This is a genomic window from Paenisporosarcina sp. TG20 (assembly GCF_000286315.1).
Lineage (GTDB): Bacteria > Bacillota > Bacilli > Bacillales_A > Planococcaceae > Paenisporosarcina.
Genome location: NZ_ALJG01000360.1, coordinates 1 through 48,352 on the forward strand (window position 1 = coordinate 1; position 48,352 = coordinate 48,352).

Below are 48,352 nucleotides of genomic sequence, written 5' to 3' on the forward strand. Positions count from 1 at the left end.
TTATTATGAAATTGACTCACTTACAGGTTTTAAAAAAAAAAGTTTTCAGTTGCCTCGCACCACAAGACACACTAGGCACTTATGTAATTAAGAAAATTCTTGTAAATATGGAGTTGCCCACATGATTAAAACTATATGAGCTATGGCTAATAAGGTGAAGCCAATACGAAAGTTCATGTGTTTTGTTTTATGGCGAAAAATGATCATACCTAGATATGCTCCGAAGCCTCCGCCAAAAACAGCAAGTTTCCATAACGTACGTTCTGATACTCTAGGTTTACTAGCCTTTGCAGCTGCTTTATCATGGCGCATAATGAAAAAAGAAATGATTGACATGACAATAAAAAATGCGATGAAAATGTTATAAATCATAATGTCCTCCTAAAAAAAGACTGATGGAAAATCCATCAGTCTTTTGAATGTGCAAATTTAGTTTTTCATTGATTTTTTAGCAGAATCTGCTAATTGTGTGAATGAAGCTGCATCTGATACTGCTAGTTCAGCTAACATTTTACGGTTAACTTCTATTCCAGCTAATTTCAAACCGTGCATTAAACGGCTATAAGAAAGACCGTTCAAACGAGCTGCTGCATTGATACGTGTAATCCATAGTCTACGGAAGTTACGTTTTTTGTTACGACGGTCACGGTATGCATACATACCTGATTTCATAACTTGTTGGTTAGCTACTTTGTATAATATATGTTTTGCACCATAGAAACCTTTTGCTAATTTAATTACTTTTTTACGACGCTGACGCGTCACTGTTCCGCCTTTTACGCGTGGCATAACATTACCTCCTGCTGATTAATTTCGTTGTATTATTTCATGTAAGCGATAAGTGATTTGATACGTTTGTAATCTCCTGAAGAAACAAATCCGCCTTTACGTAACTTACGTTTAGCTTTAGTAGACTTGTTAGCGAATAAGTGACTGCGGTAAGCACTTGCACGTCTTATTTTTCCAGAACCAGTCTTTTTAAAACGCTTAGCTGCGCCGCGGTGAGTTTTCATTTTTGGCATGTCGAATTCCTCCTAAACTGTTCATCAATCTTACTGTTTTTCGTTCTTAGGTTGAAGAACCAAGAACATGCTACGGCCATCCATCTTAGGTCTTTGTTCAACCGTCGAAACTTCGGCACAAGCTTCTGCAAAGCGATCTAATACACGTTGACCTATTTCTTTGTGCGTGATGGCACGGCCCTTAAAACGAATAGATGCTTTGACTTTGTCGCCTTTTTCAAGGAATTTAATTGCATTACGCAATTTTGTTTGAAAATCATGTTCATCAATCGTTGGGCTCAATCGAACCTCTTTTAATATGATGATTTTTTGATTTTTACGAGTCTCACGATCTTTCTTTTGTTGCTCAAATTTGAATTTACCGTAGTCCATAATACGAGCAACTGGCGGTTTGGCTTGAGGAGCCACAAGAACAAGATCCAAATTAACAAGAGCGGCTATTTCCAACGCTTCAAAACGCGTTTTAACTCCTAATTGATCGCCATTTTGATCGATAATACGGAGTTCTCGAGCGCGAATTCCATCGTTCACATACATGTCTTTGCTAATAGTAATCCACCTCCAAGTAGTATCGCGAATACGTGGTTTGGGCATATCGTTTATCGAAGTACGGATAAATCGTTTACGCCGTTCCAGACCAATAAAAAAACGGGCGGACATTTGGATAAGATGTCCGCCCGCCGATATATGCAAGTACAAAACTGTACGTTACGTTCAATCGTGTGCCGACCTGTCAACAACTGTTAGCGTCAATCAGGTGAGAAGCGGGCAGCCTCTGCTTATACCACAAACTTTGTATTCATTAACCTTGATAATAATAACATATCAATTTTTAGTCGTCAACCACTATTTACTAATATCATGTTTAATTAGTGTTAAGAACTCATCAAAAGAAATACTTTCTGAATTCTGTTGTCCATATTTACGGACATTGACAAAACCAGCTTCTAACTCCTTATCGCCTAAAACAAGCATGTACGGAATTTTTTGCATTTGGGCTTCTCGAATTTTATACCCTAGTTTTTCTTCTCGATCATCCATATCGATACGTAATCCTTCTGCTTGTAATTTTTCGATAATGTCTTTTGCATAGTTAAAATGTGCTTCATTTGATACAGGAATCACTTGAACTTGAACAGGGGCTAACCAAGTTGGAAATGCTCCTTTATACTCCTCAATTAAAAAGGCTACAAAACGCTCCATTGTTGAAACAACTCCACGATGAATAACAACTGGGCGATGTTGTTTACCATCTTCACCGATGTACGATAGATCAAAACGTTCAGGTAATAAGAAGTCCAATTGAACAGTCGATAATGTCTCTTCTTTGCCTAAAGCAGTTTTCACCATCACATCTAACTTAGGACCGTAAAATGCAGCTTCACCTTCAGCTTCGAAATAATCTAAACCAAGCTCATCCATAGCTTCTTTTAGCATTGATTGTGCTTTGTTCCACATATCATCGTCGTCATAGTACTTTTCTTTATCCTCAGGATCTCGGTAAGAAACACGGAATGTATAGTTATTTAAATCAAAGTCTTTATATACACCAATAATTAATTGAACAACCTTTTTGAATTCATCTTTAATTTGGTCTGGACGAACAAATATGTGAGCATCATTTAACGTCATTCCTCGAACGCGTTGAAGACCAGTTAGTGCACCAGACATTTCATAACGGTGCATAGTGCCAAGTTCCGCAATTCGCATTGGTAAATTACGATATGAATGAATCCCGTTCTTGAAAATCATCATATGGTGCGGACAGTTCATGGGACGAAGAACTAAGTCTTCATTGTCCATACTCATTACTGGGAACATATTTTCTTGATAGTGATCCCAATGTCCGCTTGTTTTGTATAATTCTACACTTCCTAAAACAGGTGTATACACGTGTTCGTAGCCCATCTTCACTTCCTTATCGACTATATAACGTTCGATAATACGACGAATAGTTGCACCCTTTGGTAACCACATTGGTAAGCCTTGACCGACTTTTTGTGAGTTCATAAATAAATCAAGTTCTTTTCCTATTTTACGGTGATCACGTTCTTTTGCTTCTTCTAGCATCTTCAAATGTGCCGCAAGTTCTTCCTTTGTAAAGAATGCAGTTCCATATATACGTTGTAACATCTTATTGTCACTATTTCCACGCCAATATGCTCCAGCTACACTAAGTAATTTAAATTCTTTTAGCTTGCCTGTTGAAGGTACGTGTACACCACGACAAAGGTCGAAAAACTCACCTTGTTCGTAAATTGATACTTGATCATCTTCTGGGATAGCTTCTAATAATTCAACTTTATATTCATCATCTTTAAACTTATCAAACGCTTTAGAACGAGACACATTATGACGTACAATATTAATGTTTTCGTTAATAATTTTTTTCATTTCTTTTTCAATTACTAATAAATCTTCTTTTGTAATTGGTTCATTCGAGTCTATATCATAGTAAAAACCATTTTCAATAACTGGACCAACGCCTAGTTTTGCATCTTTATAAATACGTTTTACAGCTTGAGCTAGTAAATGTGCTGTACTATGTCGTAACACTTCTAATGCATCATCTGAACCAGGAGTGACTATTGCTATATCTCCGTCTTGCTCAAGTGGTGCTTTTAAATCTACCAGTTGGTTATTTAATTTGCCCGCTAACGCTTTTTTACGAAGGCCAGGACTAATCGATGCTGCTACATCTTCAATTGTTGTGCCTTTCTGAAATTCCTTTACCGCACCATCTGGAAACTTTAGTTGAATTGTTTCTGACATGTTGAACACTCCTTTTTTCTTATTGTTCCAAAAGCATTTTAGAAAGACCTGAACCGATAGATTTTTCTACAATTGCTTTGAACTCTGATTTTAAAAATGAACACAAAAAAACCCCGTCCTATGAAAGGGACGAGGTTTGAGTTCGTGGTTCCACCCTTCTTCCTTCTCTTCAGTTCAAGACTAAAAAGATGAAGCTTTGAGTCGACTAACAGGCCGTTACCGTCAACAGCTACTTCTAATGTTCACTGTTGCTGCTCCGAGGTGGTAAAAGACTATCGTACTTAGGAATCTTTCAGCCGTGGATTCCCTCTCTAAAAAGTCGTACAGACATTTGTTGTCCTCTTCATAGCATTTCATTATTCTTATGTTGATATTTTACTCTTGCATGCAAGCAATTGCAACTTTTAATTTAAACACTTACTAAATCTTTTGGTTCCATCACAGGTATAACTGTTGGAGCTGGTTGAGGCTGGGTTCCAAGCAAATCACAAGGACTTCCAATTACATCTATGCAACCATCTTTCAGTTTAACGATACGATCTGCTAATGCATGTGCATCATCTTCATCATGTGTCACAAAAATGGACGTGATGTTTGCTTTTTTTAAAATCTCACGTAAATCTTTACGGATTTTTACTTGTAGTTCTGCATCTAGATTACTAAAAGGTTCATCTAATAATATTAAGTGTGGATTCGGTGCAATTGCTCTAGCAATTGCTACACGTTGTTGTTGGCCACCACTTAATTGATGTGGATAACGCTTTTCATAATCTTGGAGTTCAACTAATTCCAAAACTTCTTTAAGTCGTTTTTTCTTTTGTGCTTTTTTTAATTGAAATAAACCAAACCGGATATTTTCGCCAACCGTCATATGAGGAAACAATGCATAATCTTGAAAAACCATACCAATTCCTCTTTTTTCAGGTTGTAAAAAAGTCTTATTATCAAAAATCACTTTTTCTTGTATAGTCAATGAACCTTGTGTTGGTTTTTCGAGTCCAGCAAGGAGACGTAAAATAGTACTTTTCCCACTACCACTTCGCCCTAATATTGAAATCACTTCCCCTTTTTCAATAGTCATAGAAAACTGGTCAAGTGCTGCGTAGTCTGTATTAGGATACGAAAAACAAACATTTTGAATGGAAATAAACATATTAATTTGGCTCCTTTTCTAGAAACTTGTAGAAAATAACAATGGCCAAGGCACTAATAGCAACAATTAATAACGAAGCTTGAGAAGCTTCCATAATTTTTTCATCACTTGCATATTGGAATGCTTTCGTCGAAAGTGTATCAAAGTTGAATGGTCGTAAAATTAATGTTAATGGAATTTCTTTTAAAACATCTATAAAAACTAAAATAAATCCACTAATGATGGCACCTTTCAACATGGGTAAATCCACTTTGAAAAATGTTTTTGTAAGTCCAACACCAAGAAGTCTTGAGGCGTCCCTAAAATCTGTTCCAATTTTATCATATCCAGATTCAATGGCATTATAACCAATTGCAAAGAATCTTATAATATAAGCGGAAATTAACATGATTAAACTTACGCTTAACACAAGGGTTGTATTAATGCCTAAGAATTGATATAAAGGTCCTAAAAATCGATCAAGTCCGATAAATGCAGTGACAACCGCCACAGCGATGACCGCTCCGGGTATAGAATAACCGAGAATCGATAGTTTAGGCAATAATTTCGCTGTTTTCCCATAGACTAAGCGACTAAAATTCCCAACTATTACAGCGAATAAAATAATAAATGTTGCACTCAATCCTGCAACCATTATTGAATTTGATACATAGCTTAAGTATTGACTAATTGGAATTGTACCAAACGTTAAGATTGTCCAATCGACAAGTTGAGCTATTGGAATAAAGAAACCTAAACTTAATATGGTCAAACCGTAACCCGTTGCTATTCTTGCTTTCCATCCCTTTAAACTAATAAGAGGTAGCGGTCGAACTTTGGTCGTAGAATAGCTATATTGACGTCTTCCTCGTAATAGCTTTTCAATCATTAATATTAAAATCACAAACCCCATCAGTGATGCGGCAAGTTTAATTGATGATTCAATATCACCTAAACCAAACCAAGTTTGAAAAATTGCCGTAGTAAATGTTTGAATGCCGTAATACTTAACAACACCATAATCATTTAACACCTCCAGCACAACTAAACTTGCTCCACCAATAATGGCAACCCTTGAAATCGGAATAACTACTTGGAAGAATGTACCCCAAGGACCTTTCCCCAACATACGAGCACTTTCAATTAATGAAGCAGATTGCTGAGATAAGAAAATACGCGTAATCGTATATACATAGGGATATAAAAACAAAGTATAGATGAAAATTGCTCCACCCAAATTCATGATATCAAAAAATGAGTGATTCACCTCTATACCCAATCGGCGAAGTGTGGTTTGTATGACACCGGTATAATTAACAATGCCATGATATGTATATGCACCTATAAATGGTGGTATGGATAGTGGCAGTATGAGCGCCCACTTTAAAAAACCTCTTAAAGGAAATTGGTATTGTGCGATAAGCCAAGCTAAGCTTAAACCTATAATAATGGTTAAAGTAGCTGTTGTACTAACAAGTATAAGAGACGTCTTTATAAAAGAACCTAGGACAAATTCTTTCATATGTGCCCAATTTTCGTTAGTTGGTGTAAAGATACCCATTACAATTGTTAAGTTTGGCAAAAATAATAGAATCATAATGACTGTAGCTGATACAGTCCACGCATTTACATTTGCTAATTTTCTTTGCACGTTTCTATACACCTCTTATCTATAGCAAAACACAGCTTGCACCCTGTAGATGGTGCAAGCGTATGTTTTTTGAACTGATTTCCGGAAATTCTTAATTGGGAATAAGCGCAAGAAATCCCTTGGTACGAAAATCCGCACCAAGGGCATTTAAATTAATTATTTCCAACCGACTTCATTGAAAATTAAGATTGATTTTGCATTGTTATCACCTAGAGCAGATAACGATATATTTTGTTCTTTAAATTCGCCCCATGATTGAAGTAATTCAGTAGATTCGACTGAATCATTTACTGGATATTCATAGTTTGCTTCTGCAAATGTTGTTTGTGATTCAGGAGCAGATAAAAACTCAAGAAGCTTTATTGCATTGTCTTTATTTTTAGATGCTTTTACAACTCCTGCACCACTTACGTTTACGTGTGTACCTGTTGTTTCTTGGTTAGGGAAGAATACGCCTAATCCTTCAGCAACTTTTACTTCCTCAGCATCTTCAGAGTTTAACATTTGACCAAGGTAATACGTATTCATAATTGCAACGTCACCGATTCCAGCTGCAATTGCTTTCGCTTGATCTCGGTCTCCGCCTTCAGGGTCACGTGCTAAGTTTGATACTATACCTGCAGCCCACTCTTTTGCTTGTTCTTCACCATTAATTTCAATAAAAGAAGCTAACAAAGATTGATTATACACGTTTTCTCCACTTCTAATCAATACACGGCCTTTCCATTCTTCTTCAGTTAATGCTTCATAAGTTGATAAATCTTCTGGTTTAACGTTTTCTTTGTTATAAACAATCACTCGAGCACGTTTTGTTAAGCCATACCACATTTGATCTTTATCTTGGAAGTTAGCTGGTACTTGCTCGTCTAATAGATCACTTGAAACTGCTTGTAGTAACCCTTCATCTTTAGCGCGGAACAAACGTCCAGCATCAGCCGTTAGGAATAAATCAGCTTCTGTTGCATCACCTTCACGTTTAATTCGTTCAAGTAATTCGTCAGCTTCACCCTTAATAACATTTACTTTAATTCCTGTTTCTTCTTCAAATTTAGCATAAAGTGTATCGTCAACATCATAGTGACGTGCTGTATATAGGTTTATCTCTTTGCTATCTGTTGTTTCTGTTGTTTCTGTTGTTTCTGTTGTTTCTGTTGATTTTGTTGTTTCATTGTTCGATGTGGTGTTAGTGGTTGTGCCGTTTCCACATGCAGATAAAACTAGTAAAACAAAAGCTAAAACTAAATATATTGCTTTTTTCAATGTATTTCTCTCCCTTAGATATGTAGTAAATCGTTATTGAAAACGATTCTCAATCTCAATTATAAATATATAATTGAGAATGTCAACCACTTTACTTGCATTTTGTTTATTTTTAGTCCGTTGTGTGATAACTTCTATTATTTCCGGCTTTTTATTTGGTATCTTTTATTTCATTTACTTTTGGTTTTGTAACTAAATACTATTCTTAAGGTGACCTTTTTAACTGAAATTATCCCCACATTTCATGAACATCGCATCAGGATAGAAATTATTCACTTCATACTCAATGTCAACCCTGATCTGAATGGTATCACAAGTTAGTTGTTCTATTTAAAACAATTTTTTGACCTGTTTAAACTACTCTACATACTAAAATTTTTTTCAAACAAAAACTACCTGACCATACTAGTCAAGGTAGTCATAAATAAATTAATCTATAAAATTGATGCTGTTGTATTAGCCATCTCTCCTATTTTTTCCACTCAACCGCATTGGAATAGTTATTGAACGTATTCGTTCCATAATACGAGCGGCTTTTACAAGCTCTCGTTCTCCTTTACTTGAATAAGCTAAATGTTCTTCTAATCCATCGTAATCGAAGTTCGAAGTAATAAATGTCGGCAAATTCTCTGCCATTCTGTAATGTAATACGGTCCCTAATATCTCATCGCGAGTCCATGTTGACAATGTTTCAGCACCCAAATCATCGAGCATTAGTACAGGTGCTTTTTTCACGTAATCGACTTTCTCTTGAAGGGATTGATCTTGAATTGCATGTTTCATTTCGCGTAAAAATTCTGGAACATATACTAGTACCGTTTTGATTTTTTCTTCTGCAAGCTCATTGGCAAGTGCACCTAATACATAGGATTTCCCTACTCCAAACTCTCCATAAATATAAAATCCTTTAGCAGGCAATTTACCAGTTGTTTTTACTTCTTCCATAAAAGTATTCGCAGCAGTTCCAAGATTAATTCGAGTATTGTGATCATATATAACTGTTGATAGTCTTGCTTTTAGTACGTCTTTTGGCATATGCATACTTGAGATCATTGCAGACACTTCTCGGCGCTCGTCTTCAACTATTTTTTGTCGACAACGTGCATAATCAAGCTCAATAAATCCACGAATCATCGTCAATTGAGGAACAAAACCTTTCATTAAGTTTTGACAGTTTGCGACGTTTTCACATGTTTCACAATCATGATTTTGTGTTGTATACTCATATAATTTTACAAGACCCCGATCAACAACTTCTTTGTTAACAGAATCTGCATTTTCAGCTAAGAATGATTGAACTCCAGTATCTTCAAGAATTTCATTTTTCATTTTTTCATAACGCTCAGAGAATGCAGATGCATTCACTACACGTTTTAATGTTTCACTTATTGGTTCCACTAGTTTTCGCCTGCCCCTCTGTTACGCCGAGTTTTTCAAGTAACTGCTGTTTTTTAACTTCCCAATCTTCCGTTACTTCATTCTCAACAGATTGTTTTGTTGACCGTGTTTCTTTTGCTTTGTAAAACCACTCCGGTACTTTTTCATCACGTGTATTTTTACGCTTATAAGGTGCTGCTGTTTTTGGTTTATTTTGCCACTCAATATATTGATCATGTTCTTTTCTTGAAATAATTATGGCTTGCTCAGCAGTTTGAACATTTTCTCTTTGCCAATGCGCTGCAATTTTATGAACATAGTTTTTATTTAATTTCATTTTAGCGCGAATTAGTACAAATTGTAGCAGTACATTCACAACAGCTGGGGTAAATCCATATTTAAAAATAAGTTCGTTTGCTAAATCTACTTCTACCGGTAGTGGTTCCTTATCGTTTGATAAGTCTCTTAACACTTGTAAAGGTGGGGTCTCTTCTAAGTATTTTATTAGTAATTGATCCTTAGAAACTTTAACTTCTTGAGAATTCACTTCATTTTGCTGACCTGAATTTTGAGTAAGTCTTGGTGGTTTTGAAGAAATGGACAGTTTGTAATAATCGGAAGCCGTCTTTTTCAGTCGCTCATCAGTAATTCGATTTTGATCATCAATAGCCATCATCAAAACTTTTTGCATGTCAATTGGACTTAGCGAATAAAGAAATGCAACCTTTGCTATCATCTCTTTAACAGGTAACGTGAGTATATTAGAAGGAATCATTACCTCAGATAATCCTGATTTTAATAAGTCAAAATCGAAATTCATTGAATAAAATGGCAACTTTTCTGGACGATGTGATTGATCATCAATTTGAGTACTATCAAAAATATGCCCTAGTTTTGTGTAGTCATGATTGCTTTTAAAAACATCTTGCAGGTCTCTCGAAACGTTTTCGTACTCACTCTGTAAAGCTTGTTTTTTTACAAATCGCTCTCTGACACGGAGATATGCTTTCTCATGGATAACACTGTATAATGAAGTAGCTAAAATAGGTTCACTAAAAAAAGAAGAAGCATCTAGTGGAGCGATGACTTCGTAAATAAACATCCGTCTATCTTGATAATCTTTTTTCCATGTTTTCATCAATCCAATAGCTTCGAGAGCTACACGTGCATCAAAGATTTTCTTAAGTGACATATTTAAAATATCCATTAAATAATAGTGTGTCATTTGTTCAGTTATATGGCCTTCAGATTCTGCCCATAACGTATAGTATAGGCTCATCGCATCTGAACCAATAATTGGTTTATACAACATTGTGACAAGTTGACGATCTGTGTCAGCAAGCGGATATGGCATTTGGATGATGAAACTATCTACTGGTTGAAGTTCTTTAAATAAAAATTGCATTGTAACATCGCCATCCTGTTCCTTACTTGTTGTCTACTGAATTCTTCTTTAATAATTCTTTTAATTCATCTATAAATACATTGACATCTTTAAATTGGCGGTAAACTGAAACGAATCGTACATATGCCACTTCATCAATCTTCGCCAAACGATCCATGACCGTTTCACCAACATTTTCAGATTTAACTTCTGAATTGCCTAGACGTCGTATATCTTTTTCAATTGAGAATACAATTTCTTCAAGTACACCTAGTGATATCGGACGTTTCTCACAAGCTCGAAGAAGCCCTCGCAATATTTTTTCATGACTAAATTCTTCACGTGATCCATCTTTTTTCACCACAATTAGCGGCATTTCTTCAACTTTTTCAAATGTAGTAAAACGATTACCACATTCTTCACATTCTCTTCTTCTGCGAATTGATTTATGGTCGTCAACGGGTCTAGAATCGACAACCCGTGTTCCATTATATTGACAAGCTGGACATCTCATAGTTTTATCTCCTGAACTTCGATTCGTTTTTTATCTTCCTATTATAACAAAAAAAGAACATAAAATCGAAAAAGCAGAGGAATATCTCCCTCTGCTTACTCAAATTTCAATTTAGTTGTTATGCATGTGCCGTTACAAGTGGTTTTTTTACTGTAACAGGACCCATACCACGAGAAATTTCAGTCATTTCACGAGTTTGTGATCCAAGAGCATCTGCAATATATTTAGCAGCAATTGTAGGATCTATTTCACCACAGGTATATACATCGATACTTGCGTAACCGTGTTCTGGAAAGCTGTGAATAGTTAGATGTGATTCTGAGATGATTACAACTCCACTTACACCTTGTGGTGCAAATTTGTGGAATACTACTTCACGAACTTCTGCTCCAGATTTAAGTGCTGCCTCAACAAATGTACGCTCGATAAAGTTTATATCGTTTAATTTGTCGAATTCACATTCCCAAAGTTCTGCAATTACATGACGCCCTATTGTCTCCATTGTTTGCATGGTTTGTTTCCCCCTTTTAATTGAATTTAAGAAATTTCAAGAATTTCTTAAAGTCGACTACCACGGGGGAAAGTTAGTCCAAAGAGATCCTAACCCTTTAAGTAGTCAGTGCGCAAATTTAAAGTACACGAATCACATTATAAGATGAATTCAATAAAAATGCAAGAGTTTCATTTTTTAAAAAAGCTGATGTCTTTTTTGTAGTGCTACTAAAACATATATACTTGAGAAAAACCGGGCATAGTGTGCCCGGTCTTAATAAGCATTTACTAATGATTTAAGTATCAGCTTAAGGAATAAGATAGCCTTCTATTTAAATCTAGTGATTTCCGTTATATGCGGACGCTTTCCGCGGGTGGTCCGTGAACCTCCTCATCCCAAGCTCCGAGGCTACTGAAAAAGTCTTACCAGTATAGTCAAGATTAATTTTTCCCTATAATACCCGCTTCAGCGCTTTGTGGATGCCTCCCGCGAGTAGCCAGGCAGAAGATCACTGCCAGTCTTCTCGCTTCGGCTACCACTTGAAATGCGCCTACGCTGGTTCTGCCTAACCATATGGAAGACATCTAATACAGTACAGTGTATACAAAATACTAGCGATCTTTTCCTTGAATTATTGAGGATAGGATCGCTAGTTTTTTATAATTACACACTGTTTCGCCTGGGGTTTCTGGAACGTTTGTAAATTATAAAGACAATTAAAGGTGTCTTTTCAAATGTTTTTTAGAAATTTCCACAAAAAATGAAGAAAATGCATTATCTTGCCAGTAAATTAATAATGTTCGGTGCTTTTATACTGGAAATTCTGTTGAGCAAATGCTCAGTTGGAAAATTTGGTACCCAAGTTGGAAAAATGGACAGCCAAGTTGGAATTTTGGGACTCCAAGTTGGAAAAATCACGTTCCAAGTTGGAATAGAGAAAATATGGAAATTGAATTGAAGAAGACTTCAACTATATAAAGAAAGAGGAGCCTATCCTCAATAAAAATTGAGAATAAGCTCGCTCTATTTGATTGTAGAAACTTTTTCAGTGGTCTCGCAAGCTCCTGCGGGGTCTCACTTGGACTCGCTTTCCTGCTGGAGCATCGCCTTTCACTACAATCATTCACCCAGCTTGGAAATTCTTCTTTTTCAATTAAATAAGTTATAAACTTCTATAATTAGATGATCAAAAGTCAACTAACATGAGAAAAACCGTTAAGCGAGAGTATCACCTCAATGTCAATGTTAATCTCCATTATCTATTTTCTCTTCTACCTAAAAAAACTCCTTACTGCTTTAAATTTAAGGCAGTAAGGAGTTTTAAAATCATTTTAAAGAAGTGTGGCAGCTAATAAAGAGGAGTTTTTTGAAAACCTATTCTTTAAAGTAGAGAACCAACTTTTTTCGTTAAATCTACTACTCGAGCTGAGTAACCCCATTCATTATCATACCAAGCGAGAACTTTTACTTTACGTTTCCCCATTACAATTGTCGTTAAACCGTCAATAATTGCAGAGTGTGGATTTGAGCTGAAATCAACTGATACTAATGGTTCTGTAGTAAACCCAAGTATGCCTTTCATTGATCCTTTTGAAGCATCCATAAATGCTGCATTTACTTCTTCCACTGTAACATCAGTGTTCAAGTCGACGACAAGGTCAATTAATGAAACGTTTGGTGTAGGTACTCGTAATGCGAGACCATGTAACTTTCCTTTTAACTCAGGTAAAACTTCTGCTATTGATTTTGCAGCTCCTGTTGAAGTAGGAATAATCGATAGTGCGCAAGCTCTAGCACGACGTAAATCTTTATGTGGATTATCAAGATTATTTTGATCATTAGTATATGAATGTACTGTTGTCATTAAACCATTATCAATGCCAAATGTATCATTCAACACTTTAGCTACTGGTGCTAAACAGTTAGTTGTACAACTTGAATTCGAAATAACATCATGTTCATTAATGTTTAATTGATCTTCATTTACTCCCATAACAATCGTAACGTCTTCATTTTTTCCAGGTGCTGTTAAAATAACCTTCTTGGCACCTGCTTGTAAATGTAGTGCAGCTCTTTCACGTTCATTAAATTTCCCAGTTGCTTCAATGACAATATCAATGTTCATTTCTTTCCATGGTAACTTCAACGGGTCACGATCGTTCACTAGTTGAATGCGCTTACCATTTACGATTAAAGCCTTCTCTTCGACAACAACATCCCCATAAAATGCTCCGTGATTTGTGTCATACTTAATTAAATGTGCTAGCGTTTCTGGTGGATAAGTTGCATTAATTGCCACTACGTTTAGATCATCTTGAAGAATTGCCTGTCGAAAAACCATACGCCCTATACGACCAAAACCATTAATTGCTATAGAAGCTGTCATAAAAAATCCTCCTACAAATATGTTATACTGTTGCACAAAATCCTTTAATTAGTATAGCACATTTTTTTCAGAAAAACGGGATATAGAAATGTTCTATTTTTCAGAAATCGGGACATTAAACGTCCCACTCTTCTAGTATACGCATTAATTGATCCTTTGACTTCTGGATAGATTCATTATTATAAATGATGGCATCTGCACCTTTTTCTTTTTCTGAAATTGGCAATTGTGTCTGTATTCTAGATTTTGCTTCTTCTATTGATAATGAATTCCGTTTCATTAGTCGTTGGAGTTGTATTTCCTCAGTAACTGAAACCACCAGTATTTTATCCACAAAATGTTGGAGTTTACTTTCAAACAGTAAGGGGATATCCATTACCATATCCTTTTCTCCACTTTGCAAAATTTCATCACGCATTCGTAACATTTCAGTACGGATAGCCGGATGTATCAATTCATTTAATTGTTTCCTTATTTTGGGGTTATGAAAAATAAGATTGCCCAGAGACTCTCGATTCAAAGTTCCGTCAGAATTAATCACTTCATGTCCAAATACTCGCTCAATCTCTTGTAAAGTTTTAGTCCCGGGTTCAACGACTGATCGTGCAACCAAATCTGCATCAATGATTGGAAAACCCATTTCTTTTAACATAGCTGAAATTGTACTTTTACCACTCGCTATACTTCCTGTTAAGCCAATAATCATCTACTGATCATCCTTTTATTTTTGACATGAAGGACAATACCAAGAGTTTCGTCCCCCAAGTACAAGTTGTTTTGTCGGGATACTACAGACCGGACATTGTTTCTTACCGTACATTTGCAAGCGATCTTGCATACCACCCGCTTCGCCGTTGATGTTTCGATAGTCTGAGATAGAGCTGCCTCCTGCTAAAATACTTTCATTTAGCACATCTACTACTTTATGAAAAAGTGCTATAAGGCGTTTTTGGCTAATACGCTTCACTTTTCTCGCTGGGTGAATATGCATATTATATAAAGCTTCCGTAGCATATATATTGCCACATCCAGAAATCACTTGCCCATCCATAATAGTTTCTTTAATAGATTTATTTTGGTATTTCGGAAGATTTGCCATATCTAGAAAATTATTCAATGCAGGTTCATCAAAAGGTTCAGGAGCCATTAATAATAATGGGGGAAATTGTTCTTCTGATTGAAGTAAACGCATTTCACCAAATCGTCTAATATCCGTATAAACCAATAGCATATCGTCATTTAATTTAAATATGACATGTATATGTTTTCTATATTTCTCTTCAGAAATTTCGTGAGTTTCGTGAACATAAAACCAAGCACCAGTCATTCCTAAATGTGTTACCAATAAAATACTTTGTTGATCTTTTTCAAGGTAAAAGTAAATATATTTAGATCGCCTTACAATTTGAATAATTTTCGCATCTTCTAGTGCTTCCTTGAAATGTATGAGTTCGGTTCCTTTTATGATAGCTTGTTTCCCTGCTTGACGAGACGTTTCTAATACAGAAGAAATCGTAACAAGTTTAATTGTCTTTCCAGTAGCTACAGGTTTGAGGGAGTTTACAACCCCCTCGACTTCTGGTAATTCAGGCACAGTTTTGCCCCCTTACTTCGTATCAAACCAAGTTGCCCCATAAGCGAAATCCACTTTTAAAGGTACTTTCAGTTCGATTGCATGTTCCATCACTTCAGGTACAATTTTTTCTAATATGGCAATTTCCTCTGGCGGTGCTTCAAAAATCAACTCATCGTGAACTTGAAGAAGCATTTTTGTTTGCAAGTTTTCTGTCTCTAAACGTTTCGCCATATCAATCATTGCTTTTTTAATAATATCTGCTGCGCTTCCTTGAATAGGTGTGTTCATTGCAGTACGTTCAGCAAAACTCTTTAAGTTAAAGTTCGAACTAGTGATGTCAGGCAAGTATCTTCGTCTATTTAAAATTGTTGTAACATAACCTTTTTGTTTTGCATCTTGAACAATATCATCCATATACCCTTTAACACCTGGGAAACTCTTTAAATAACGATCGATAAATTCTGCCGCTTCTTTACGAGTAATAGATAAGTTCTGTGACAAACCATAATCACTTATTCCATAAACAATTCCAAAGTTTACCGCTTTAGCTGCACGTCGCATGTCTGAAGTGACAGCATCAGCTTCCACATGAAAGACGTCCATTGCTGTTTTTGTATGAATATCTAAATCATTTTGGAAAGCATGGATTAATTCTTCATCATCTGACATATGCGCTAAGACACGTAATTCAATTTGTGAATAATCAGCAGCAAACAAAACCCAACCTGGTTGAGAAGGTACAAATGCTTTACGAATTTTTCGGCCTTCTTCTAATCTTATTGGGATATTTTGTAGATTTGGATTTGTAGAACTTAAACGACCCGTTTGTGTGAGTGATTGTTGGTATCTGGTATGAATTTTTTCATCATCTTTATGAATTTCTTTTAATAGCCCTTCAATATACGTAGACTGCAATTTACCTAATTGACGGAATAGAAGAATATGTGAAATAACTTCGTGTTTACCTTCTAGTTTTTCTAAAACGTCTGCAGCTGTTGAATAGCCCGTTTTCGTTTTTTTCTGCGGCGGAAGTCCTAGTTTTTCAAATAAAATTATACCCAGTTGTTTTGGTGAATTAATATTAAACTTCTCTCCAGCAGCATGATATATCTTTTGTTCAATCTCAGTCAATTTTCCAGCTAAGTCTTCACCAATATCAACAAGTGTTTGGCGATCTACTTTTACACCATCAGATTCCATTTTCCCTAAAATGGTTGCTAACGGTAACTCTAAATCTTGATAGAGTTCATATTGTTCATTTTCTTTCAGCTTGTCATCCATTACGGAACGTAGATTCCAAACAGCCATTGCTTTCCTTACTACATGTTCAGCAAGCTCGGCATCAACAGGAACTGATTTTTTTGCGCCTTTGCCATACACATGTTCATTGGTGAATACATCACTGTAGCCAAATGTGCGTGATAATACAGCAACGTCATCAGAAGTAATCGCTGGATTTACGATATAGGCAGCTAAGACAAAGTCAAATTCAACACCATCGAGCAAGATGTCATTTCGTCGAAAGGCAGCAAGAGCTGTTTTAGAGTCGACCAGTCGTTTTTTCTTTGTATCGTCGGCTAACCATTTGCGGAAAGGTTCACTAGCAAATGCATCATCCACTTTTATAAAATAGGCGTTCTTTTCATCCACTAAGGCAATACCCAACATATCTGCTGTATGGTATTGTTCATCATATAATTCTAAATGCACAGCCATTTCGTCGGATAAATGTTTATCTGTAATCTCTGTTAGAGTTGTAAACTTGATTTCTGATGGAGGCTTTTCTTCTTGAGCGTAAGATGTCTTTTCAAGCAGTGATTTAAACGAAAGTTCTTGCCATATCTTAATCACTTCATCCATATCTGGTCCACTATATGCAAGATAATCTAAATCAATCGTAATTGGTGCCTTGGTTTCAATTGTTGCTAGCACCTTACTCATCTTAGCTTGCTCTTCATTGGCCACAAGTTTTTCTTTTAGTTTCACTCCACTTACACGATCGAGGCCTTCGTATACGCCATCCACCGAGTGATGCTCAAGGAGTAATTTGATTGCTGTTTTCTCACCAACACCAGGTATTCCTGGTATATTATCAGAAGCGTCACCCATTAAACCTTTCATATCAATAATTTGATTAGGTGTTAATCCATATTTCTCTTGTATATGGGCAGGTGTATATTTTTCCATATCAGTAATACCTTTTCGGGTAATATAAACTGTAGTGGTTTCCGAAGAGAGTTGAGTCAAGTCTTTATCTCCAGAGACTATTATGACTTTTTCACCCAGTGCCTCAGCTTGTTTACTTAGCGTTCCAATAATATCATCGGCTTCATACATCTCGAGTTCGTACTGAGGGATTTGGTAAGCCTCTAAAAGCTTCCGTAAGTATGGGAACTGCTCAGAAAGTTCTGATGGCGTTTTTTGACGCCCCCCCTTATACTCTCCGAATGTTGTGTGACGGAATGTGGTTTTGCCAGCATCAAAAGCAACAAGCATATGAGTTGGTTGTTCGTCGTCTAATATTTTTTGTAACATCATTGTAAAACCGTAAACGGAATTTGTATGTATTCCATGTTCATTTGTTAGCAAAGGGAGCGCGAAAAATGCTCGGTACGCTAAACTATTTCCATCAAGTAATAATATTTTGTTTTTGCTCAAAAATTTCCAACTCCTCTATGAAAAACGTCATCTCCCGTCATTTTACCATGTTTATTAGAAGAAAAGAAAATGTCGTCTCTGAGGTATTCATAACTATAGTTCATTAAAAGTAAGAAGAGTTAAATGTCACTCTTAAAAAGCTTACTTCTTTTCCTTCAAGGTTAGCCAAAACTTCACTGACTGTACCATTGTCTAATGAATACCTCAAAGTAACAGTGTCCTCCACTAAAGTTTTCATATTTACATTTGTTTTAATTCCAGAAAGGGCAAAAATATCTTTATTTACATCGATAATAAATCGATTTTCTGCATTTTCGGAAGTAAGGATATTTATTCTTACAACTGCATTGTCAATGACGATTATTTCGAGTGGATAGTCGTCAACTTCATAGTTGAAAGATGTTGCAAGATACTTCTGACCATTATTACTCTTTTGTATCCAATCATCTTTTCTCAGAGGCTCACCTAATTTATCGGTTAGCTCATCAGATGTAATCTTGCTATATTGAGAAACGTCCATTATTTGATTTACTTGGACTTTTGGTGCACTCTCTACTTCATTACAACCTGCTAGAAAGATCATGATACTTAAGCTACTAATAAGTATCATCATTAGTCTTTTCAAAACTATCACCTCATATGTTTTTACATACATCCTTCCACAATATTAAGGTGGCTATACAATTACTTAATTATCGCTATTCAATGGTTTTTTTCCAAAGTAGAATTCAATTGATTCATTTGGGGACCACTGAAAAAGTCAATTTATTATTTCTTAGCTTATGGACTAGTATAGGTGATTTCCGTTGCAACGCACTATTATGTTTCGAATCTAGCTCAGCGATGTAGAAACATTAACAGAGACATGCGGACGCTTTCCGCAGGAGTCGCGGCCTTCCACTTCAATCATTTGTAAACATATTTGAATACCATTCAAATATGTTTATTTATTACTCGGATAAAGAGGGAAAATTCCGACAACTGGTGTTATGTCAACCTGTTGTGTATGCGTGATACATTCCAGTTCAGCGATCTAATCAGCCAGTTTCTTGTTCAACTAAAACAGTAGGTAGCTTAAAAGAAATGCTATACTATTCTTTATTTCACCAATTGAGAGGGATAACAATGAACGTAGACAAATACAAGAAATTGATGGTAGATTTATTAGAAGAGAAAATTTCTGCAGATGAATTTCAAGCACAATATCTTAAAAAGTTTAAAGAATCGGACGATAGAATGGGCGAAACTTTATTTGAAATTCTGAATGGGGTATTTGAATCAACAGATTGTTACTGGCACGAGTGTCTTCCTGGACATGAGACTTCATTCGAAATATCAGAACAACAACTAAAAGTTGAAGTAAATAAAGCTTTAATTAAGTTAAATAAACGGTTAAATACTCGTTAGCTCTTGTTCAACTCACATGAAAATAGAGAGTTTTTATTACCGTTTAAATTGATCTGTTTTCTTTCAACCACTCATTAAAACAACAAAAAGAAGTTAATCACCTTATTAACATTGGTGATTAACTTCTTTTTTCTTAATACAAACTTATCTATTAACGGCATACTAGGTGTTGCACCATTTTAACCTACTATTCTATATATCCTGATAGAATTCTTGCGTAAGGCGAGTCAGAAGGTAAAATTATCATGGTATCTTCACCAATCGTTGTCTTATAAGATTCTAATGTTCGATATAAAGCATAGAACTCAGGATCTTTTGAGAAAGATTGATTATAAATTTTAGCAGCTTCCGCTTCTCCATCAGCCGTTATGATAGCTGCTTCTTTTTTAGCTATAGCAAGCATTTCTTGTACTTTTCGATCTGTTGCAGCTTCGATTGTACGTTTATCTGCATCACCTTCAGATAAATACTTTTGTGCAATTGATTGGCGCTCTGAAATCATTCGTGTGTATACTGATTGTTCATTTTCCGGTGGAAGATCTGTACGTTTCATTCGAACATCAACTACTTTGATTCCATAGTTATCTTTTGTCAATAACTCATTTACTCTTGCTGTTACTTGATCATTTAAACTTCCCCTAGATGTATCTTCATCATTTATTATTTCATCATAGTTTAGCTGTCCAAGTTCAGTTCGAACAACAGAGTAAATAAATTCTTCCATACGTGCTTCAGCGTTTAATAGTGTTCCTGCATTAGAAATCATATCTTTTGGATTTGTGATGCTCCATACGGAATAACTATCGATAATAATTCGCTTTTTATCCTTAGTGTTGATCTCTGCCTCTGACACGTTGTAGGTCATTAGGAAACGAGGCAAGGTTGTAACACTTTGTAGGAAAGGAACTTTGATATAAAGACCAGGTTCATCTCGAATTACTACAACTTCACCAAATTGACGTACCACTTTATATTCGCTCTCTTTCACCACATAGACATTAGCAAAACCTATAACGAGAATGGCAAAAATTATTGTCGCTACAATAATTTTCTTAAAATGTTTCTTTATATCCACTGGTTCGTTCGTTTTTGGAACATTTGTTTTTTTATTAAATTGTTCATTTAGTTTTTGTTCGATTTTTTCAAATGGGTTTTGATTTTTAGAATCCATTAATTGTTACCTCCTTCCTCAGTCGTTACTGGTGGAACTTTTAAAGTTTGCTGTAAAGGTAAATACTTAACCGTTTCACCAGTATCATTCATGATGTAAATTTGAGCATTTGGCAAGACTGCTTCAAGTGTTTCAATCACTAGTCGTTGTCTCGTAATTTCTTGATTATTTCTATATTCAGCATATAGTTTATTGAATACGGCCACTTCACCTAGAGCCTGTTCAATACGAGCTGTACGTTGACCTTCAGCACGAGAGTTAATCGCTGAAACTTCCCCGATTGCTTCACTCTCACGTTGGTTTAGATATTTATTCGCTTCATTTGTTTTGGTGTTTTTTGTTTCACGAGCGTCTGTTACTGCAGTAAAAGCTGATCGAACTTCTGCATTCGGCAATTCCACATCTTGAAGTTTGACTCCTAAAATGGAAATACCAATATCATATTTTTCAATAAGTGTTGCAAGCAAATCTCTCGTTTGAGCTTCTATATCAGCTTTTCCCGATGTTAACGCTTCATCTATTAGTGAGCTACCGATTATTGATCGAATAGATGCAGAAGTTGCATCATGCAATATTTCTTCCGGAGCTTCCGCATTAAATAAAAACTTTCCTGGATCAGTGATTTTCCATTGTACTACTAAATCCGTTAATACAATGTTTTCATCACCTGTAATCATTTTAGTTTCGTTATCGAAAGACACAATCTCACCGTCTGCAGATTGTTTATAACCAAACTGTAAACTAAATGTCTCTTTTGATAATATTTCTACTTTTTGCATTGGCCAAGGTAGTTTAAAATGCAAACCTGATTCTAAGATCGGTTCTTCTGCTTTACCAAATGTAATGATGACTGCTTGCTCTGATTCGTCAACTGTATACCACGATGTAAATACTGCAAAAAGTGCAATGACTCCTAAAATTGATAAAGTTATCGTCGCGACTAAGCGTTTGACACTCATCTATGTATCCCCCTTTTTCTATAACTCTAGTTGTCTTTACGGTTGGTTGGTTCAAAAGGTTTCAGAAACTTGAGTTTGTAATTTATTCCTGCTCAACAATTCAACACTTTATGACAAACACATGATGCATATTACGCGCAAAAGAAAAAAGAGTCCAAGAATGGGACTCTTTTTCACATGTAAGAAAGTATTTAAATTTATTGAGCCATGAATCCAGTATTCCCGGTATGTTAAGGAGTAGGTTCTAGTATGATACCGCTAATTTCCGCTCCAGGCGGACGCTTTCCATCGGGCGGGCGCAGCGATGCAGGAGCAGATGTTTTCCGCCGCCTTCCGCTTCAATCAAGTAAATGTTTTCGAATTGATCATAAAAGAAAATACAACTTAAAAAGAAGGGAGTGCAGAAAGTTACTGGACATATAAATAATAGAAAAATACAGTGGTTTGAATCATGAACACTGAAATACTGGTATTTTGAGCAAGTAGGATTTCTCTTTTTAGAAATAGTGTAGAAGAAGTATTCCTACTAGCTTTGTATCGCTCACGATTCAATTGATTGTCACTAAAATTAGAATTCGTTGCAATGATCGGGATTCAACTTGGAAACAAGTCTAATTTGTTCTTCTTTTGTATAGTCAATATTCGCTTTCTCTGAATAAGCTGTATCTCCAATAACCGTGTCTACGTCCATACCTGCTTGTTTACTTTTTTCAATCAATTCTTGTAAGTACTTGCCATCATTTTTTTCACCTGAAGTGATGACTGCCGCTATAATGATTCGCTCATTACTTAACGCAATATGTGTTTTATTAGATAGAAGAATTTTTTTGATGTAGACATACACTAGTTGACTGTAGTGGAAGGCGGCGACTCCTGCCGGAATAGCATGAGCTGAAGACCCTGGACTGAGAGTAGCGAAGGAAGCGGCTGAAGCCATGCCGGCGGAACGCGTCCGCCTGGAACGGAAATCAACGGGTTCCATATAAAAAGCGAGTAAGTGAACGACATATTGTTCACTTACTCGCTATGAAATCTTTTTGAGGACTTTTTCAGTGCCCTCCGCACTTGCCTGGTTTATCTTAATATGTTATTGGGGGTCTTACATATCTTAACAAGGTACTATGAACGTTTCATGAAGAACATGTGTATAATATGTTAATTTTGATGTTTAGGTAGTAAAATTCTAAATTCTGTACCTTTACCAGGCTCACTTTCAACAATAATCCGTCCATTATGTGCTTCTATTAAATGTTTAACAATTGCAAGTCCAAGTCCAGTACCACCCGAATTACGACTTCTCGCCCGGTCTATTCGATAAAAACGTTCAAATATACGAGGAATTTCTTTCTTGTCCATACCAATTCCTTCATCTCGTATTATGATAATTCCGTGTGTATCGCTTTCATGAAGTGATAAATACACAGAACTGTTCTCATGAGAATAGGTAATCGCATTTGTTAGTAAATTCATTACTACTTGAATTAAACGGTTCATGTCTCCATCAACTAAAACATCTCGCTTCATTCTGGATATGTAATTCATGTTTTTTATTTCTAATCTCGGCCTTGTCATTTCTGCTGCACGCGACATAACTTCAAGTAGACTAGTTCTGGAAAACTCTACGGAGAATCCATGTTGCTCAATTTTTGAAAGTTCGAGTAAATCTTCAATTAACATTTGCAATCGATTACTTTCTTTATAGATAATTTCTAAAAAGGATAACAAAATCTTCTCATCTTTCATTGCCCCATCAATTAAAGTCTCAGAAAATCCTTTAATAGATGTGATTGGTGTACGCAGTTCATGAGATACATTGGCTACGAAATCTTTTCTAATTTGTTCGAGACGTATTAAGTCTGAAATATCATGCATGACGATTACTACACCTAACCATCTTCCATGTTCACCTATTACTGGTGCTCCGTAAACTTCCTTATGACGAATTTCTTGTTGTATTTCAAGTGCTATTTGCTTACGCGAAGGTGATTCCATTAAAAATACATCATCTATAAACTTTTCGAACTCCTCTGGTAACCCAACACTTTTAAATAGTTCATCTTGAATATCATCCACACTAAATTCAAACTGATTGATAAAGGCTTTGTTTACAATACTAATTTGTCCATTTCTGTCGATCATCATTAAAGCACTCCCCATGTTTTCAATGAGAGTGTTTAGACGTTCCTGTTCCATTTCACGGACCTTAAACAATTCTTGTAGATTTCGGGCGAGCACATTTATAGAGGTACTTAGTTCGGCAGTACTTGACGTATCATCCTCATAAGCACGTGCTCGATAGTTCCCCTTAGCTAGCTCTATGGCAATTTCCGTAACGTTGTCGATTGGTTGTGCATAACGTTTTGTAAAATGATACGAGAGGATTATCATGGCGATTAATGCACTAGATAAAACAATTAACATTACCTTCCAAAGTTGATTATGTAAATCATAAAAATTGCTACCTGTATTATCATTGGAAAGAACTTCAATAATTTCATCTTTATATGTACCATCTAAAATGACATTTGAATTCTCGAAAATTAACATAATTTCTTCTGACTTTGCAATGGAATTTAATTGCAAAGAATTCTCTACATAAACAGGGAAAAACTGACTTAATATGATACCTAAGCCAGCTAAAACACATCCCACTATTAACGTAAAGGTTATAACTAATCTTCCTTGAAGTGATTTCATACCACTTTCGGCTCCTCAAATTTATAGCCAAGACCTCGAATAGTTTTAATAAATATTGGTTTTCGGCTATTGTCTTCAATTTTTTCTCGCAAATGACTAATGTGAACATCGACAATTCGCGTATCTCCTGCAAAATCATAATTCCACACAGCATTCAATAATTGATCACGTGTTACCACACGATTTTTATTTTCCATTAAAAATACAAGTAATTCAAATTCTTTTGGAGTGAATTCCAATGATTTTTCTAATAAAAACACTTCAAAGCGTTCCGGATAAACACGTAATGGGCCAAACTCAAAAGATTTATCTTGGTTTTCTTGAGTCTTTTCTATAGCTACGGTTGTAGTTCTTCTTAAAACAGCTTTCACGCGAGCTGTCACTTCTCTAGGACTGAACGGTTTAGTCATATAGTCATCAGCACCTAACTCTAGCCCTAACACTTTATCAAATTCGTCATCTTTTGCTGTTAACATAATGATAGGAGTATTAATCTTTTGAAGACGCAACGCTTTACACACTTCCATGCCATCCATTTTTGGAAGCATTAAGTCAAGGACAATTAGATCTGGTTTTCTCTCAAGAACAGCATTGTAACCTTCTTCCCCATCAAATGCTGTTTCAACTACAAAGCCAGCTTGCTCCAAATTATATTGAAGTAAGGTAACAATTGATGTTTCATCATCTACTACAAGAATTTTCTTTGTCATACTGTACCCTCCAAATCGATTCGAAACCCTATCTTATACAGAACAGACATCAGAAATTGTCCATCGTTTGTGATGTTAAACGATTTAATAAACGCGGAGGAGTTGAAGTGATTTTCCCCTCAATTACGGTGTCTCCATTTTCATTTGTGGCATTCACTTCAATCACTACTTGGTTTTTCTCTATATCCACAGAGATTACTTGTAATAAAAAATCAATAGTTGCGTAATGATAGGCAGGTTTTGGGAATATCAAGTGTTGTTCCACAATGTGTGAACCTGGTCCAGGCAAGTATTTCGTAATGGCTGAAGTCACTATTCCTGTTAACATGACAGATGGAACAATTGGTTTTTCATAGAAAGTTTGTGACGCAAAATCATGTTGAATATATAATGGGTTCCCATCGTTAGTAATCCCTAAATATAAAAGTAGATTTCTATCTTCAATTTTCTCTGTTAATTTAAGCTTTTCACCAACTGACATATCTTCCACTTTTCTTCCGAGTTTTCTTTTCTTTCCTAGTAGCATCCGTGTTCCCCCTTTGTACATCTTCTAACTTCATAGTATCAATAAGTATAAAAAAAATCGAGCAGGAATTTCCTACTCGATTTTCGTTATATAGATTCGTCAGCAATCAAAGTGTATGTTCATCAGAAGTGAGCATTGATTACACTAAAATATCCATTACATTACGTACAGATGCTGCTGATTTGTCTAACTCTGTTTTTTCAGCTTTAGTTAATTCTAGTTCAAAGATTTTTTCAATACCACCAGCACCTAAAATTGTTGGGACACCAATATAAATTCCATCGTATCCGTATTCACCTTCAAGATAAGCTATTGCAGGTAATACGCGTCGTTGGTCTTTAATAATCGCTTCGGCCATTTCAACTAAAGATGCTGCTGGTGCATAATAAGCCGATCCGTTACCAAGAAGGTTCACAATTTCTGCTCCACCTTTACGTGTACGGTCTACTATTTCTGCTAAACGGTCTTTTGAAATTAATGTTTCCAATGGAATCCCACCTGCGTAAGAATAACGCACTAAAGGAACCATGTCATCACCGTGGCCACCAAGAACGAAACCAGTGATGTCTTTAACAGACAAGTTTAATTCTTGTGCTACAAATGTGCGGAAACGTGCAGAATCAAGTACACCAGATTGGCCAATTACACGCTCTTTCGGGAAACCAGATTCTTTATATACAGTGTATGTCATCGCATCCACTGGATTTGTTAAAACAATAATGATTGTCTTTGGAGAATACTTAACAATTTCAGCTGTAACAAGTTTCATTATTTTTTGATTTGTTTGAACCAAATCGTCACGGCTCATACCGGGTTTACGAGCAATACCAGCTGTGATGATAACGATGTCAGAGTCTTTCGTCTCTTCATAATTAGAAGTACCTGTTACATTTGCATCAAATCCCTGAACAGGACCTGCTTCTAACATATCAAGGGCTTTCCCTTTTGTGGGGTTTTCCATTTGTGGTATATCAACTAATACAACATCTCCTAGCTCTTTTTGTGCTAGTAAAAAAGCTGTTGTTGCTCCTGTAAAACCAGAACCGATTACTGAAATCTTTTTACGTTTCATTGTCATAAGTAAACTCTCCCTTTATTCATATGGAAAGAGGGAGCGAATCCCTCTTTCTTTATTAGAACATGAAGACAAACTATTGTTACATATTGCTAATTAATTCTTCAGCGAACTGAGAACATTTCACTTCTGTAGCGCCTTCCATTAATCGGGCAAAGTCGTAAGTTACAACTTTAGAAGCAATTGTTTTTTCCATTGAGTCCATAACTAATTTTGCAGCTTCTGTCCAACCAAGATGCTCAAGCATTAAAACACCTGAAAGTATAACTGAAGATGGGTTAACTTTATCTAAACCTGCATATTTCGGAGCAGTACCATGAGTAGCCTCAAAAATTGCATGTCCAGTTTGATAGTTAATGTTTGCTCCAGGAGCAATACCAATACCACCCACTTGTGCTGCTAAGGCATCTGAAATATAATCTCCGTTTAAGTTCATTGTAGCTACTACATCAAATTCTTTTGGACGAGTTAGAATTTGTTGTAAGAAGATATCAGCAATTGAATCTTTAACAAGAATTTTACCAGAAGCTATTGCATCAGCTTGCGCCTTGTTCGCAACTTCAGTACCTTGTTCTTCTTTAATTTGATCATATTGATTCCAAGTGAACGTCTGATCACCAAACTCTTGTTCAGCAACTTCATACGCCCAATTCTTGAAAGCTCCTTCTGTGAACTTCATGATATTCCCTTTATGAACAATAGTTAAAGACTCGCGACCTTCTTTAATGATGTACTCAAGAGCAGAGCGTATTAAACGCTTTGTTCCTTCTTCAGAAATCGGCTTAATTCCAATTCCAGAAGTCTCAGGGAAGCGGATATTTTTTGTACCCATTTCATTTTGTAGGAAATTAATAATTTTTTTAACTTCTTCAGATCCTTGAGCGTACTCAATACCAGCATAGATATCTTCTGTATTTTCACGGAAAATAACCATGTCTACATCTTCAGGACGTTTTACTGGAGAAGGAACACCTTCAAAGTAACGAACTGGACGTAGACAAGTGTATAAATCTAATTCTTGACGTAGAGCAACGTTTAAAGAACGAATTCCTCCGCCAACTGGTGTTGTTAAAGGTCCTTTAATAGCAATTAAATATTCTCGAATTACATCTAAAGTTTCACTTGGTAACCATTCACCTGTTTGGTTAAATGCCTTCTCACCAGCTAATACCTCTTTCCACACGATTGACTTTTCGCCATTATAAGCTTTGCTAACTGAAGCTTCTAAAACTCGTGCAGCTGCAGACCAAATATCTGGTCCAATTCCATCTCCTTCAATATAAGGAATGATTGGATTGTTTGGTACTTGAAGTACACCGTTTTCTACTGTAATTTTACCGCCGTTTGTCATGAATAATTTCCTCCTATATACACGATCATTGACTTATACCCTAGGAATTCTAATTCAGAACCTCTTAAAGTACAGCCCTCAAAGAATGTGTTTTTAAAATTAACGTTCTGTTACTGGTACATATTTTTGCATTCCAGGTCCAATATATTCTGCACGAGGACGGATTAAACGGTTATCAGAGTACTGCTCTAAAATATGAGCTAACCACCCTGAAACACGTGATACTGCAAAGACTGGTGTGAACAGGTCATGATCAATGTTTAATGAATGGTAGACTGACGCTGAATAGAAATCTACATTCGGTGGAAGGTTTTTTTGTCCTGTTACGATACTATCAATTTTGATAGACATTTCGTACCATTTTTCTTCTCCACGAATTTTTGTTAATTTTTGCGACATTTCACGTAAGTGTTTTGCACGTGGATCCCCTTTTTCATACACACGGTGACCGAAGCCCATAATTTTTTCTTTGTTGTCTAGTTTTTTATTGATATACGACTCAACATTTTCAACTGAATCAATCTCCATCAACATCTTCATAACTTGCTCGTTTGCCCCACCATGAAGAGGTCCTTTTAGAGCACCAATTGCTGCAACAACACCAGAATAAATATCAGATAGTGTTGCGACACAAACACGTGCTGTAAAAGTAGAAGCATTTAATTCATGGTCTGCGTGTAATACTAATGCTTTGTTGAAAGCTTCTTCCTCAATAGCCTCAGGTACTTTACCATTTAGCATGTACAAGAAATTGGCTGCAAAACTTAAATCATTTTTAGGGGCAATTGGTTCCTGTCCTTTACGAACACGAGCAAAAGCAGTTACTAAAGTCGACATTTTTGCTTGAAGTTGAATAGCCTTTAGGTAGTTCGCTTCTACCGACATATCTTCCGCTTTATCATCATACAATCCAAGCATAGATGCTGTTGTACGAAGCGCTGTCATTGGATGAACTTTATCAATTGGATACGTTTTAAAATGGTTTAATATCTCTTGAGGTACAGCCATATTATCCGCTAATTGTTGTTTAAGTTCAGCTAATTCTGCTTCTTTAGGCAGGCGTTTATGCCATAATAAATAAATTACTTCTTCAAAACTTGCATGCGCTGCTAAATCGTCAATATCATAGCCAACATATGTAAGTGTGTCATCAATGATTGAGCTGATAGCTGATTGCGTTGCTACCACGCCTTCGAGTCCTTTGGTTGATGTCATTTATATCGCTCCTTCTGAGTTTAAATTCATCCTTCCACAAAAAAATGCAGAATGATGGATCATCTGCTTAATTGAACATTTTATTGAATCGCTTACATTGCCATTATAATCATTTTTGACTGATTTGTGAATAAAAATGCCTTAATTTATATAAGTTTCATAAAATATTATGATTTCCACATACGTAGCATAAGATAAATGTTAATAATAAAACCCATTAAAAATTTTTGGAGGTAGAATAGTGTATGGAAATATAACAGTCTTTCTGAAAAAATGGATTCCAATTTCAATCATCTTAATCTTGGCTTGGTTCATATACCCTGTTACTGTTGCAATACTAATTGCATATTTTTTACACCCAATTGTGAGTTGGTTACATAAAGTAAGTAGGTTACCTAGATGGATTACCGTAATAATATTTGAAAGTGCTTTGCTTGCGTCCGTATTAATTGGCGCTACACTAGTGTTTAAAGAACTCTTTGAACTTGTTTATCCTCTTCGCTTTCACTTAGAGGAATTACAAATCTTCCTGCATACCAATCAAGCTTATTGGAAGTCTGGAATTGAAGCTCTATCAATGGTGAGTGAAAGTTTTTTCCGGAAAGTAACATTATTTATTCAACATTTGCCAGAAAGTTTTATCGAAAGTTTTGTGTTTTTAGTTGCCCTCTTCTTCTCTTTAAATGAGTCTTTAAAATCTAGGACCTGGTTTTTTATTTATATTCCTACCATTACTAAAAAGACTTTAAAGCCAATCTTTTTAACTGCAACGGATCTTTTTGAGAAGTTTACTAAAGTTGAAATCTTATTGTTTTTAACGACTTTCTTGCAACTTGCCATTGGCTTTTATGTTCTTCAATTTACATCTCCAATTGGTTTAGCATTTTTAATTTCTCTAGCTGATGCACTACCATTTGTCGGGACAGGCATAGTTTTAATACCAATGGCTGCTTTTTTCTTGTTGACAAAACAAACGAGCCTTGGAATTATCATACTTTTAATATATGCATTTATCTTGTTAACTAGACAATTATTAGAATCTTTTCTTTGGGCAAACACAATGCATATACGTGCAGTCCATGTATTTTTCATTAGTGCATGTTCCCTACTTTTGTTTGGTGTTCCTGGTATACTACTTAGTCCCTTTTTTTTACTAGCAGCTGTTCATTTTAGGCAACACCATTGGTTTACATAACAATAATTTGTCCTTTTTTAGTTTTTGTGCGAATCCACTTATAGACAATCGGCTTGAATAACTGCCTTGTTGGTGAAAATAGAAACATGAACCCAAATATATCGGTCATAAAACCTGGAGATAATAACATAAGGCCACCTGCAAATATAAATAATGCATTGACCATTGCATCCCCTGGAGCTTGGAAACTTTTCATTTGGATTTGTACATCACGAATTGCCTTTAAACCTTGTTTTTTCGCTAAAAAAGCGCCCAGAATTCCTGTTGCAAGAATTATCAGTATGGTAGTCAACAAACCGAAGGCATTTTCAGCCCATAATAAAATACTAATTTCTATTACAGGAACAACTATTAAAATTAATACTAACCACTTCATTTTCAACATCTCCTAAAAATGCCTCAACACTTATTCGGTGTAGAGGCATTTTATTTTAATTATGTTCAAAAAGAGTTATGAAAATTTCCGTATATGGAAATCTTATTATGAACTCCTAACCAGTGGCACAAAAGAGTTGTAAATGATTTTGTCTCAAAATAAATAAATTAAATCACTATTTTATTGAAGTTATAAAACGCTTGCATGTCCTTGATAAATTACTCCTGATTCCGCATCCATAGTAATATCTTGACCATTTCCAATTTTCTTAGTGGCATTTTTCACTCCAACTATTACAGGGATACCAAGACTTAAACCTACTACTGCTGCGTGACTAGTGAGGCCACCTTCTTCAGTGATTAGTCCAGCGCATTTATTAATTGCTGGCATCATATCTCGGTCAGATCCGATGGTGACAATAATAGCGCCTGTAGTGTCGACATTTAATAAATCCTGTGCATTATTTGCCACGATAGTACGTCCGAATGCGACCAATTTCCCTATCCCTTGCCCTTTTGCTGCTATGTCGCCAATCATGTGGACTTTCATTAAGTTTGTCGTTCCTGCTTCTCCTACTGGCACACCAGCTGTAATAATGACAAGGTCACCGTGCTTCACATAGTTGTGTTTTAAACTTTCTTCAACTGAAAGCTCTAAAATTTCATCGGTAGAACCAACTTTTTCACCAACAATAGGGAATACACCCCAAACTAGAGTTAACATTCGAGATGGTCTCTCCGTAGAAGTTACAGCAATGATTGGAGCACTTTGTCGATATTTTGAAATCATTTTAGCTGTATGACCACTTTCAGTTGGTGCAATAATTGCTTTGGCTCTTAAATTGATAGATGTATGGGCCACAGCTTGACCTATTGCATCAGTCATACTTACTTTTTTATTTTTACTTTTAGCTGTAACGATTGCACGGTAGTCAAGAGCATCTTCAGTACGAATTGCTATTTTGTCCATCATAACTACTGATTCTACAGGATACATACCTGCTGCTGTTTCTCCTGATAACATAATCGCATCTGTACCATCAAAGATTGCATTTGCGACATCACTTGCTTCAGCACGCGTTGGTCGAGGATTACGTTGCATAGAATCTAACATTTGTGTTGCGGTTATGACCGGTTTTCCTGCATCGTTACATTTGTTGATTAATCTTTTTTGCACTAAAGGAACTTCTTCAGTAGGTATTTCTACGCCTAAATCTCCACGTGCGACCATTAAACCATCAGATACTAAAATAATAGAATCAATATTATCGACACCTTCTTGATTCTCTATTTTCGGTATAATATGAATGTACCCACCATTATTTTCTTCAAGCAATTGGCGAATTTCCATAACATCTTTTGCACGACGAACAAAAGAAGCAGCAATAAAATCAACACCTTGTTCAATGCCAAACAGAATATCTTGTGCATCTTTATCTGTCATTCCAGGTAGTTGCACGGAAACACCGGGAACATTAACCCCTTTTTTATTTTTTAAAGTACCCGAGTTAGATACTACTGTATGAATCAAACCTGCTGCTTGATCAATACTTGATACTCGAAGTTCAATTAATCCATCATCCAATAATATGATTGAACCTTCATTGACATCCTCAATTAACTGTTCATATGTTATCGAAAAAACTTCTTTAGTCCCCAAAACTTCGGTCATCGAAATTGCTAAAGATTGTCCTGTTTCTAATTCTATTCCATCATTTTGCATTTGGTGCGTTCGTATTTCAGGACCTTTTGTATCAAGCAATATGCCTACAATTTTCCCTGTTTTTTTCGAAGCTGCACGAATGCGTTTAATGCGTTCTCCGTGTTCCTCATGATTTCCATGTGAAAAATTTAGCCGGGCAACATTCATTCCTGCTTCAATTAATTTTTCTAAGATTTCTGGTGTTTCACTAGCTGGACCTATGGTACATACAATTTTTGTTTTTCTCATAATTTATCCTCTCTACTACTCTAAATGGCTAATTCTTTTGATAATTTATACATTGATAAATCTGCATAATGCTTTCCATTGAAAGCTTCTGTCATTGAATATTCTACCACTTGATGGTTTCTCATGCCAATAGCAAGACCTCCATGCCCTTCCATCAAAGCCTCGACTGCTTTAGCCCCAAAAAGGCTGGCTAATACACGATCTCGAGCAGATGGGGAGCCCCCACGTTGGATGTGTCCAAGAACAGAAATGCGTGTTTCAATATTCCCTTGCTCTTTTAATAAATTTGCAAATTCATTAGCAGACATTACGCCTTCTGCTACTATGATAATACTATGTTTTTTTCCTCGATCATGACCACTACGTAATCTCTTTAATATATCTTGTATGTCAAATGATACTTCAGGTATAAGAATCGTTTCTGCACCTCCAGCTAAACCAGCCCAAAGTGCTAAATCACCCGCACCTCTCCCCATTACTTCGATAATAAATGTCCGTTCATGAGACGTCGCTGTGTCTCTAATTTTATCGATTGCTTCTATGACCGTATTTAGCGCTGTATCAAAACCAATAGTATAATCTGTTCCAGGAATATCATTGTCAATCGTACCAGGGACCCCTATACTTGGTAAACCTTTAGATGTTAAAGCCATTGCTCCACGGTAAGAACCATCACCACCAATGACGACGAGGCCTTCTATGCCATGTTTCTTCATTTGCGCTATAGCCTTTTGTTGTCCTTCTTCGGTTATGAACTCGAGACATCTTGCTGAATGTAACTTTGTACCACCTCGTTGAATAATATCCCCAACATATCCTAAATCAAGCCGTTCAATTTTCCCATCGATTAATCCTTGATAACCATTATAGACACCCATTACTTCTATGTCATGATAAATAGCTTTTCTAACCACTGCACGCAAGGCTGCATTCATGCCGGGTGCATCGCCACCACTTGTTAAAACACCTATCCTTTTCATACTAAATATTCCTCCTCACTTAAACTAGCTAGACTTTACCTTGCTTAAATATAACCGACAAAAATAAGGATGCAATAAACACATCCTCATTCAGAAAATTCACCAATAGATTTAAATTTATAATATCTATTGTCAATTAATTCTTCTTCACTTAGTTTATTTAAAAATTCTATTGAACGTTCCAATGTTTCTTTTAGGAAGATTGCTTGTTGTTTTGGGTCGCGGTGTGCTCCACCAGTTGATTCTTGTATCACTTCATCGACGATGCCCATTTCTTTTAAATCAGGCGCTGTAATTTTCATTGCTTCTGCTGCTTGTTGTGCAAGTGCCGCATCTTTCCATAATATAGCAGCAGCTCCTTCTGGTGATATAACTGAGTACGTAGAGTTTTCTAACATATGAATATGGTTTGATACTCCTAGTGCTAATGCACCACCACTTCCACCTTCTCCAATGACAACACTTATGACAGGAACTTTTAAACCGGCCATCTCAAATAAGTTACGAGCAATCGCTTCACTTTGTCCACGCTCTTCTGCAGCTTTTCCAGGATAAGCGCCTTTAGTATCAATAAAACAAATAATTGTACGACCAAATTTTTCTGCTTGTTTCATTAAACGTAAAGCTTTTCGGTATCCTTCTGGATGGGGTAATCCAAAATTACGACGAATATTTTCTTTTGTGTCTTTGCCACGTTGATGACCTATGATTGTAACAGGTAATCCATTAAATGCGGCAATGCCTCCAACAATTGCTTCGTCGTCACCGTAAAGTCGGTCACCATGAAGTTCAATGAAATCTGTGAAAATTTCACCAATGTAGTCTAGCGTGGTAGGACGTTCGGGATGGCGGGAGACTTGCACACGATCCCAAGTTTGCATATTGATATATATATCAGTCTCTAGTTTTTTTAGTCTATCCTCTAAGTTTTGAATTTCAGATGACAAGTCTACCTCAGAATTTGTGGTAAAGTCTTTTAACTCACTAATTTTTTCACGTAGTTGAATGACTGGTTGTTCAAAAGGAAGTGTCTTAACCATATTATTTTTCTCCTTTCGAATGAAGTTTCACGAGTGTTGATACAGTTTCATTCATTGTTGAACGATGAACAACTGCATCCAACTGACCATGTGCTAATAAAAACTCCGCGGTTTGAAAATCTTCCGGAAGTTTTTCTCGAACAGTCTGTTCAATAACACGTCTACCAGCAAATCCAATTAATGCTTTGGGTTCTGCTAAATTTATATCCCCTAATGAAGCAAAACTTGCCGAAACGCCACCAAATGTAGGATGTGTCAAAATCGAAATGAATAAATTTCCTTTTTCACTATGACGTTTGAGTGCCACACTCGTCTTTGCCATTTGCATTAAAGATAGAACGCCCTCTTGCATTCGTGCTCCTCCACTAGCTGTGAATATAATAAATGGTACTCCTTGGTTAGTCGCGGTTTCAACAGCACGAGTAATTTTCTCACCAACTACAGAACCCATAGACCCCATCCGGAAATGAGCATCCATAATAGCTATTACTACTTTGCGTCCATCAAGCAAACCAGTTCCAGTTAATACAGCTTCATTTAATCCTGTTGTTTTACTGTCTGATTTAATTTTCTCTGTATAACCTGGGAAATTAAGTGGATTGACCGTTTGTAAATGATCATCCATTGAAATAAAAGTTCCTTCATCCAAAACAATTGCTACACGTTCATACGCTGTCATTTTGTAATGATGTTCGCATGCTGGACAAACTTTTTTATTTTCCATTAAATTTTTCGTTAAGATAATATGTTTACATTCCGGACATTTTGTCATAAGACCTTCAGGAACATCTGTTTTTGATGTATTATTTGGAATCTTCGCATACTTTTCTTTACGGTTTCTTGAAAATATATCACGAATCATGTAGTCTCTCTCCCTTGTGATAACCAAGCTGTCCATGTTGTATATGAACGAATAGCTTGATCAGTCTCTCCATTAATAATGGCAGTTAATAATTTTTGTATATAGGATTTTTCTTCTATTTCAGAATGCCCTTGATAAGGTTCTCCACCATATTGTTTTAATAAAAACCACATTTTCAGTGATAACCGATTATTACTTGAAATCAAAATCTCTCGAATTAAATCTTCACGTACTATTGTTCCATCATCTCTTAATTGATTAAGTAAACCTACCCATACAGGTAGCTGATTTAAAGTGTTTGATTCTACAACAATACGAATCGCTTCTTTTTCATGTATTTCTCGCGTTACATGTACATCTAGCATCGTTCTCGCATCTTGCATAATGAATGTTGATAGTACTTCAACTAGCTTATGTTTTCGAAAATCTGTTAGAAAAGTACCCTCTCCACGTTTAGTTTCAATTAACCCTAAAAGTTCCAAACTCCGAAGTGCTTCTCGAACGGTCGATCTCCCGACTTGCAGTCGTTCCGCAAGTTCACGTTCAGAAGGAAGTTTCCCACCTGGTCGTATGTTTTCTTTTTGAATAAGAGTACGAAGTTCTTGAACGATTTGTAAATACATTTTGGTCGATTGATTAGCCATATTCACGCCTCTGACTTCCATTTTTTTCAAAGTGGTCTGACCACTCAATGTCTTAATCATACAAAAAAAATGCTTATGATGCAATGAAAAATAGAAAAAGACCTCAAATAAAATAGAGGACACTTATAAATTTCACCATATTAAATAAACAGCTTCAACGCTTTGTGGGTGCTTTCCGCGAGAATCCGTACAGTGTCAGTCTTCTCTATCAGGCTACCACTTGTATGGCGCCTCTGCTGATTCTAGATAGGATTATTGTTCAATAACAGTAATACAAATTAGGAGGAAATTGGTTTGTTGCAACGAAATCGTGAAAGTTGCAACCAAATGATAAAAGTTGCAACCAAAATACTTTTCGCTCCATATAACTATGAAAAACTTTAGGAGACAATTGGTTTGTTGCTCCATTCTAATGAAAAGTTGTCACAATTGAACAAAAGTTGCCATATCGGACCAAAAGTTGCCACACTTCTGCGAATAGTTGCCCCTATCGTAGCTCTTTTTGCAAAAAATCGTTTAATAATCTTGATGTAAGGAGCCATGGCCATATTCGCAGTAAACTTCAAACGAATTATGACATTAATTAAGCAGTCAGAGTAAACAATATGAAAGAAAAGGCGACATTTCGTTCAAAATCGAACGAAATGTCGCCTTTTCAATTCAAACACACTTACAGATTTTTAAAAGTTGTTCAGTGGTCACAATAAATTTGCAGTGTAATTATTTTGACAATGCCTGAATATTTTTAACAATAATTTGAGATTTGCCTTGTCTCCACTCCACAGTGCCTTCTATTAGTATGACAGCCTGTTCTTTTAAAAGAAGATTATAACGTACATAGTCTTTTGGGAAAATGGTGCATGATACATCAGATGTTTCGTCTTGAACGACTACAAATGACATAGACTCGCCTTTTTTCGTGCGAATTCTACGAATTTCCTCAATCATCCCAACAATTGTAATTGCATGGCCATTACGCGCATTCTTTATTTCCTGTATAGACATTACGTCTAATTGCAATTCTTTTTTAAACCTCTCCACAGGGTGATTAGACAGATATAAACCAAGTGTTTCTCGTTCATATTGAAGTTTCATCATTTCAGGCATTTCTGAGTTTCTTACATACTTGGGTTTACCAAAAGAATTAACATCGCCATCAAATAGGTCCTGCTCAACACTTGGTCTTACTAGTTCTGCATATTTAACTGCAGCATCAAGCGTTCCTAGTAAAGTTGAACGATCTTTACCAAATTCATCAAGCGCGCCAGCCTTTATTAATGGTTCAATTTGTTTTCTAGAAAATTGCTCTGCGGATAAACTTGCTGCGAGTTCAAAAATATCTTGCCACTTTTGCTTCTGATGTTTACGGTTCTCCATTAGCTCTCTTAAAAAAACATTGGATACGCCCTTCACAGCAGATAAACCGAATCTAATTGCCCCATTTTCTACACGGAATGATATTGTGCTTTTGTGAATAGAAGGCGGTAGAAGAACGATGTTATGCTCTTTAATTTCTAGTATCAAACGCATGACTTTTTCTTGATTTCCGGTTGCAGCAGTCAGCAATGATGCGTAAAAATATGCAGGATACTGTACTTTTAAGTATGCCATTTGATATGAAATTAAGCTGTATGCAACAGCATGGCTTTTTGGGAATCCGTAATCTGCAAAGCGCACAATTAGATCATATACATCATTTGCTTCCTGTTTAGTTGAATGATTTCGCTGTGCACTTTCAACAAAATGTCGGCGTTGCTCATCTAAAACTTGGCGATTCTTTTTACTTACTGCCCGTCTTAAGATGTCCGACTCACCAAAAGTAAAACCGGCCATTTTAGATGCAATTTGCATAATTTGTTCTTGATATACAATAACTCCATACGTTTCTTTCAAAATCGGTTCAAGGATTGGATGTAAGTATACCGTTTCTTCTTGTTGATGCTTTCGACGTTTATATGTAGGAATATTATCCATTGGGCCAGGCCGATACAAAGCATTCACTGCAACTATATCTAGAAAATGAGTAGGTCTAATATCACGTAGCGCTTGTCTCATGCCATCTGATTCCAATTGGAATACACCCGTTGTATCACCTTGTTGAAGAATTTTAAATGTAGTTTTATCATCGAGTGGAATTTTCTCAAAATCTAACCACTTCTTCTGATCATACCAAATCATAGAGCGAATTCTCTCGAGAATGGTTAAGTTTCGCAATCCAAGAAAGTCCATTTTCAACAAACCACTTTGTTCTACTTCTTTCATCGACCACTGTGTTAGATAAATACCATCTTGTCCTTCTTCGATCGGTAAAAGTTCCACTAAAGGACTTGGTGATAAGACAACCCCTGCTGCATGGGTTGAGGTATTTCTCGGCAGTCCCTCTAGCTCTTTAACAGTGTCATACCATTTTTGATGTATAGGATCTAATTCAATCCATTTCTTCAAGTTAACAGAAAGATTCACAGCTTCTTCGAATAAAATTCCAGGTTTATTAGACAGTTGTTTTGCGATCATCTCAAGAACAGAACTATCAAATCCAAATACACGTGCTACATCTCTTGCTGCTGCCTTTGCAGACAATGTACCAAATGTCACGATTTGGGCAACATGAAATTTGCCGTATTTTTTCGCCACGTATTGAATGACTTCATGTCTCCGATGATCAGTGAAATCAATATCAATATCAGGCATAGTAATTCGTTCGGGATTTAAGAAACGCTCAAATAATAATCCATATTCGAGTGGATCAACATGCGTTATGTATAACGAATAGGCAACGAGAGAACTTGCAGATGACCCACGACCAGGGCCTGTTAAAATCTGGCTTTTTTTAGCATATTCCATAAAATCGGCCACAATCAAAAAGTAATCAGCATATCCCATTTGATTAATAACTTTAAGCTCCATATCTAGTCTAGCTTTATATAAATCCGTGAATTCGATTAAACGAGATTCAAGTCCTGCGATGCACTTTTCTAGCAAAATATCTTCTACTTGAATGTTTTCTGGTACAGGGAATTTCGGCATATGGAGTTGGGTAGTATTAAGTTCAACATGACAGCTCTGTAAAATAAGTTCTGTTTGTTGAAGCCATTCAGGATGATCGGAGAACCACTCAATCCATTGTTGACGTGTGGGCATATAATAATGTTCATGGTCAGGCTTTTGTCGTTTGGTATCGCTAAGTTTCACACCATTAACAATCGCTTGGCCCACCTCAAATGCAAATGCATCTTTTGCATGGATATAATTTGCTCGATGGGTTGCAATTAATCTGATTTGTCTTGTTTCACATTGTTCAATAAATTCAACTTCATCATTAGAAACGTTTCCGCCCGGTCTTGCAATTCCACCTAAAAGATTAGATCCTACACATGACTTCAATGAATCTAGAATTGTGTCTATTAATTCTTGATTAATAAATTTTGACATTGCTATGACCACGTAACAATCTTCTTTATAGGCTTGAAGCCATTTAATAGGAAGTGCAGAAAGTGCTTTAACTTCTATTGCACTACTGATTTTCAAAAGATTTTGATAACCAGTTTTTGACTTTGCATACAATTGCACTTCTACAATTATCTCTTCCGTAATTTCAACATGGCAGTTTAACCCAATCACTGGATGAATACCCGCTTTTTTAATAGCTTGATAAAATGGCAAAATTCCATATAATCGCTTATTCATAATAGCTACTGAGGTTGCTTGTTGTTGCTGAAGAAATGGAATCAATGCCTCCAAGCGAATCGTACTATTCAGTAGGTCAGCTGATGTCCCTACTTGTGGATAAACTGGATTCATTGTTCCTCCCCCTTCAACTTTACTCACATATTTCTTTTAACTTAGCGATAACTTCATCAGATTCACTCCAAGAATAAATAGAAGCTCCTGATGCGAGAGGATGTCCTCCACCGTTATATTGTTTAGCCAATTCATTGATAATCGGGCCTTTTGAACGTAATCTTACTCGTATTTGATCCTCTTCTTCAATAAACATTATCCAAGCTTTAATTCCTTTTACATTTCCAAGGGATCCAACTAATAAAGAAGTTTCAGTTGCTGATACACCATATTCCTCTAATAATTCTTGCGGTAATTTAATATAAGCCGCCCCGTTGTCATCCATAACGAATTGTTGATAGATATGTCCTTGTAAATGTAATAATTTTCTTTCCACTTCATACATCCCGTTAAATAGCTCCGTACGATCAAAGTTATATTTAATTAGATCGCCAGCAATTTCAAATGTTTTTTGACTTGTACTATGAAACATAAAACGACCAGTATCCCCGACAATTCCGGCGAACAAAACACGGGCAGCATTATCAGTCATTTGCCAGTTTGCAGTTGTTTTTCCTTCTTCATATAACTCATAGATCATTTCACTTACTGAACTTGCTTGAGTATTAACCCATAACAAATCTCCATATGCATCATCATTTGGATGATGATCAATCTTAATTAGACTTGCACCAGTTGAATATCGTTGGTCATCTATACGCTCAGTATTGGCAGTATCCGTAACGATAACGAGTGCGCCTTCATATTGGTCATCAGTCACTTGGTCAGGTTTCTCTAGAAAATCTAAGGATTCTTCGTGTTCTCCAGTTACAAAAATTTGTTTATCCGGATAGCTTGCCTGTAAAATCTCTCTCAATCCAAATGTTGATCCATAAGCATCAGGATCTGGTCGAACATGTCGATGAATAATAATTGTTTTATAACTTGATATTGTGTCAATGATTTGACGTTTCATGCATTTTCCCCCGATATGCGTGATTAGCATTCGCAATTCCTCCAAAATGTCGATACAATAATGACAGTTTCATTTATTAACAGGAGGCTTACAATGCTAAATACAGTTTTTGTTTTTATTATTGTCATTTCGTTTGTTTTTTATTTTTACTTTAAAACAAAACAAATTCGTAGCAACTTACCTATTGCCAAGAAATGGTATTCAAATTGCGCATTAGTTTCACTTGGCAGTTTGTTGTTTTTCTTTGGTTTAAACCAAATCTTTCTATTTCCAACGACACTAACTTATGTTATCTCGGGTTTGTTTATCGTTATTGGATTGTTCACGATGGTATATTATTATCGTGTTGCAAAGCATTATGGACAATTTGTTCAAGAAGAATTTCATTTAAACCAAAAGTGATGCTATCTAGCATCACTTTTGATTTAAAGAGGTCTTCCATTTTGGTGAAGGCTTGCTCATCTCCACCATATTAGCGTTCTAATAATTGGAAAAGCATCATGGCTTTTCCGACTAGAACGTTTCCAACATAGCCATCAAATTCCATTTTAACAAATTTTCGACTCATGTCTAAAATACGCGGACGAACAGTTAAAACACTATCCATCTGAACAGGTTTTATAAAGTAAATGGTCATATTTTCAACCACACTTTCTCCCCGCTTCCGACTCTTCAATACATAGCTACCTACTTCAGATAACAAAGTTGTAAATGCTCCATATGAAATCGCACCAAATTGATTGGTCATTTGAGGACTAACTGTGAATTCCACCGCAAGTTCATCTTCTTGTAGCACTTTCATTTGATTTCTGACAATATCATCAATAGTTTCCCCATGATGGGGTTGACGTTGGGTTGACTGTAAAGCTTTCAGTACATCCTGGCGACTGACCACGCCTTTTAATATGGCGTGATCATTGGTTACTGGCATTAGGTCGATACCTTCCCAAATCATCCGATGACTTGCTGTTGCTACACTCGTTTTCATCGTGACCGTAATTGGGTTTTTTGTCATAGCTTTTTCAATTGAATCGCTGTGCTCTTTACCCATTACATCTCTTGCTGTTACAATTCCGACCACTTTTTGATTCTCATCAATTACAGGGAATCCACCATGCTTCGTTTTAGAATTTTTGACATGATATGCATTTATATCGTCGCTTGCATATAAAAAATTTGTTTCTTTATACGGTACAAATATATCTTCAATAAATAAAATTTCTTTTTTAATTAATTGGTCATATATTGCTCGGTTAATCATGGTACCCACTGTGAAAGTATCGTAACTTGTGGATATAATCGGAAGTTCTAATTCATCCGCCAACTTTTTTGAAGATTCGGATGCATCAAATCCACCAGTTATCAATACTGCTGCACCAGCTTTTAGTGCCGTAAAATGAGCTTTCGTTCGATTTCCCACAATTAGTAAACTACCTGCATCGGTGTAACGCATCATGTCTTCCAATTGCATCGCACCAATTACAAATTTGGTTAACGTTTTATGTAAACCTTTTTTCCCACCCAACACTTGTCCATCAACTATTTTCACAACTTCTGCATAAGTTAGTCGCTCGATATTTTCTTTCTTCTTCTTCTCAATTCGAATGGTTCCAACCCGTTCAATTGTACTAACATACCGCTGGGATTCTGCCTCTTTAATTGCACGATATGCTGTACCTTCACTCACTTGAAGTTCTTTAGCAATTCGTCGAACAGAGATCTTATCTCCAACGGGTAAAGATTCAATGTACTGTAATATTTGTTCGTGTTTTGTAGTCAAATAATCACCTATTTCCCAAACAATCGTTCTATTCTAAGTGTATCACAAACTACTCCATTTATTACTACATAAAAACACACGGAAGTCACTGACTTTCCGCGCATTTTTTTTATAATTCTATACCTTCTCCTGAACTCAGCACGTGAACAGTCACGTCTTTAACAAGCTCTTTAAAATTCTGTGGATTTTGTTTGATTGGTGGGAACGTATTAAAGTGAATAGGTACAACTGCTCTTGGCTTCAATAACTCTACTGCATAAGCAGCATCTTCAATCCCCATCGTAAAGTTATCACCAATTGGCAAAAATGCTAAATCAATAGAATGACGTTCACCGATTAACTTCATATCACCAAATAATGAAGTATCCCCAGCATGATAAATAGTTTTATCTTCTGCCGTAAATAAAATACCTGCGGGCATTCCTGTATAGATAATTTCTTTGTCTTCAGTGATGTAGGCAGAACCGTGAAATGCTTGTGTTAATTTCACTTTTCCAAATTCAAATTCTTTTGAACCACCTATGTGCATCGCGTGTGTTCTTACTCCTTGCCATGATAGATAAGTAGCAAGTTCATTGGGTGCTACCACAAGAGAATCATTCGCTTTTGCTAATGCTACAGTGTCTCCAACATGATCATTATGACCATGTGTTAATAAAATCACATCTGGTCTTTCCTCTTTAACAATTAAATCTGTTAAGTCGTTACCTGTAATAAATGGATCGATTAATATCGTGTAGTTACCAGTTTTTATTTTGACAATTGAATGTCCATGAAAAGAAACATACATATGTTCAAACCTCCTTTATATTACTAGTTTATATTCGATATAAATGTATAGATTCCTGTTTTTTGATATGCTAGACGGTAGATAATTAGAATAGGAGTGCTAATATGAATAAACTAAACCGAATATCTTCATTTTTAACAGACAACAATGTTGACGCAGCATTTATTACTAATCCAGATAATGTATTTTACGTTTCCGGATTTCGTAGCAACCCCCATGAACGTATACTAGGTGTTGTTCTGTTTAAAGATGCAGACCCTCTAATGATTTGTCCTAAAATGGAAGTACCAGATGCAAAGGCTGCTGGGTGGGCATTTGATATCGTTGGTCATCAAGACACCGATAATCCTTGGGAATTATTAAAAGAAGCCATTAACAAGAAAGGCATTCCTATTTCACAACTGGCAATTGAAAAATCACATTTGACTGTTGAACGTTTAGATGCCTTGCAAGAATTGTTCCCACAAGCTTCCTTTACACGTTTAGACGACCTTCTAAACATGATGCGTGTAATAAAAGATGAAAACGAATTATCCATTCTTCGTCAAGCGGCGGAATATGCTGACTACGCAATACAAGTTGGAGTAAGTGAAATTGCAGAAGGAAAGACAGAACTTGAAATTCTAACTGCTATTGAACTTGCTCTAAAGAAAAAGGGAATCTCACATATGTCATTTGATACGATGGTATTAATTGGACCTAAAACCGCTTCACCACATGGAAAACCAGGTGATCGTAAAATACAAAAAGGTGATTTCATTTTGTTTGATTTGGGTGTAGTTTATAAGGGATATTGTTCAGATATTACTCGGACAGTGTCGTTTGGTGAACCTACGGATGAGCAAAAAGATGTCTATGAAACAGTTAGACGAGCTGAACAAGATGCAGTAGATGCCGTAAAACCGGGAGTCCGTGCGATGGATTTAGATAAAATTGCACGCGATGTTATAACACAAGCTGGGTATGGGGAATTTTTTACACATCGCTTAGGCCATGGTCTTGGGATTTCTGTTCATGAGTACCCTTCTGTAACAGGGAATAATGAACTGCTATTGACTGAGGGGATGGTGTTCACAATTGAACCTGGAATTTATGACCCTAAGATTACTGGAGTTCGTATTGAAGATGACGTCGTTGTAACAAAGGATGGAGTAGAAATACTAACAAAGTTTACAAAAGAATTAGTTATTATTCCAACAAATAACTAGTTTTTTATATTAAATACCAGGTACCTCTGAGGGCAAAAACTACCCTAATAGAAGATAAGTGCCTGGTGTTTTTTTATGAAAAGATCCATTACTTTTGATATTAAAGCATAAAAAAAGCATCCCACACCATATTTTAAATGATGTGAAGATGCGGAGATGAAATTTAATACTGAGCTAAAAGTTCCTCAGGATTAACATATGGAAGACCTTGTGCCTCTGATACTGCCTGATATGTTACATGCCCTTCAAGTGTATTGAGGCCTTTCATAAGTGCGCTATTTTCTAAACATGCTTGTACATAACCCTTGTTTGCAATTTGCACTGCATAAGGAATTGTAACATTTGTTAAAGCCATAGTTGATGTACGTGGAACTGCTCCTGGCATATTTGCTACCGCGTAGTGAACAACTCCGTGTTTCTCGTATGTTGGATTATCGTGGGTTGTTATACGATCTGAACTCTCAAAAATTCCTCCTTGGTCGATAGCGATATCGACAATAACAGAGCCAGGTTTCATTGATTTAATTGCTTCTGTTGTAACAAGTTTCGGTGCTTTAGCTCCTGGAATTAATACAGCACCAATAACAAGATCAGAATCTCTAACTGATTCTGCAACGTTGAATGGATTTGAGATTAATGTTTGAACATCACGACCGAATAAATCGTCCAATTGCCCAAGGCGTAGTGGACTTAAATCAATAATTGTAACATTTGCGCCCATACCTATTGCTATACGAGCAGCGTTTGTTCCAGCGATACCACCGCCAATAATTGTAACTTTGCCACGAGAAACTCCTGGTACACCACCAAGTAGAATACCCATTCCACCATTGGTTTTTTCTAAGAATTGCGCACCAATTTGAGTAGCCATACGTCCTGCTACCTCACTCATAGGCGTCAACAATGGTAATGAATTATTTGGTAACTGAACAGTTTCATAGGCAATGCCAACAACTTTGTTTTTCATCAATGCTTGAGTTAATTCTGGTTCTGGAGCTAAATGTAAATATGTAAACAAAATCAGACCTTCATGGAAATATCCATATTCTGATGCAATTGGTTCTTTTACTTTCATAACCATATCTTGAGCCCAAGCTTCAGCTGCTGTTGATACAATTTTTGCACCAGCATCTTTGTAATCTTTATCCGTGAATCCCGATCCAAGTCCTGCTCCGGTTTCAATATATACTACATGCCCAAAAACCGATAAGTTAACAACACTAGCTGGTGTCATAGCTACGCGGTTTTCATTGTTTTTTATTTCCATTGGTACTCCTATTTTCATGGGAAGACCCTCCTTTGTAATATAATTAATGTGATTAAATAATCTTATCTTTATTTATAAAATATTGAAAGCAAACCTATTCTATCAGATATAATTGAAAATGGCTAAAATTATTTTATAATGCATTAGAGACTATAAGTATAAACGGTGGTGATGAGATTTGAAAATATCAAAAAGGGATAAATTTGAAAAATATGGACTCGAGGCTGTCCCAGATTCTCTTAAACAATCAACTTGGAAAGAGTTTGCGATTATTGCATTTGCTTTTTCTGTAAATGCAGGTAACTTCATAGTTCCTGCTTTAGCAGTTATGCAAGGAAATCTCCCCTGGATTGCTGCTTTATCTGCGGTTTGGATTGGTGCTGTTTTGGCATTCTTTTGTGTATCTGCTTTATCAATGCCAGGTGCTCTATATGGTCTTCCTGGGCAATATATTTTGAGGGCTTTTATTGGTACATGGTTGGCAACAAAAATTGCATCACCCATACGTGGTTTAACCTCTCTATATTGGTTTAGTGTACAAACAATTGGAGGAACTTTTATTCTCCAAGCTGTAATTTTGCACTATCTAAATGTCCAAATTCCTTTTGCACTGTTAGCTATTTTAATAGCAAGTTTAATGGCCTTTTTAGCACTTGTTGGATATAATGCTGTTAAAAAAGTGACCAGATTATTTTTGCCAGTGTTAATTATTGGTCAAGGTCTCATGCTCTATGTAATTTTTACAGAAATACCTATTACAAATACACGTGTATCATCTGAGGCTTCGATGCACTGGGGTGTATTTTTCTTTTATATGAGTTTGGCCTTTGTTCAGTATATTTCAGGAGTGAGTGCTTCTAGTGATATGACTCGTTATGCAAAATCTGTCCGGCAAGGTTTTGCCGGCATGTTTTTTGGCAATTCAGCGGGCTATTTCATAACCGCATTAATTGGAACGTTAGTGGCTACTCACTTCCAATCGATAAATCCTTTTGTTGTATTAAGTGAGTTAGCGGTTAATCCATTTATAGGTCTTTTCATAACACTCAGCGGGTTACTAGCCATGATTTCTATTAATATTGGAAATGCATACACTGGTGGTTTTAGTTTACTAAACACTTGGCCTGCTCTTGGAAGAATAAAAAGTGCTTTATTATTTGGAGTTGTTGGAATTATATTAAGTTGTTTCCCAAGTCTATCTACTGAAGCCGCCTCCATCATTTCGTTGCTAGGAGCTGGAATTGTTCCTTTATCAGCAATTATTGTTATTGATTATTTATGGATTAAAAAGGGAGTTATCTCCGAAGAACAACTAATAAATGTAATTAGTGGATCTTATAAATTAAACTTAGCAGCAGTCCTAACATTTGTAACCATGAGCATCGTGTACCTGCTAATCCCGAAAGAGTTCTCGCCTGGAATGTTGGTCTTTATACTCACTTCATTATTATATCTATTGCTTAAACAATATTTGGACACAAATAGAAGATAATACAAATAAATTTTGTTGAAAAAGCAGGAAATAATTATAATAATGCTGAATTAAGTAACGTAAGATATCTTAAGGGGGAATCCAATTGATGCTTTCATACAAAAATATTTTAGTAGCTGTTGACGGATCTAAAGAAGCTGAATGGGCTTTCAAAAAATCTATTGATATTGCCAAACGTAATAACGCGACTTTGAATCTAGCAAACATTATTGATACAAGATCATTTGCAGCCATTGAGGCGTATGATCGTTCCATTGCTGATCGTGCACAATCTTTCGCTGATGAGTTACTTGGTAACTATAAGAAAGAGGCAGAAGCAGCAGGAGTTACCAAGGTAAATGTGATTGTTGAATATGGTTCTCCTAAGACGATGATTGCTAGAGAACTATCTACAAAAGTAACTGCAGACCTTATTATTTGTGGAGCTACTGGTTTAAGTACGGTTGAACGTTTTCTAATCGGTAGTGTTTCTGGACATATTGTCCGGGCTGCGAAATGTGACGTACTGGTTGTTCGAACAGAAGAAAAAGAATAAAGAAAAAAAGGGCTGTCCTAAAAGTCAAAGAAAAATGACTTTTAAGGGCAGCCCTCTTTTGATATAAAAATGATGCTACCGATTCTCGTTACAACGCACTTTCATGTTTCGAAGCTAGCGCAGCGATGCAGAAACAGGCGG

At 36.1% G+C, this 48,352-nt stretch carries 42 protein-coding genes, 1 pseudogene and 1 other annotated feature; of the genes and pseudogenes, 6 read left to right on the forward strand and 37 right to left on the reverse strand.

Annotation, left to right across the window (positions count from 1 at the left end):
* Positions 1–87: 87 nt before the first annotated feature.
* The 17 genes from B371_RS0119095 to B371_RS0119180 form a co-directional block, all read right to left on the reverse strand.
* Positions 88–372, reverse strand: a complete 285-nt coding sequence (locus B371_RS0119095) for a DUF1294 domain-containing protein (RefSeq protein ID WP_019415928.1) — start codon at positions 370–372, stop codon at positions 88–90.
* A 57-nt stretch (positions 373–429) separates the two neighbouring features.
* A complete protein-coding gene (gene rplT, locus B371_RS0119100; RefSeq protein WP_019415929.1) occupies positions 430–789 on the reverse strand; it encodes a 50S ribosomal protein L20 in 360 nt (119 codons plus the stop codon).
* Positions 790–821: 32 nt separating this feature from the next.
* Complete coding sequence (gene rpmI, locus B371_RS0119105) at positions 822–1,022, reverse strand: 50S ribosomal protein L35 (protein ID WP_019415930.1); 201 nt, start codon at positions 1,020–1,022, stop codon at positions 822–824.
* A 30-nt stretch (positions 1,023–1,052) separates the two neighbouring features.
* A complete protein-coding gene (gene infC / locus B371_RS0119110) occupies positions 1,053–1,559 on the reverse strand; it encodes a translation initiation factor IF-3 (RefSeq protein WP_019415931.1) in 507 nt (168 codons plus the stop codon).
* Positions 1,560–1,660: 101 nt separating this feature from the next.
* Positions 1,661–1,809: a sequence feature (ribosomal protein L20 leader region), on the reverse strand.
* Between the two features lie 59 nt (positions 1,810–1,868).
* Positions 1,869–3,794, reverse strand: a complete 1,926-nt coding sequence (gene thrS, locus B371_RS0119115) for a threonine--tRNA ligase (RefSeq protein WP_019415932.1) — start codon at positions 3,792–3,794, stop codon at positions 1,869–1,871.
* A gap of 409 nt (positions 3,795–4,203) precedes the next feature.
* Positions 4,204–4,947, reverse strand: a complete 744-nt coding sequence (locus B371_RS0119120; RefSeq protein ID WP_019415933.1) for an ABC transporter ATP-binding protein — start codon at positions 4,945–4,947, stop codon at positions 4,204–4,206.
* 1 nt (position 4,948) lies between these two features.
* Positions 4,949–6,577: an iron ABC transporter permease gene (locus tag B371_RS0119125; protein ID WP_019415934.1), complete on the reverse strand. Its 1,629-nt coding sequence runs from the start codon at positions 6,575–6,577 to the stop codon at positions 4,949–4,951.
* A 156-nt stretch (positions 6,578–6,733) separates the two neighbouring features.
* The gene (locus B371_RS0119130; protein ID WP_019415935.1) at positions 6,734–7,837 is read right to left on the reverse strand and encodes a Fe(3+) ABC transporter substrate-binding protein; all 1,104 of its coding nucleotides are present in this window, start codon (positions 7,835–7,837) and stop codon (positions 6,734–6,736) included.
* Between the two features lie 456 nt (positions 7,838–8,293).
* On the reverse strand, positions 8,294–9,235 hold the full coding sequence (gene dnaI / locus B371_RS0119135; protein ID WP_019415936.1) for a primosomal protein DnaI: 942 nt from the start codon (positions 9,233–9,235) through the stop codon (positions 8,294–8,296).
* Entirely contained in the window at positions 9,219–10,619 is a 1,401-nt protein-coding gene (locus tag B371_RS0119140; RefSeq protein WP_019415937.1) for a replication initiation and membrane attachment family protein, read from the reverse strand. Before B371_RS0119140 ends, dnaI begins: the two co-directional genes overlap by 17 nt.
* A gap of 22 nt (positions 10,620–10,641) precedes the next feature.
* On the reverse strand, positions 10,642–11,112 hold the full coding sequence (nrdR, locus tag B371_RS0119145; RefSeq protein WP_019415938.1) for a transcriptional regulator NrdR: 471 nt from the start codon (positions 11,110–11,112) through the stop codon (positions 10,642–10,644).
* Between the two features lie 118 nt (positions 11,113–11,230).
* Positions 11,231–11,614, reverse strand: a complete 384-nt coding sequence (speD, locus tag B371_RS0119150) for an adenosylmethionine decarboxylase (protein WP_026023139.1) — start codon at positions 11,612–11,614, stop codon at positions 11,231–11,233.
* Between the two features lie 1,372 nt (positions 11,615–12,986).
* Complete coding sequence (locus tag B371_RS0119160; protein WP_019415941.1) at positions 12,987–13,991, reverse strand: glyceraldehyde-3-phosphate dehydrogenase; 1,005 nt, start codon at positions 13,989–13,991, stop codon at positions 12,987–12,989.
* Between the two features lie 115 nt (positions 13,992–14,106).
* Positions 14,107–14,697 carry a dephospho-CoA kinase gene (coaE, locus tag B371_RS0119165; protein ID WP_019415942.1) on the reverse strand — a complete coding sequence of 197 codons (591 nt, stop codon included), beginning with the start codon at positions 14,695–14,697 and terminating at the stop codon, positions 14,107–14,109.
* A 15-nt stretch (positions 14,698–14,712) separates the two neighbouring features.
* Positions 14,713–15,585, reverse strand: coding sequence for a bifunctional DNA-formamidopyrimidine glycosylase/DNA-(apurinic or apyrimidinic site) lyase (gene mutM, locus B371_RS0119170; protein WP_019415943.1), 873 nt, complete (start codon positions 15,583–15,585; stop codon positions 14,713–14,715).
* Between the two features lie 12 nt (positions 15,586–15,597).
* The gene (polA, locus tag B371_RS0119175; protein ID WP_019415944.1) at positions 15,598–18,225 is read right to left on the reverse strand and encodes a DNA polymerase I; all 2,628 of its coding nucleotides are present in this window, start codon (positions 18,223–18,225) and stop codon (positions 15,598–15,600) included.
* Positions 18,226–18,328: 103 nt separating this feature from the next.
* Entirely contained in the window at positions 18,329–18,850 is a 522-nt protein-coding gene (locus B371_RS0119180; RefSeq protein WP_019415945.1) for a hypothetical protein, read from the reverse strand.
* Between the two features lie 500 nt (positions 18,851–19,350).
* Between B371_RS0119180 and B371_RS0119185 the strand changes: the two genes are divergently transcribed.
* Positions 19,351–19,632 carry a colicin immunity domain-containing protein gene (locus tag B371_RS0119185; RefSeq protein ID WP_019415946.1) on the forward strand — a complete coding sequence of 94 codons (282 nt, stop codon included), beginning with the start codon at positions 19,351–19,353 and terminating at the stop codon, positions 19,630–19,632.
* Positions 19,633–19,819: 187 nt separating this feature from the next.
* Here the strand turns inward: B371_RS0119185 and hflC are convergent, their stop codons facing one another.
* The 9 genes and pseudogenes from hflC to citZ form a co-directional block, all read right to left on the reverse strand.
* A complete protein-coding gene (gene hflC / locus B371_RS0119190) occupies positions 19,820–20,803 on the reverse strand; it encodes a protease modulator HflC (RefSeq protein ID WP_019415947.1) in 984 nt (327 codons plus the stop codon).
* On the reverse strand, positions 20,803–21,762 hold the full coding sequence (gene hflK / locus B371_RS0119195) for an FtsH protease activity modulator HflK (RefSeq protein WP_019415948.1): 960 nt from the start codon (positions 21,760–21,762) through the stop codon (positions 20,803–20,805). The genes hflC and hflK overlap by 1 nt, the downstream gene beginning before the upstream one ends.
* 589 nt (positions 21,763–22,351) lie before the next feature.
* Positions 22,352–22,570: pseudogene (locus tag B371_RS23140) on the reverse strand (transposase); the annotation flags it as partial.
* Positions 22,571–22,917: 347 nt separating this feature from the next.
* Entirely contained in the window at positions 22,918–24,459 is a 1,542-nt protein-coding gene (gene pnpS, locus B371_RS0119205; RefSeq protein WP_019415950.1) for a two-component system histidine kinase PnpS, read from the reverse strand.
* The gene (locus B371_RS0119210) at positions 24,456–25,169 is read right to left on the reverse strand and encodes a response regulator transcription factor (RefSeq protein ID WP_019415951.1); all 714 of its coding nucleotides are present in this window, start codon (positions 25,167–25,169) and stop codon (positions 24,456–24,458) included. The genes pnpS and B371_RS0119210 overlap by 4 nt, the downstream gene beginning before the upstream one ends.
* A gap of 49 nt (positions 25,170–25,218) precedes the next feature.
* Complete coding sequence (locus B371_RS0119215; protein ID WP_019415952.1) at positions 25,219–25,695, reverse strand: MaoC/PaaZ C-terminal domain-containing protein; 477 nt, start codon at positions 25,693–25,695, stop codon at positions 25,219–25,221.
* Between the two features lie 139 nt (positions 25,696–25,834).
* A complete protein-coding gene (gene mdh / locus B371_RS0119220; RefSeq protein ID WP_019415953.1) occupies positions 25,835–26,773 on the reverse strand; it encodes a malate dehydrogenase in 939 nt (312 codons plus the stop codon).
* Positions 26,774–26,852: 79 nt separating this feature from the next.
* Positions 26,853–28,121 (reverse strand): NADP-dependent isocitrate dehydrogenase, encoded by a 1,269-nt coding sequence (gene icd / locus B371_RS0119225; RefSeq protein WP_019415954.1) that lies wholly within the window; start codon positions 28,119–28,121, stop codon positions 26,853–26,855.
* Between the two features lie 99 nt (positions 28,122–28,220).
* Positions 28,221–29,336, reverse strand: a complete 1,116-nt coding sequence (citZ, locus tag B371_RS0119230; protein ID WP_019415955.1) for a citrate synthase — start codon at positions 29,334–29,336, stop codon at positions 28,221–28,223.
* Positions 29,337–29,577: 241 nt separating this feature from the next.
* Between citZ and B371_RS0119235 the strand changes: the two genes are divergently transcribed.
* Complete coding sequence (locus B371_RS0119235; protein ID WP_019415956.1) at positions 29,578–30,531, forward strand: AI-2E family transporter; 954 nt, start codon at positions 29,578–29,580, stop codon at positions 30,529–30,531.
* Here the strand turns inward: B371_RS0119235 and B371_RS0119240 are convergent.
* From B371_RS0119240 to B371_RS0119280, 8 genes are all read right to left on the reverse strand, one after another.
* Positions 30,524–30,907 (reverse strand): FxsA family protein, encoded by a 384-nt coding sequence (locus tag B371_RS0119240; RefSeq protein ID WP_019415957.1) that lies wholly within the window; start codon positions 30,905–30,907, stop codon positions 30,524–30,526. The two genes, B371_RS0119235 and B371_RS0119240, sit on opposite strands and share 8 nt — an antisense overlap.
* A 189-nt stretch (positions 30,908–31,096) precedes the next feature.
* Positions 31,097–32,857: a pyruvate kinase gene (gene pyk / locus B371_RS0119245; RefSeq protein WP_019415958.1), complete on the reverse strand. Its 1,761-nt coding sequence runs from the start codon at positions 32,855–32,857 to the stop codon at positions 31,097–31,099.
* 20 nt (positions 32,858–32,877) lie between these two features.
* Entirely contained in the window at positions 32,878–33,837 is a 960-nt protein-coding gene (gene pfkA, locus B371_RS0119250) for a 6-phosphofructokinase (RefSeq protein WP_019415959.1), read from the reverse strand.
* Between the two features lie 86 nt (positions 33,838–33,923).
* On the reverse strand, positions 33,924–34,877 hold the full coding sequence (gene accA, locus B371_RS0119255; protein WP_019415960.1) for an acetyl-CoA carboxylase carboxyl transferase subunit alpha: 954 nt from the start codon (positions 34,875–34,877) through the stop codon (positions 33,924–33,926).
* Position 34,878: 1 nt separating this feature from the next.
* On the reverse strand, positions 34,879–35,739 hold the full coding sequence (gene accD, locus B371_RS0119260; protein ID WP_019415961.1) for an acetyl-CoA carboxylase, carboxyltransferase subunit beta: 861 nt from the start codon (positions 35,737–35,739) through the stop codon (positions 34,879–34,881).
* A complete protein-coding gene (locus B371_RS0119265; protein WP_019415962.1) occupies positions 35,736–36,383 on the reverse strand; it encodes a FadR/GntR family transcriptional regulator in 648 nt (215 codons plus the stop codon). Before B371_RS0119265 ends, accD begins: the two co-directional genes overlap by 4 nt.
* Before the next feature lie 720 nt (positions 36,384–37,103).
* Positions 37,104–40,184: a DNA polymerase III subunit alpha gene (dnaE, locus tag B371_RS0119275; RefSeq protein WP_019415964.1), complete on the reverse strand. Its 3,081-nt coding sequence runs from the start codon at positions 40,182–40,184 to the stop codon at positions 37,104–37,106.
* A gap of 19 nt (positions 40,185–40,203) precedes the next feature.
* Positions 40,204–41,139, reverse strand: coding sequence for a bifunctional oligoribonuclease/PAP phosphatase NrnA (locus B371_RS0119280; RefSeq protein ID WP_026023140.1), 936 nt, complete (start codon positions 41,137–41,139; stop codon positions 40,204–40,206).
* A 93-nt stretch (positions 41,140–41,232) separates the two neighbouring features.
* Between B371_RS0119280 and B371_RS0119285 the strand changes: the two genes are divergently transcribed.
* Positions 41,233–41,541 (forward strand): YtpI family protein, encoded by a 309-nt coding sequence (locus B371_RS0119285; protein WP_019415966.1) that lies wholly within the window; start codon positions 41,233–41,235, stop codon positions 41,539–41,541.
* 70 nt (positions 41,542–41,611) lie between these two features.
* Here B371_RS0119285 and B371_RS0119290 read toward each other — a convergent pair whose 3' ends face one another.
* Positions 41,612–42,919: a DRTGG domain-containing protein gene (locus B371_RS0119290; RefSeq protein ID WP_019415967.1), complete on the reverse strand. Its 1,308-nt coding sequence runs from the start codon at positions 42,917–42,919 to the stop codon at positions 41,612–41,614.
* A gap of 109 nt (positions 42,920–43,028) precedes the next feature.
* Complete coding sequence (locus tag B371_RS0119295) at positions 43,029–43,709, reverse strand: metal-dependent hydrolase (RefSeq protein ID WP_019415968.1); 681 nt, start codon at positions 43,707–43,709, stop codon at positions 43,029–43,031.
* A 104-nt stretch (positions 43,710–43,813) separates the two neighbouring features.
* On the opposite strand from B371_RS0119295, the gene B371_RS0119300 reads away from it, so the two are divergent.
* On the forward strand, positions 43,814–44,917 hold the full coding sequence (locus tag B371_RS0119300; protein ID WP_019415969.1) for a Xaa-Pro peptidase family protein: 1,104 nt from the start codon (positions 43,814–43,816) through the stop codon (positions 44,915–44,917).
* 163 nt (positions 44,918–45,080) lie between these two features.
* Here B371_RS0119300 and ald read toward each other — a convergent pair whose 3' ends face one another.
* The gene (gene ald, locus B371_RS0119305; RefSeq protein WP_019415970.1) at positions 45,081–46,202 is read right to left on the reverse strand and encodes an alanine dehydrogenase; all 1,122 of its coding nucleotides are present in this window, start codon (positions 46,200–46,202) and stop codon (positions 45,081–45,083) included.
* A gap of 160 nt (positions 46,203–46,362) precedes the next feature.
* On the opposite strand from ald, the gene B371_RS0119310 reads away from it, so the two are divergent.
* Together B371_RS0119310 and B371_RS0119315 are read left to right on the forward strand one after the other, a co-directional pair.
* Entirely contained in the window at positions 46,363–47,676 is a 1,314-nt protein-coding gene (locus tag B371_RS0119310; protein ID WP_019415971.1) for a cytosine permease, read from the forward strand.
* A gap of 88 nt (positions 47,677–47,764) precedes the next feature.
* The gene (locus B371_RS0119315; RefSeq protein ID WP_019415972.1) at positions 47,765–48,211 is read left to right on the forward strand and encodes a universal stress protein; all 447 of its coding nucleotides are present in this window, start codon (positions 47,765–47,767) and stop codon (positions 48,209–48,211) included.
* Positions 48,212–48,352 lie beyond the last annotated feature (141 nt).

What these genes read in the sequence shown, in the direction of transcription:
- B371_RS0119095 (WP_019415928.1), bottom strand. Translation starts at nt 372, where the DNA reads ATGATTTATAACATTTTCATCGCATTTTTTATTGTCATGTCAATCATT.
- rplT (WP_019415929.1), bottom strand. Translation starts at nt 789, where the DNA reads ATGCCACGCGTAAAAGGCGGAACAGTGACGCGTCAGCGTCGTAAAAAA.
- rpmI (WP_019415930.1), bottom strand. Translation starts at nt 1,022, where the DNA reads ATGCCAAAAATGAAAACTCACCGCGGCGCAGCTAAGCGTTTTAAAAAG.
- infC (WP_019415931.1), bottom strand. Translation starts at nt 1,559, where the DNA reads ATGTATGTGAACGATGGAATTCGCGCTCGAGAACTCCGTATTATCGAT.
- thrS (WP_019415932.1), bottom strand. Translation starts at nt 3,794, where the DNA reads ATGTCAGAAACAATTCAACTAAAGTTTCCAGATGGTGCGGTAAAGGAA.
- B371_RS0119120 (WP_019415933.1), bottom strand. Translation starts at nt 4,947, where the DNA reads ATGTTTATTTCCATTCAAAATGTTTGTTTTTCGTATCCTAATACAGAC.
- B371_RS0119140 (WP_019415937.1), bottom strand. Translation starts at nt 10,619, where the DNA reads ATGCAATTTTTATTTAAAGAACTTCAACCAGTAGATAGTTTCATCATC.
- nrdR (WP_019415938.1), bottom strand. Translation starts at nt 11,112, where the DNA reads ATGAGATGTCCAGCTTGTCAATATAATGGAACACGGGTTGTCGATTCT.
- speD (WP_026023139.1), bottom strand. Translation starts at nt 11,614, where the DNA reads ATGGAGACAATAGGGCGTCATGTAATTGCAGAACTTTGGGAATGTGAA.
- B371_RS0119160 (WP_019415941.1), bottom strand. Translation starts at nt 13,991, where the DNA reads ATGACAGCTTCTATAGCAATTAATGGTTTTGGTCGTATAGGGCGTATG.
- coaE (WP_019415942.1), bottom strand. Translation starts at nt 14,697, where the DNA reads ATGATTATTGGCTTAACAGGAAGTATAGCGAGTGGTAAAAGTACAATT.
- B371_RS0119185 (WP_019415946.1), top strand. Translation starts at nt 19,351, where the DNA reads ATGAACGTAGACAAATACAAGAAATTGATGGTAGATTTATTAGAAGAG.
- hflC (WP_019415947.1), bottom strand. Translation starts at nt 20,803, where the DNA reads ATGGATTCTAAAAATCAAAACCCATTTGAAAAAATCGAACAAAAACTA.
- hflK (WP_019415948.1), bottom strand. Translation starts at nt 21,762, where the DNA reads ATGAGTGTCAAACGCTTAGTCGCGACGATAACTTTATCAATTTTAGGA.
- pnpS (WP_019415950.1), bottom strand. Translation starts at nt 24,459, where the DNA reads ATGAAATCACTTCAAGGAAGATTAGTTATAACCTTTACGTTAATAGTG.
- B371_RS0119210 (WP_019415951.1), bottom strand. Translation starts at nt 25,169, where the DNA reads ATGACAAAGAAAATTCTTGTAGTAGATGATGAAACATCAATTGTTACC.
- B371_RS0119215 (WP_019415952.1), bottom strand. Translation starts at nt 25,695, where the DNA reads ATGCTACTAGGAAAGAAAAGAAAACTCGGAAGAAAAGTGGAAGATATG.
- mdh (WP_019415953.1), bottom strand. Translation starts at nt 26,773, where the DNA reads ATGACAATGAAACGTAAAAAGATTTCAGTAATCGGTTCTGGTTTTACA.
- icd (WP_019415954.1), bottom strand. Translation starts at nt 28,121, where the DNA reads ATGACAAACGGCGGTAAAATTACAGTAGAAAACGGTGTACTTCAAGTA.
- citZ (WP_019415955.1), bottom strand. Translation starts at nt 29,336, where the DNA reads ATGACATCAACCAAAGGACTCGAAGGCGTGGTAGCAACGCAATCAGCT.
- B371_RS0119240 (WP_019415957.1), bottom strand. Translation starts at nt 30,907, where the DNA reads ATGAAGTGGTTAGTATTAATTTTAATAGTTGTTCCTGTAATAGAAATT.
- pyk (WP_019415958.1), bottom strand. Translation starts at nt 32,857, where the DNA reads ATGAGAAAAACAAAAATTGTATGTACCATAGGTCCAGCTAGTGAAACA.
- pfkA (WP_019415959.1), bottom strand. Translation starts at nt 33,837, where the DNA reads ATGAAAAGGATAGGTGTTTTAACAAGTGGTGGCGATGCACCCGGCATG.
- accA (WP_019415960.1), bottom strand. Translation starts at nt 34,877, where the DNA reads ATGGTTAAGACACTTCCTTTTGAACAACCAGTCATTCAACTACGTGAA.
- accD (WP_019415961.1), bottom strand. Translation starts at nt 35,739, where the DNA reads ATGATTCGTGATATATTTTCAAGAAACCGTAAAGAAAAGTATGCGAAG.
- B371_RS0119265 (WP_019415962.1), bottom strand. Translation starts at nt 36,383, where the DNA reads ATGGCTAATCAATCGACCAAAATGTATTTACAAATCGTTCAAGAACTT.
- dnaE (WP_019415964.1), bottom strand. Translation starts at nt 40,184, where the DNA reads ATGAATCCAGTTTATCCACAAGTAGGGACATCAGCTGACCTACTGAAT.
- B371_RS0119280 (WP_026023140.1), bottom strand. Translation starts at nt 41,139, where the DNA reads ATGAAACGTCAAATCATTGACACAATATCAAGTTATAAAACAATTATT.
- B371_RS0119285 (WP_019415966.1), top strand. Translation starts at nt 41,233, where the DNA reads ATGCTAAATACAGTTTTTGTTTTTATTATTGTCATTTCGTTTGTTTTT.
- B371_RS0119295 (WP_019415968.1), bottom strand. Translation starts at nt 43,709, where the DNA reads ATGTATGTTTCTTTTCATGGACATTCAATTGTCAAAATAAAAACTGGT.
- B371_RS0119300 (WP_019415969.1), top strand. Translation starts at nt 43,814, where the DNA reads ATGAATAAACTAAACCGAATATCTTCATTTTTAACAGACAACAATGTT.
- ald (WP_019415970.1), bottom strand. Translation starts at nt 46,202, where the DNA reads ATGAAAATAGGAGTACCAATGGAAATAAAAAACAATGAAAACCGCGTA.
- B371_RS0119315 (WP_019415972.1), top strand. Translation starts at nt 47,765, where the DNA reads ATGCTTTCATACAAAAATATTTTAGTAGCTGTTGACGGATCTAAAGAA.